37 protein-coding genes and 1 pseudogene are annotated in these 41,279 nt (G+C 71.5%); 29 read left to right on the forward strand and 9 right to left on the reverse strand.

Annotation, left to right across the window (positions count from 1 at the left end):
* Positions 1-314: 314 nt before the first annotated feature.
* A pseudogene (locus tag ACFVWD_RS45525) lies at positions 315-1,373 on the forward strand (hypothetical protein); the annotation flags it as partial.
* A 162-nt stretch (positions 1,374-1,535) separates the two neighbouring features.
* Positions 1,536-2,414, forward strand: coding sequence for a hypothetical protein (locus ACFVWD_RS45530; protein ID WP_389604123.1), 879 nt, complete (start codon positions 1,536-1,538; stop codon positions 2,412-2,414).
* 92 nt (positions 2,415-2,506) lie between these two features.
* Here the strand turns inward: ACFVWD_RS45530 and ACFVWD_RS45535 are convergent, their stop codons facing one another.
* Complete coding sequence (locus tag ACFVWD_RS45535; RefSeq protein ID WP_389604078.1) at positions 2,507-3,799, reverse strand: DUF1015 domain-containing protein; 1,293 nt, start codon at positions 3,797-3,799, stop codon at positions 2,507-2,509.
* Between the two features lie 72 nt (positions 3,800-3,871).
* On the opposite strand from ACFVWD_RS45535, the gene ACFVWD_RS45540 reads away from it, so the two are divergent.
* From ACFVWD_RS45540 to ACFVWD_RS45555, 4 genes are all read left to right on the forward strand, one after another.
* A complete protein-coding gene (locus tag ACFVWD_RS45540) occupies positions 3,872-4,900 on the forward strand; it encodes an HAD hydrolase-like protein (protein WP_389604079.1) in 1,029 nt (342 codons plus the stop codon).
* A gap of 76 nt (positions 4,901-4,976) precedes the next feature.
* Complete coding sequence (locus ACFVWD_RS45545) at positions 4,977-6,020, forward strand: FecCD family ABC transporter permease (protein WP_389604081.1); 1,044 nt, start codon at positions 4,977-4,979, stop codon at positions 6,018-6,020.
* A complete protein-coding gene (locus ACFVWD_RS45550; protein WP_389604083.1) occupies positions 6,017-7,060 on the forward strand; it encodes a FecCD family ABC transporter permease in 1,044 nt (347 codons plus the stop codon). The genes ACFVWD_RS45545 and ACFVWD_RS45550 overlap by 4 nt, the downstream gene beginning before the upstream one ends.
* Positions 7,057-7,938 carry an ABC transporter ATP-binding protein gene (locus ACFVWD_RS45555; RefSeq protein WP_389604084.1) on the forward strand — a complete coding sequence of 294 codons (882 nt, stop codon included), beginning with the start codon at positions 7,057-7,059 and terminating at the stop codon, positions 7,936-7,938. Before ACFVWD_RS45550 ends, ACFVWD_RS45555 begins: the two co-directional genes overlap by 4 nt.
* On the opposite strand, the gene ACFVWD_RS45560 is transcribed toward ACFVWD_RS45555, so the two are convergent.
* The gene (locus ACFVWD_RS45560) at positions 7,922-8,269 is read right to left on the reverse strand and encodes an SCP2 sterol-binding domain-containing protein (RefSeq protein ID WP_389604085.1); all 348 of its coding nucleotides are present in this window, start codon (positions 8,267-8,269) and stop codon (positions 7,922-7,924) included. The genes ACFVWD_RS45555 and ACFVWD_RS45560 overlap by 17 nt on opposite strands.
* A gap of 42 nt (positions 8,270-8,311) precedes the next feature.
* Between ACFVWD_RS45560 and ACFVWD_RS45565 the strand changes: the two genes are divergently transcribed.
* From ACFVWD_RS45565 to ACFVWD_RS45585, 5 genes are all read left to right on the forward strand, one after another.
* A complete protein-coding gene (locus ACFVWD_RS45565) occupies positions 8,312-8,623 on the forward strand; it encodes a hypothetical protein (RefSeq protein ID WP_389604087.1) in 312 nt (103 codons plus the stop codon).
* A 7-nt stretch (positions 8,624-8,630) separates the two neighbouring features.
* Complete coding sequence (locus ACFVWD_RS45570) at positions 8,631-9,446, forward strand: TlyA family RNA methyltransferase (RefSeq protein WP_389604088.1); 816 nt, start codon at positions 8,631-8,633, stop codon at positions 9,444-9,446.
* Entirely contained in the window at positions 9,443-10,348 is a 906-nt protein-coding gene (locus ACFVWD_RS45575) for an NAD kinase (protein WP_067364895.1), read from the forward strand. Before ACFVWD_RS45570 ends, ACFVWD_RS45575 begins: the two co-directional genes overlap by 4 nt.
* A gap of 138 nt (positions 10,349-10,486) precedes the next feature.
* Positions 10,487-12,205: a DNA repair protein RecN gene (gene recN, locus ACFVWD_RS45580; protein ID WP_168500940.1), complete on the forward strand. Its 1,719-nt coding sequence runs from the start codon at positions 10,487-10,489 to the stop codon at positions 12,203-12,205.
* Positions 12,206-12,547: 342 nt separating this feature from the next.
* Positions 12,548-13,684: a glycosyltransferase family 4 protein gene (locus tag ACFVWD_RS45585; RefSeq protein ID WP_389604090.1), complete on the forward strand. Its 1,137-nt coding sequence runs from the start codon at positions 12,548-12,550 to the stop codon at positions 13,682-13,684.
* 15 nt (positions 13,685-13,699) lie between these two features.
* On the opposite strand, the gene ACFVWD_RS45590 is transcribed toward ACFVWD_RS45585, so the two are convergent.
* The 3 genes from ACFVWD_RS45590 to ACFVWD_RS45600 form a co-directional block, all read right to left on the reverse strand.
* The gene (locus tag ACFVWD_RS45590) at positions 13,700-15,352 is read right to left on the reverse strand and encodes a PucR family transcriptional regulator (protein WP_389604091.1); all 1,653 of its coding nucleotides are present in this window, start codon (positions 15,350-15,352) and stop codon (positions 13,700-13,702) included.
* 57 nt (positions 15,353-15,409) lie between these two features.
* On the reverse strand, positions 15,410-16,747 hold the full coding sequence (locus ACFVWD_RS45595; RefSeq protein WP_389604093.1) for an FAD-binding protein: 1,338 nt from the start codon (positions 16,745-16,747) through the stop codon (positions 15,410-15,412).
* A gap of 152 nt (positions 16,748-16,899) precedes the next feature.
* Positions 16,900-18,708, reverse strand: coding sequence for a glycoside hydrolase family 15 protein (locus tag ACFVWD_RS45600; protein ID WP_389604125.1), 1,809 nt, complete (start codon positions 18,706-18,708; stop codon positions 16,900-16,902).
* 490 nt (positions 18,709-19,198) lie between these two features.
* Here ACFVWD_RS45600 and ACFVWD_RS45605 point away from each other — a divergent pair, with 490 nt between their 5' ends.
* From ACFVWD_RS45605 to ACFVWD_RS45660, 12 genes are all read left to right on the forward strand, one after another.
* Positions 19,199-20,848 carry a CTP synthase gene (locus ACFVWD_RS45605; protein WP_067364904.1) on the forward strand — a complete coding sequence of 550 codons (1,650 nt, stop codon included), beginning with the start codon at positions 19,199-19,201 and terminating at the stop codon, positions 20,846-20,848.
* An 86-nt stretch (positions 20,849-20,934) separates the two neighbouring features.
* Positions 20,935-21,561: an NUDIX domain-containing protein gene (locus tag ACFVWD_RS45610; RefSeq protein ID WP_389604095.1), complete on the forward strand. Its 627-nt coding sequence runs from the start codon at positions 20,935-20,937 to the stop codon at positions 21,559-21,561.
* A 223-nt stretch (positions 21,562-21,784) separates the two neighbouring features.
* Entirely contained in the window at positions 21,785-23,884 is a 2,100-nt protein-coding gene (locus ACFVWD_RS45615) for a tetratricopeptide repeat protein (RefSeq protein WP_389604097.1), read from the forward strand.
* Positions 23,885-24,049: 165 nt separating this feature from the next.
* Positions 24,050-25,174, forward strand: a complete 1,125-nt coding sequence (ald, locus tag ACFVWD_RS45620; RefSeq protein WP_389604099.1) for an alanine dehydrogenase — start codon at positions 24,050-24,052, stop codon at positions 25,172-25,174.
* Between the two features lie 423 nt (positions 25,175-25,597).
* Positions 25,598-26,725: a ParA family protein gene (locus ACFVWD_RS45625; RefSeq protein ID WP_075027827.1), complete on the forward strand. Its 1,128-nt coding sequence runs from the start codon at positions 25,598-25,600 to the stop codon at positions 26,723-26,725.
* Positions 26,710-27,279, forward strand: a complete 570-nt coding sequence (locus ACFVWD_RS45630) for a hypothetical protein (RefSeq protein WP_075027826.1) — start codon at positions 26,710-26,712, stop codon at positions 27,277-27,279. The genes ACFVWD_RS45625 and ACFVWD_RS45630 overlap by 16 nt, the downstream gene beginning before the upstream one ends.
* Positions 27,280-27,297: 18 nt before the next feature.
* Positions 27,298-28,545 carry a segregation/condensation protein A gene (locus ACFVWD_RS45635; protein ID WP_389604101.1) on the forward strand — a complete coding sequence of 416 codons (1,248 nt, stop codon included), beginning with the start codon at positions 27,298-27,300 and terminating at the stop codon, positions 28,543-28,545.
* Positions 28,542-29,195, forward strand: coding sequence for an SMC-Scp complex subunit ScpB (gene scpB / locus ACFVWD_RS45640; protein WP_389604103.1), 654 nt, complete (start codon positions 28,542-28,544; stop codon positions 29,193-29,195). Before ACFVWD_RS45635 ends, scpB begins: the two co-directional genes overlap by 4 nt.
* A complete protein-coding gene (locus ACFVWD_RS45645; RefSeq protein ID WP_389604105.1) occupies positions 29,195-30,394 on the forward strand; it encodes a pseudouridine synthase in 1,200 nt (399 codons plus the stop codon). Before scpB ends, ACFVWD_RS45645 begins: the two co-directional genes overlap by 1 nt.
* A 253-nt stretch (positions 30,395-30,647) precedes the next feature.
* Positions 30,648-31,391, forward strand: coding sequence for an NUDIX domain-containing protein (locus ACFVWD_RS45650; RefSeq protein WP_360275204.1), 744 nt, complete (start codon positions 30,648-30,650; stop codon positions 31,389-31,391).
* Positions 31,388-32,413 (forward strand): ADP-ribosylglycohydrolase family protein, encoded by a 1,026-nt coding sequence (locus tag ACFVWD_RS45655; RefSeq protein WP_389604107.1) that lies wholly within the window; start codon positions 31,388-31,390, stop codon positions 32,411-32,413. The genes ACFVWD_RS45650 and ACFVWD_RS45655 overlap by 4 nt, the downstream gene beginning before the upstream one ends.
* Before the next feature lie 69 nt (positions 32,414-32,482).
* On the forward strand, positions 32,483-33,268 hold the full coding sequence (locus ACFVWD_RS45660) for a DNA polymerase beta superfamily protein (protein ID WP_389604109.1): 786 nt from the start codon (positions 32,483-32,485) through the stop codon (positions 33,266-33,268).
* Here ACFVWD_RS45660 and ACFVWD_RS45665 read toward each other — a convergent pair.
* The 4 genes from ACFVWD_RS45665 to ACFVWD_RS45680 form a co-directional block, all read right to left on the reverse strand.
* A complete protein-coding gene (locus ACFVWD_RS45665; RefSeq protein ID WP_389604111.1) occupies positions 33,164-33,946 on the reverse strand; it encodes a DNA polymerase beta superfamily protein in 783 nt (260 codons plus the stop codon). The genes ACFVWD_RS45660 and ACFVWD_RS45665 overlap by 105 nt on opposite strands.
* Before the next feature lie 22 nt (positions 33,947-33,968).
* On the reverse strand, positions 33,969-34,406 hold the full coding sequence (locus tag ACFVWD_RS45670) for a Rieske (2Fe-2S) protein (protein ID WP_389604113.1): 438 nt from the start codon (positions 34,404-34,406) through the stop codon (positions 33,969-33,971).
* On the reverse strand, positions 34,403-34,987 hold the full coding sequence (locus tag ACFVWD_RS45675; RefSeq protein WP_389604115.1) for a DUF6529 family protein: 585 nt from the start codon (positions 34,985-34,987) through the stop codon (positions 34,403-34,405). Before ACFVWD_RS45675 ends, ACFVWD_RS45670 begins: the two co-directional genes overlap by 4 nt.
* Positions 34,988-35,078: 91 nt before the next feature.
* The gene (locus tag ACFVWD_RS45680; RefSeq protein ID WP_389604126.1) at positions 35,079-35,747 is read right to left on the reverse strand and encodes a hypothetical protein; all 669 of its coding nucleotides are present in this window, start codon (positions 35,745-35,747) and stop codon (positions 35,079-35,081) included.
* Between the two features lie 147 nt (positions 35,748-35,894).
* Here ACFVWD_RS45680 and ACFVWD_RS45685 point away from each other — a divergent pair, with 147 nt between their 5' ends.
* The 6 genes from ACFVWD_RS45685 to der all read left to right on the forward strand — a co-directional run bounded on the left by ACFVWD_RS45685 (position 35,895) and on the right by der (position 41,168).
* Entirely contained in the window at positions 35,895-36,413 is a 519-nt protein-coding gene (locus ACFVWD_RS45685; RefSeq protein WP_389604117.1) for a YidB family protein, read from the forward strand.
* Positions 36,414-36,588: 175 nt separating this feature from the next.
* Complete coding sequence (aroH, locus tag ACFVWD_RS45690) at positions 36,589-36,951, forward strand: chorismate mutase (protein WP_054234458.1); 363 nt, start codon at positions 36,589-36,591, stop codon at positions 36,949-36,951.
* Positions 36,948-38,033 (forward strand): prephenate dehydrogenase, encoded by a 1,086-nt coding sequence (locus ACFVWD_RS45695; RefSeq protein ID WP_168507761.1) that lies wholly within the window; start codon positions 36,948-36,950, stop codon positions 38,031-38,033. The genes aroH and ACFVWD_RS45695 overlap by 4 nt, the downstream gene beginning before the upstream one ends.
* Before the next feature lie 206 nt (positions 38,034-38,239).
* The gene (cmk, locus tag ACFVWD_RS45700; RefSeq protein ID WP_389604119.1) at positions 38,240-38,935 is read left to right on the forward strand and encodes a (d)CMP kinase; all 696 of its coding nucleotides are present in this window, start codon (positions 38,240-38,242) and stop codon (positions 38,933-38,935) included.
* The gene (locus ACFVWD_RS45705) at positions 38,893-39,606 is read left to right on the forward strand and encodes a 1-acyl-sn-glycerol-3-phosphate acyltransferase (protein WP_248296562.1); all 714 of its coding nucleotides are present in this window, start codon (positions 38,893-38,895) and stop codon (positions 39,604-39,606) included. The genes cmk and ACFVWD_RS45705 overlap by 43 nt, the downstream gene beginning before the upstream one ends.
* Before the next feature lie 77 nt (positions 39,607-39,683).
* Positions 39,684-41,168 (forward strand): ribosome biogenesis GTPase Der, encoded by a 1,485-nt coding sequence (gene der / locus ACFVWD_RS45710; protein WP_389604121.1) that lies wholly within the window; start codon positions 39,684-39,686, stop codon positions 41,166-41,168.
* Positions 41,169-41,279: the final 111 nt, after the last annotated feature.

Consider the following 41,279-nt stretch of genomic DNA (forward strand, 5'->3'; position numbering starts at 1 on the left):
AAGCCTCACAGCGCCGATGGTACTGCAGGGGGGACCCTGTGGGAGAGTAGGACGCCGCCGAACAATCTTTGGAGGACCTCTGGTCCCAGCGACTTCGCTGGGACCAGAGGTCCTTTTTTGTTTTTCCGAGGCGCGCCGGGTACCCGGCTGCGCGAGAATGACTTGCGGTACCGATGACAGGAGTCACCATGTCCACCAACTCTCCCGACGAGCGACCGGAGCGCGATCAGCGCCGCCGGGACAGTGGTGACCGCGGCGGCTACCGCGGGGGTCCGCGCCGCGACAACGACCGGCGTGACGACCGCCCCAGTGGTGCTCCGCGCCGCGAGGACGACCGCGGTGGGTTCCGTCGGGACGACAACCGCGGTGGTGGCGGCGGCTTCCGGCGCGACGACAACCGTCGTGACGACAACCGTGGCGGCGGCGGTTTCCGAGGCCGTGACGACCGGCGTGACGACCGGCGTGAGGGCGACCGGGGCGGTCGCCCGCCGTTCCGCCGTGACGATCGGCCCACCAGTGGTCCGCGTCGCGACGACCGTGACCGTGGGGTCCGTCGGGACGGGGACCGTCCGGCGTTCCGCCGTGACGACCGACCCAGCAGCGGCCCGCGCCGTGACGACCGCCCCAGTGGTGGCCCGCGCCGCGAGGACGACCGCGGTGGATTCCGTCGGGACGACAACCGCGGTGGTGGCGGCGGCTTCCGGCGCGACGACCGTAATGACTTCCGCCGTGATGACCGTCGGGACGACCGCCGCGACGATCGCCGGGGCGACGACCGCGGTGGGTTCCGTCGCGACGATCGCCGTGATGACCGTCGCGACAGCGGCGACCGCGGCGGCTTCCGCCGTGATGATCGCGGTGACTTCCGGCGCGACGACCGTCGGGGTGACGACCGTGGCGGGTTCCGTCGGGATGGAGACCGTCCGCCGTTCCGTCGTGACGAGCGGCCCAGCAGCGGCCCGCGTCGTGACGACCGGCCCAGCAGCGGCCCGCGCCGCGACGACCGACCCAGCAGTGGTCCCCGTCGTGACGACGACCGTGGTGGATTCCGTCGCGATGACCGCCGTGACGACCGTCGTGACAGTGGTGACCGCGGTGGGTTCCGTCGGGACGACCGGCGCGATGACCGTCGTGACAGCGGTGACCGTGGCGGGTTCCGTCGGGACGACAACCGCGGTGGTGGCGGCGGCTTCCGGCGCGACGACCGCAGTGACTTCCGCCGTGATGACCGTCGGGACGACCGCCGCGACGACCGTCGTGAGGGGGACCGTCCGGCCTTCCGTCGCGACGACAGGCGGGACGACCGGCGCGATGACCGTCGTGACGACAGCCGTGGCGGCGGCGGTTTCCGCGCCCGCGACGACCGGGGTCGCGACGACCGCGGACGTGGTGGCCCCCGTCGTGACGACCGGGGTGGCCGCCCCGGTGGCACCGGTGGCTTCCGGGGCCGTGACGACCGTCGGGGCGACGACCGGCGCGGTGGCGGCTTCCGTGGCCGCGACGAGCGCGACCGGGACCGTGAGCCGATCAAGCGGCTGCCGATCCCCGATGACGTCACGGGCGAGGAGATCGACGCGGACGTACGGCAGGAGCTCCAGAGCCTGCCGAAGGGGCTCGCGGAGGACGTCTCCAGGAACCTGGTGATGGTCGCCCGGCTCATCGACGAGGACCCCGAGGGCGCGTACGCGTACTCCAGGATCGCCCTGCGGCTGGCGTCGCGTGTGGCCGCCGTACGCGAGGCGGCCGGGTTCGCCGCGTACGCGAACCAGAAGTACAGCGAGGCGCTCGCCGAGTTCCGGGCGGCGCGCCGCATGACCGGGAACGTGGACCTGTGGCCCGTCATGGCGGACTGTGAGCGTGGCCTGGGCCGGCCCGAGAAGGCGTTGGACATGGCGGGTGCGCCCGAGGTGCACAAGCTGGACAAGGCCGGTCAGGTCGAGATGCGGCTCGTGGCGGCCGGCGCCCGGCGCGACATGGGGCAGCTCGACGCCGCCATCGTGACGCTCCAGAGCCCGGAGCTCGCCTCGAACTCCGTACAGCCCTGGACGGCCCGACTGCGTTACGCCTACGCCGACGCGCTGCTGGCCGCCGGTCGTGAGGGCGAGGCGCGCGAGTGGTTCGCGAAGGCCGTCGAGTCCGACAAGGACGGCAGCACGGACGCCTCCGACCGGCTCGCCGAGCTGGACGGCGTCGAGTTCGTCGACGCGTTCGTCGAGGACGAGGACGAGGACGACATCGTCGAGGCCGCGGCGGACGCGGACGCGGAGGCCGACGCCGACACCGAGGTCGAGACCGAGGACGACGGTGAGGACGAGGGCGACGGTGAGGACGAGGGTGAGGACGACATCGTCGAGGCCGAGCAGACCAAGCCCGTCGTCGAGGCCGACGACGATGACGATGCTCCGCGCGGCTGACGTACAGCGGTTGTCGTAGGACATGGGCGGCGGGATTCCGGAAGGGATCTCGCCGCCCACGGCGTTTCAGCCCCTGTTTTCGCCGGGGCGGCTCAGAGGGGCAGCGCCCGCAGTACCAGCCCCGAAGCCGGCTTCGGGCCGAACGACGTCGACTTGCGGGGCATCGTGACGCCCTGGCGGGCGAGGTCGCGTACAACCTCCTCGCGGACCGGGTGCATCAGGACGGCCGTACCGCCGTCGCGCTCCGCCTTGTCCACTGTGGCGGCCGTGTCGTGGATGTACGCGATGTGGGCGGGCGAGTCCTCGGGGATGTCCCAGATGTGGGCCAGGAGAGTGGCGTGCAGGACGGTCGCGTCCAGGGTGCGCCAGGCCTCGGGGCGGTCCGCCGGGACCGTACGGGCGAGGAGGTCCGCGGACGGGCGGTCGACCAGGTGGAACGAGCCGTCGCCCGCGAGGAGGAAGGCGTTGCCCTCGGCGGCGGCCGCGGCCAGGGCCTCCAGGGCCTCGGGGAGCGGAACGTCGAGGTGACGGACGCGGAACGAGTCCGTGAGGGCGCTCAGCGCCTCGGGGACCGGCAGATTGTGCAGCAGGCGGTGGATCGCGCGGACCCGGAGCGGGTAGCGCGCGGTGTCCACCAGGAGCACGAGCCCGTAGTCCCACGGGCTGGGTGAGGGGTGCTCGGCGCGCAGCCGCAGGTACGTCGCCCAGCGGTGGTGGCCGTCCGCGATGAGGGCCTGGTGCCGGCCGAGATCCGTCTGGATCTCGGCCAGGTCGGCCGGGTCGGTGATGGCCCACAGACGGTGGCTGAAACCGTCCTCCGTGGTCGTCGAGAGCAGCGGGTCGCCCTCCGCGGTGCGCTCGATGACGGCGGCCGTGCCGACCCGGGAACCGTTGCCGCGGTAGGTCAGCAGAAGCGGTTCGAGGTTGGCCGAGGTGGCGCGCATCAGGGCCGCGCGGTCCGCGATGATGTGCGGCATGACGTCCTCGTGCGGCAGGACGACGCCGGCGGACGGCTCCGACAGGCGCAGGGCGCCGATGATGCCGCGTTGCAGCATGCCGTCGTCGTGCTGCTCGTAGACGTACAGGCCCGGCTCGGGGTCGGCGGCCAGGACGCCTTCGGACACCCAGTCGTGCAGGGTGTCCGCCGCCTGGCGGTTGCGGGCGGTCGGGGTCGTGTCCTGGGGGAGGATCAGCCGGACGATGTTGTGCGGGTCGGCGGACTCGAGGTGGAGCAGACCGTCCGGCCGGACGATGACGTCGTACGGCGGAGATGTCACGGCGGCGAGGCTGCCGACCCGGTCGGGGTCGTAGCGCAGGCCCCGGAACGGGGTCAGTTCGAGGCCGCTGCGCGCCGGGGTTTCCTCCGCGGGACCTGCATAGTTCATTGAGGCATCGTAAGTGTGCCGGCGCTGTGCGGGATGATCGGGGGAAAGAGATCGAACGAGGAGCGATGCGTAATGAGCCAGACCGCCAGGACCCGGCCCGAGGCCAGTGAACAGGCGCTGAGCGAGGCCTACGACACGGCTCTGCTCGACCTGGACGGTGTGGTGTACGCGGGTGGCAACGCGATCGCGCACGCCGTGGCGTCACTGGGCACGGCCCGCTCGGGAGGGCTGCATCTCGCGTATGTCACGAACAACGCGCTGCGTACGCCCGATGCGGTGGCGGAGCATCTGAGTGAGCTCGGTATACCGACGGGCGCCGATGACGTCATCACCTCGGCGCAGGCCGTGGCGCGGCTGATCAGCGAGCAGGTGCCCGCCGGTGCGCGCGTGCTGGTCATCGGCGGCGACGGACTGCGGGTCGCGCTGCGCGAGCGCGGGCTGGAGCCGGTCGAGTCGGCGGACGAGGACCCGGCGGCGGTCGTCCAGGGGTTCGGCGGTCCCGACCTGCCCTGGGGGCGCTTCGCGGAGGCGTCCTACGCCGTCGCGCGCGGGGTGCCGTGGTTCGCGTCCAACACCGACCTGACGATCCCGAGCGCGCGGGGGATCGCGCCCGGGAACGGGGCCGCGGTGGAGGTCGTACGCATCGCCACGGGCGCCGAGCCGCAGGTGGCGGGCAAGCCGCTGCCCCCGATGCACCGCGAGACGATCCTGCGGACCGGGGCGAAGCGGCCGCTGGTGGTCGGCGACCGGCTGGACACGGACATCGAGGGCGCGTTCAACGGCGAGGTGGACTCGCTGCTCGTGCTCACCGGGGTGACGGACGGCGCGCAGCTCCTGGCCGCCCCGCCGCAGCACCGGCCGACGTACGTGGACGCGGATCTGCGCGGGCTGCTCACCGGGCAGCCGGAGGTCGTGGAGGAGGGCGACGGGTTCCGCTGCGGCGGCTGGACGGCGCAGGCCGGGAGCGAGCATCTGGAACTCGCGGGCGACGGTGAGGCGCTCGACGGGCTGCGGGCGCTGTGCGCGGCGGCGTGGACGGCCGCAGGGGACGGGACGTGCGAGCTGGACGGGGGGAAGGCGCTGGCGCGGCTGGGGCTCTGAAGGCCCCGGGGCTCGTCGGTGGTGGGTGTAGTCACCCGGGATCGAAGCGTGAGCGAGGGTAGGCTAACCTAACCAGGTGTTGGTCGACAGTCCCCCCGAACAGTGCGCGGAGACCGCCCCCGCGCCCCCAAGCCGTCAGGCGATACGCGCCGTTGGGCTCCTCGCGTCCCTGGCCCTTCTGGTGCTCGTCGCGTTGGCGAGTATCGCGATCGGTGCGAAAGCGCTGCCGCTGGACCAGGTCTGGCACGGTCTGTTCCACGGCACGGGGACATACTCCGACGTCGTGGTGGACGACCGGATCTCGCGTACCGTCCTCGGGCTGCTCGTCGGCGCCGCGCTCGGGCTGTCGGGTGCCGTCCTCCAGGCGCTCACCCGCAATCCGCTGGCCGACCCCGGACTGCTCGGCATCAACGCGGGCGCGTCCGCCGCGGTCGTCACCGCCATCACCTACTTCGGTGTCACGAGCCTGAGCGGCTATGTCTGGTTCGCCTTCTTCGGCGCGGCCGGGGTCGGTGCGCTGGTCTGGTTCCTGGGCGGCAGCCGCGGCGCCACCCCGGTGCGGCTCGCGCTGGCCGGCACGGCGATCAGCGCCGCGCTCTACGGCTATCTGCAGGCCGTGATGATCATGGATGACGCGGCGCTCGGCAAGATGCGCTTCTGGACGGTCGGTTCGCTGGCCTCGGCCACCGCCTCGACCATCAAGCAGGTGCTGCCCTTCCTCGTGGTCGGCACGGTCGTCGCGCTGGCGCTCGCCCGGCCCCTGAACGCCATGGCCATGGGTGACGACACCGCCCGCGCGCTCGGCGCCAACCTGAACCGCACCCGGGCGCTGTCCATGGCCGCCGCCACCGTGCTGTGCGGCGCCGCGACCGCGGCCTGCGGGCCCATCGTCTTCGTCGGGCTCATGGTCCCGCACGTGGTCCGCTCCTTCACCGGGCCCGACCTGCGCTGGATCCTGCCGTACGCGACCGTGCTGTCGCCGGTTCTGCTCCTCGGCGCCGATGTCGTGGGGCGGATGGTCGCGCGGCCCGCGGAGCTGCAGGTCGGCATCGTCACCGCGGTCCTCGGCGGGCCGGTCTTCATCTATCTCGTACGACGGCGCAGGACGGCGCAGCTGTGACGACCACACGTACCCGAGCCGTGCGGACGCGCGGCGGTCTCTCCGTCCGGCTCGACGTCCGGGCGTTCACCGTCGTCGTACTGCTGCTGGTGGCCGCGCTCGCCGCGAGCGTGGTGCTGATCGGCACCGGCGACTTCCCGATCCCGGCCGCCGACGTCCTCAAGACGCTCGTCGGCAACGGGAGTGCGGGCCAGGAGTTCATCGTCAATGACCTGCGGCTGCCGCGGGTGCTCGTCGGCCTGCTGGTCGGGGCCTCGCTCGGGCTCGGCGGGGCGCTCTTCCAGTCCATCTCCCGCAACCCGCTGGGCAGCCCGGACGTCCTCGGCCTCGGCCAGGGATCGACGGCCGGGGCGCTCATCATGATCGTGCTCTTCTCGGGCAGCGCGAACCAGGTCGCGCTCGGAGCGCTCGTCGGCGGTCTGCTGACCGGGCTCGCCATCTATCTGCTCGCCTGGAAGCGGGGCGTGCACGGATACCGACTGGTCCTGGTCGGTATCGGAGTCTCCGCGATCGTCACGGCGGTCAACGGCTATCTGCTGACCAAGGCGGACATCGTCGACGCCGCCCGTGCGGTCGTCTGGATGACCGGCTCCCTCAACGGCCGTGACTGGGCGCAGGTCTGGCCGCTGCTCGTCCTGTGCGCCGTCCTCGTCCCGCTCGTCCTCGCCAATGCGAGCGGGCTGCGCATGATGGAGATGGGCGACGACGTGTCGTACGCCCTCGGAGTGCGCGTCGAGCGCGTACGACTGCTGCTGATGCTGGCCGCCGTGCTGCTCACCGCCGGTGCCACCGCCGCCGCGGGCCCGGTCGGCTTCGTGGCGCTCACCGCGCCGCAGCTCGCCCGGCGGCTGACCCGCTCGCCGGGGCCGAACCTGGTGCCGTCGATGTGCATGGGCGCGACCCTGCTGATCGTCGCGGACTGGGCCTCGCAGCGGGCCTTCGGCGCCGATCAGCTGCCCGTCGGCGTCGTGACGGGGGTTCTGGGCGGGATCTATCTGCTGTGGCTGCTGGTCACCGAGCGCAAGGCGGGCCGGATATGAGCGCCGCGGCGAACAAGAACACTCAGGCGAACAAGAACACTCGAAGGAGCACTGTGAACCGCCTGTCCGCCGACAACGTCACCCTCGGCTACGACCAGCGCGTCATCGCGGAGAGGCTGTCGGTGGAGATCCCCGACAACTCCTTCACCGTGATCGTCGGCCCGAACGCCTGCGGCAAGTCCACACTGCTGCGCGCCCTGTCGCGGATGCTCAAGCCCTCCGAGGGACGGGTGCTGCTCGACGGGCAGGTCATTCAGTCGATGCCCGCGAAGAAGGTGGCCAGGACGCTCGGGCTGCTGCCGCAGTCGTCGATCGCGCCGGACGGGATCACGGTCGGCGACCTGGTCGGCCGGGGCCGCTATCCGCACCAGGGCCTGCTGCGCCAGTGGTCGACGGAGGACGAACAGGTCGTACAGGAGTCGATGGCCTCGACCGGCGTCGCCGAACTGGCCGATCGCTATGTCGACGAACTGTCCGGCGGCCAGCGTCAGCGTGTGTGGATCGCGATGGCCCTCGCCCAGCAGACCCCGCTGCTGCTGCTCGACGAGCCGACGACCTACCTCGACATCCAGCACCAGATCGACGTGCTCGACCTGTGCGCCGAACTCCACGAGGAGCAGGGGCGCACCCTGGTCGCCGTCCTGCACGACCTCAATCACGCGGCTCGGTACGCCACCCACCTCATCGCCCTGCGCGAGGGCCGGGTCATCGCCGAGGGCGCGCCGAACGACGTCGTCACGGCCGAACTGGTCGAGGAGGTCTTCGGGCTGCGCTGCCAGGTCATCGACGACCCGGAGACGGGGACGCCGCTGGTGGTGCCGGCGGCGCGGAAGGCCCGCGTGAAAGTGGCCGCCGGAGCCGCTAAAGAAGCTTCCTGAGGCGGAACAGGTCGAGCAGGGCCGCCTCCAGCCGCACCCGGCCCGAGCCCCAGGCCTTCGCGAAGTTCAGCTCCCCGTCGACCATGGCGACCAGGTCGTCGCCGGCCATGGCGAGTCTGATCTGGGCTTTCTCGCGGGGTGGCCCTTGGAGGGTGTCGAGCACCTCGATCCGGCCGTCCTTGAGGCGGCCGGCGAAGGTGATGCCGAGGTCGGTGATATGGCAGCTGAGCGAGCGGTCCAGGGCCGCCGCCTCGCGTACCTTCCCGTCGGCGCCCGCCATGTTGTCCGAGAGCTTGTCGAGTGCGCTGCGGCACTCCTCAATCGTGGCCATCGCGGTCGACGGTACCGCAGCGCTTCGGGGTAGCGTCGGGGCATGAACGAGTCAGTGCCGGAGGCCGGGACTCCGCAGGGCCCGATGCCGGAGCCGGAGGTTCCGGTCGAGGTCGAACCCGAACTCGAGTACGACCCCGCCGCCCCGGCCCCGCTGGACGTGGACCGGACCCCTACCGGGAACGCCGAGGTCGATGCCCAGCTCGACCGGCTGGGCGACGCCGACCACCTCGCCACGGACGGACATGTCGAGGTGTACGAGGATGTACACCGGGGGCTGCGCGACGCGCTGACCGCGCTCGACGCCCGCCCGGGACCTCCGGCGCCCCCTACGCCGTACGACCGCAGGAGCTGAACCCAACGTGGCAGGAGTGGCACGCCGCCGTCTCGACGCCGAGCTGGTCCGCCGGAAGCTCGCCCGCTCGCGCGAGCACGCCAGCCAGCTGATCGCCGCCGGCCGGGTGAGCGTCGGCAAGACCCTCGCGACCAAACCCGCCACCCAGGTGGAGACCGCGGCCGCGATCGTGGTCACCCAGGACGACAGCGACCCCGACTACGTCTCGCGCGGCGGACACAAGCTCGCGGGTGCCCTGGCGGTCTTCGTACCCCAGGGGCTGAAGGTCGAGGGGCGGCGGGCGCTGGACGCCGGAGCGTCCACCGGAGGCTTCACCGACGTACTGCTGCGCGCGGGCGCCTCCCATGTCGTCGCCGTCGACGTCGGTTACGGTCAACTCGCCTGGTCTCTGCAGAGCGATGAACGCGTCACCGTCAAGGACCGTACGAACGTACGCGAGTTGACGTTGGAGGCGATCGATGGGGAGCCCGTGGATCTTGTTGTCGGGGATCTGTCCTTCATCCCGCTCGGCCTGGTGCTGCCCGCCCTCGTGCGGTGCGCGGCGCCCGACGCCGATCTGGTGATGATGGTCAAGCCGCAGTTCGAGGTGGGGAAGGAACGGCTGGGGAGTGGTGGAGTCGTACGCAGTCCGGAACTGCGCGCCGAGGCGGTGCGCGGAGTGGCCCGGCGGGCCGCGGAACTGGGTCTCGGGGTGAAGGGCGTGACCGCGAGTCCGCTGCCCGGACCCTCGGGCAATGTCGAGTACTTTCTGTGGCTGCGTGCCGGGGCACCCGAACTCGACCCGGCCGACGTTGACCGTGCAGTGGCGGAGGGGCCGCGTTGACAGAGACCCGAGCTCGTACTGTTTTCCTGCTGGCCCACACCGGGCGGCCGGCCGCGATCCGCAGCGCCGAACTCGTCGTCCAGGGGCTGCTGCGCTCCGGGATCGGGGTGCGCGTGCTGGAGGCGGAGGCGGCCGATCTGCCGCTGCCGCCCGAGGTGGAGCTGGTGAAGGAAGCCACTCCGCAGTGCCTCGACGGATGCGAACTGCTGATCGTGCTCGGCGGTGACGGCACACTGCTTCGCGGCGCCGAGTTCGCCCGCGCCTCCGGCGTGCCGATGCTCGGCGTCAACCTCGGCAGCGTCGGCTTCCTCGCGGAGGCCGAGCGTGACGACCTCGACAAGGTCGTCGACCGGGTGGTGACCAAGGCGTACGAGGTCGAGGAACGCATGACCGTCGACGTCGTCGTCCACCAGAACGGCGACATCGTGCACACCGACTGGGCGCTGAACGAGGCCGCCGTGCAGAAGGTCTCCGCCGAGAAGCTCCTTGAGGTCATCCTGGAGATCGACGGGCGGCCGGTCACCGGCTTCGGCTGCGACGGCATCGTCTGCGCGACCCCGACCGGGTCCACGGCGTACGCCTTCTCCGCCGGCGGACCCGTCGTCTGGCCCGAGGTCGAGGCGCTGCTCATGGTGCCGATCAGCGCGCACGCGCTGTTCGCCAAGCCGATGGTGACCTCGCCGAACTCGGTGCTCGCGGTGGAGGTGCTGCCGCACATTCCGCCGGGGGTGCTGTGGTGCGACGGGCGGCGGACGGTGGAGCTGCCGCCGGGGGCGCGGGTGGAGGTACGGCGGGGGGCCGTGCCGGTGCGGCTGGCCCGGCTGCACCACGCCTCGTTCACCGACCGGCTGGTGGCCAAGTTCGCGTTGCCGGTCTCCGGGTGGCGCGGGGCGCCGCACTGACGCTCCCGTCAGGTCCACTCCCGTGGGTGACAAGGCACCGTTTGTAGGTGCTTGTCACCTGCGGGTTCGCGGCTGCGGGGCGGGGGCCGTCGCACATCCGTGGCTGGACCTCGTAAGGTCGTGTCCGTGTTGGAGGAGATGCGGATACGGTCGCTCGGAGTCATCGACGACGCGGTCGTCGAGCTGTCGCCAGGCTTCACCGCCGTGACCGGTGAGACCGGTGCGGGCAAGACGATGGTGGTCACCAGCCTCGGGCTGCTGCTCGGCGGGCGCGCGGACCCCGCCCTCGTACGGATCGGCGCCAAGAACGCCGTCGTGGAGGGCCGGATCACCGTACCCACGGGCGGTACGGCGATCGTACGGGCCGAGGAGGCGGGCGCCGAGCTCGACGACGGCGCGCTGCTGATCAGCCGTACCGTTTCGGCCGAGGGGCGCTCACGGGCGCACCTGGGCGGCCGCTCCGTCCCGGTGGGCGTGCTCGCCGAGCTGGCCGACGAGCTGGTGGCCGTGCACGGGCAGACCGACCAGCAGGGGCTGCTCAAACTGTCCCGGCAGCGGCAGGCGCTCGACCGGTACGCCGGGGACGCGGTCGCCGTGCCGCTCGCCAAGTACGCGGGGGCCTACCGGCGGCTGCGGGCCATCTCGGCCGAGCTGGACGAGATCACCACACGCGCGCGTGAGCGGGCCCAGGAAGCCGACCTGCTGCGCTTCGGACTCGACGAGATCGCGGCGGTCGAACCGCGCGCGGGCGAGGACGCGGAACTGTCGGCGGAGGCGGAGCGGCTCGGGCACGCGGAGGCACTCGCGTCCGCCGCCACGGCCGCCCACGCCGCGCTCGCGGGCAACCCCGAGGACCCCGAGGGCATCGACGCGGCGACGCTCGTCGCGGGCGCGCACCGGGCCCTGGAGGCCGTACGGTCGCACGACGCCGCGCTCGCCGGGCTGTCCGGGCGGATCGGGGAGATCAACATCCTGCTGCGCGACGTGGCGGGGGAGCTGGCCGGGTACGCCGACGACCTCGACGCCGACCCCTTGCGGCTCGCGGCCGTGGAGGAGCGCCGGGCCGCGCTCACCCAGCTGACCCGGAAGTACGGCGAGGACATCGACGCCGTACTCGCGTGGGCCGAGCAGGGCGCCGCGCGGCTCCTCGAACTCGATGGCGACGACGAGCGGATCGACGAGCTGACCGGCGAGCGGGACGCACTGCGCGCCGAACTGGGCGGGCTTGCGCAGGCGCTGACGGACGCCAGGACCGAGGCCGCCGAACGGTTCGCCGCCGCCGTGACCGCCGAGCTGGCCTCGCTCGCCATGCCGCACGCGCGCGTGTCGTTCGAGATCCGGCAGACCGACGACCCCGAGGGGGTGGAGCTCGGCGGGCGCACCGTCGCGTACGGGCCCGCGGGTGTGGACGAGGTCGAGCTGCTGCTCGCCCCGCATCCCGGGGCGCCGCCGCGGCCCATCGCCAAGGGGGCCTCCGGTGGTGAGCTCTCACGCGTGATGCTCGCGGTGGAGGTCGTCTTCGCGGGGACCGACCCTGTGCCGACGTATCTCTTCGACGAGGTCGACGCCGGTGTGGGTGGCAAGGCCGCGGTCGAGATCGGGCGGCGGTTGGCCAAGCTCGCGAAGAGTGCGCAGGTCGTCGTGGTGACTCATCTGCCGCAGGTCGCCGCGTTCGCCGACCGGCAGCTGCTGGTCGAGAAGACCAACGACGGGTCTGTGACGCGCTCCGGGGTGAAGGTGCTCGAGGGGGAGGAGCGGATTCGGGAGCTGTCCCGGATGCTGGCGGGGCAGGAGGACTCGGAGACGGCCCGGGCGCATGCGGAGGAATTGTTGGCTACGGCTCGGGGTGACGTGTAGTTCCGTCCGCGGGCGGAGGGCCGGCTCCTGCGTCGCTTCGCGACGGGCGCCTCGACCGCTCCGCGGGCCCCTGGACAGGCCTGCGAGGCGAGGCCCGACCGTTGGGGTGAGGGTTGGGCAACCCGTCGCGAAGACACGCGACTTATCACTCTTGTGGGTGACAGGTGTCGTCGAGTTGGGCGCTACGCCGCGAGGCTTGCTCCGATGACGGTCCCGGAACACCCGTGCGGCCTGGCATCCTTGGCGTAGTACGCGGAGCACGACGTGCGGTACACCCCCCTCTGCCCTTCTTTCTGTATGTTCTCCGTGCCCGTCCGACGCCGAACCAGGAGCCCCGGCCACGTGAGCCACGTGAGCAGCCACTCACCGCACGGTCAGTCGCCGCTGCGCACCGTGCAGGTGCTCGGCGGCGGAAGCGCGGGCAGCAGCGCGCATGTGCGGTCGCTGGCCTCGGGGCTCGTCGCCCGGGGCGTGCGGGTCACCGTGTGCGCACCCGCCGAGGCCGACCTCGCGTACAAATTCAGTGGCGTGGGCGCCCAGCACGTTCCCGTGCCGCGCAGCAGCGATCCGACCGCCGTGGCCGCGCTGCGGGCGGCCTGCGCGGACGCCGACCTCGTGCACGCGCACGGGCTGCACGCCGCGCTGCGGGCCGCGCTCGCGCTCAGCGGGCGGCGCATCCCGCTCGTCGTCACCTGGCACACCCGTTCGCACGCGGAGGGGGCGCGGGCACATCTGCTGCGGCTGCTGGAGCGACGGGTCGCCAGGGCCGCGGCGGTGGTGCTGGGCTCCTCGTCCGACCTCGTGGACCGCGCTCGCAGGCGCGGGGCGCGGGATGCCCGGCTTGCTGCCGTCGCGTTTCCGACGCCACGCAAGGCCGTCGAGTACGGGGACCCCGACCGGCTCCGCCACAAGGCGCGGGCCGAACTCGGCGCCACCGACCGCCCGTTGCTCATGGCCGTCGGCTCCCTCCACCGGCACCGCGGATACGACACCCTGCTGGACGCCTCGCGCGCGTGGCGCTCGCTCGACCCCGTGCCGCTCCTGGTGATCGCCGGAGAGGGGCCCCTGCGGGCGGCCCTCCAGCGGCGGATCGAGGACGAGGAGCTGCCGGTTCGGCTCGTCGGGCGCCGCGACGACGTCTCCGAGCTGCTCCTGGCCTCCGATCTCGCGGTGCTGCCGAGCGGTTGGGAGTCCCGTTCCGTGCTCGCCCAGGAGGCCCTGCACGCGCGCGTGCCGCTCGTCGCGACCGCCGTCGACGGCATCCCCGAACTGGTCGGCGACGCGGCCGAACTCGTCCCGTGCGCGGACGCCGACGCGCTCGCCGAGGCCGTCGTACGGCTGCTCGGGGACGACGATCGCCGGGAGTTGCTCAAGGAGCGGGGGGTGCGGCAGGCCACGACCTGGCCGACCGAGGACGAGACCGTGGCCCAAGTGCTCAGCGTCTACGACGAGTTGACCCAGACGAGGCCCTTCGCCTAGGCCCTGTCCGGTGACTCAGGGCACGTGCCGTCGTGCTCGCAGTGCCAGGCTCAACGCCAGTACCGTCTGCGGGTCGTCCAGGTCCGTGCCCAGCAACTCCCCGATCCGGGCGAGGCGGTTGTAGAGGGTCTGCCGGTTCAGGTGCAGTTCGCGGGCCGTCTCCGCCTTGCGGCCCGCGTGCGCCAGGTACGTCTCCAGGGTGGGCAGCAGCGGCGGCTTGGAGCGGAGGTCGTGGTCGCGGAGGGGGCCGATGGCGCGGTCCACGAAGGCCGCCAGGTCCGGATGGTCGCGCAGCCGCCACAGGAGCAGGTCGGTGTCGAGGCGGCGGGCGTCGTACCAGGGGCGGTCCGTCAGGCCCTGTGCGGCCGTCGCCGTCTCCGCCGCGTGCCGCAGGCCCGCCGAGGCCGCCGCCCAGCCGCCCGCGACCCCGACCACCACCACGGGCGGTTGCGCCCCCGGCCGCTGCATGCCCGCGCGCTCCACACCCGCCCTGAGCGCTGCCGCGACCCGGTCGGCGACCGCGGCGCGCTCGGACTCCGAACGCAGGCCCAGCAGCAGGGGGACGCGGCCCTCCACCGGGCGTACGCCCAAAAGGACCGGCACTCCCACCGAGGCCAGCTCCTCCGCGACCGCGCGCGCCAGGACGGCCCAGCCGCCGCCGGGGGAGGGGCCGTCGGCGAGCCGCATCACGACCGGCAGGAGCGGGCTGTTGCCGGGCTTGAAGCCGAGCACGCGGGCCTGTGCGGGGGCGTCCTCGGCGGCGATACGGCCCTCCGCGAGGTCGGTGAGGAAGTCGCCGCGTCCGCGTGCCGCGAGCTCCTCCTCCTGGCGGGCCTGCATGAGGACGACGGCCAGGATGCCCGCGGCCCGCTCCGCCGCGATCCGGTGCACGGGGGCGACCGGGGCGCTGACGGGAAGGAGGACCAGCCGGGCGCGTACCGAACCGGTGCCGGGGCCGCCGCCCGGCACGTCCACGAGGGTCGTCCCGGCGGGCGGCTCCTCCTTGTGCTGGCCGCGCAGCCCCTCCCACACCTGGAGCGGATCGGCGCCGGCGGAGCCCGCCCCCGCGGCGTACAGGAGCTGTCCGTCCGCGGTCTCCAGGAAGACGGGGTTGCCGCTGAAGTCCGCGAGGATGCCGAGGACCTGGGGTATGCCCCCGCCGCCGAGGAGGGCCTCGGTACAGCGCCGGTGTACTTCCTCGGCCCGCTGCAGCAGTGCGTAGTGGCCGTTGACGATCTCGGTGTGGATCTCCTCCGTGACCGCCACGAAGGGCACCTCGCGGTGCAGCTGGACCAGCGGGAGGCCGGCGGAGCGGGCCGTCTCCACGAGGGCCGAGGGCAGCCGGGTGAAGCGCGGGCCGAGCTCCACGACGAGCGCCGCGATACCGCGCTCCGCGAGGGTGCGGACGAACGCGCGCTGGTCGGCGGGGCGGGTGCCGAGGCCGTAGCCCGTGGTCAGGAGCAGTTCGCCGCCCTTGAGGAGCGAGGCGATGTTCGGGACCTCGCCCGCGTGCACCCAGCGCACGGTGCGGCCCAGCCGGTCGGCGCCTGCGAGGATCTCCGGCAGCCCGCTGCGCAGCCCGGGCAGCTCCAGCGCCCGCTGCACGGTGATTCCGGCGCCCTGGGTGTCGTATCGACTGTCCACATGGCTGTCCAAACGGCTGTCCATGCAGCGGACGCTACCCGGGGAGGCCTCCCGGAGGCATGTCCGAGGCCGAGCCGCTCGCTACAGGGGCGGGATGTTGTGGTTGAAGCGGAAGACATTGTCCGGGTCGTACGCGGCCTTCACCGCGGCCAGCCGTCGGAAGTTCCCGGCGCCGAGGCCGCCCACCACGCGGTCCGCGCCCTCGTCGCCGATGAGGTTGAGGCAGACCGCGCCGGTGCTCCACGGCCGGACGGCGGCGCGCACGTCCTCGACCCACTGGACGCAGCGCTCGTCGTCGGCCGGGTCCTCCCACATCCCGAAGGGGTGCACGGTCCACTTGGCGTCCCGGAACGGGACCGGGAAGCGGTCCGGGCCGGAGGCGATCGCGCCGCCCTGCGGGAACAGCGAGTGCCGGGTGGCCGTGGGCACGGGCATGGCGTTGCCCAGCTCGCAGAAGACGTCCACGGCCTCGTCGGGCAGGCCGGTCAGGGACTCCGCGGAACAGTGGTTCCTCAGGCCCGGGGGGCTGTCGAGGATGCGCTGGAAGGCGGCGTAGGGGAGGGGCGTGAGCATCTCGGCCTCGTGAGGCAGCGCCAGCAGCGGCCGGGCGAGTTTGCGGAGGTCCTGCTTGGCTCCCGCGTACGTCAGGAGCGCGTCGACCAGCTGTGTGCGGATGATGCCGCCGCCCGTCTCCGGCGGGGCGGCCTCGATGATCTCGCGGTAGGTGCGGACCACGTCCGGGCCGGTCTCCGGGCGGTACGTCAGCAGGGCGATCGAGAAATCCGGCAGCGGGTGCAGTCTCAGGGTCAGCGCGGTGGCGACGCCGAAGTTGCCACCACCGCCGTGCAGGGCCCAGAAGAGTTCCGGGTTCTCGTGATCGGTGGCCTGGATCTGCGAGCCGTCGGACGTGACCAGTTCTACGCCGAGCAGGTTGTCGACGGCGAGGCCGAAAGTGCGGTCGAGCCAGCCGGTGCCGCCGCCGAGGGCGAAGCCGGCGACGCCGGTGGTGGAGTTCCGGGCGCCGGTGGTGGCCAGGCCGTGGGGCCGGGTGGCGTGGTCGAGGTGGCTCATCAGGGCGCCGCCCTCGACCCGTACCGTCCGGGAGCCGGGGTCGACGGTCACCGTGCGCATCCGGCGCAGGTCGATGACCAGGCCGTTGTCGTTGAGCGACATCCCGGCCGGGCTGTGGCCGCCGGCTCGGATCGCGATGTGGAGGTCCAGGTCCCGGGCGAAGCGGACGCAATGGACTACGTCCGCCTTGGTCTCGCACTGGGCGATCACCGCGGGGTAGCGGTCGATGCGGGTGTTGAAGAGCTTGCGGGCGTTGTCGTAGCCGGGCTCTTCTGGCCTGAAAGCATCGCCGGTCAGGTCCGCGCGTAGGGCGGCGAGGCGGGTGTGGGCCTTTGAGAAGGGGGACATCGCAGTTGCCCCCTTTTTCAGGAGGGGACGGGACTGCTTTTCAGCCTAGGGGCTTGTGTGAGGCTGCGGGCGGGTGGGGCCGTCCCCGAAAGGGATATGAAAGTGGCGGCCCCGCTCCCGAAAGGGGAGCGTGGGCCGCCGTCCCGCTCGTGTCAGCCGCCGTACGCCCCGCTTGCCGTCAGCCGCAGGGCCGTGTCGATCAGGGGCACGTGGCTGAAGGCCTGGGGGAAGTTGCCCACCTGGCGCTGGAGGCGGGGGTCCCATTCCTCGGCCAGGAGGCCCAGGTCGTTGCGGAGGGCCAGGAGCCTTTCGAAGAGCTTGCGGGCCTCGTCGACGCGGCCGATCATCGCCAGGTCGTCCGCCATCCAGAAGGAGCAGGCCAGGAAGGCCCCCTCGTCGCCCTCCAGGCCGTCCACGCCCGCGTCCTCGCCGGTGGTCGGGTAGCGCAGGATGAAGCCGTCCGGGGTGGACAGCTCGCGCTGGATCGCCTCGATGGTGCCGATCACGCGCTTGTCGTCCGGGGGGAGGAAGCCCATCTGCGGGATGAGGAGCAGCGAGGCGTCCAGTTCCTTGGAGCCGTACGACTGCGTGAAGGTGTTGCGCTCCTTGTCGTAGCCCTTCTCGCACACGTCCCGGTGGATGTCGTCGCGCAGTTCGCGCCACTTCTCCAGCGGGCCGTCCGCGTCACCGGACTCGATGAGCTTGATCGTGCGGTCGACGGCGACCCAGGCCATCACCTTGGAGTGCACGAAGTGGCGGCGCGGGCCGCGGACCTCCCAGATGCCTTCGTCCGGCTGGTCCCAGTGGTCCTCCAGGTAGCGGATCAGCTTCAGCTGGAGGAGCGAGGCGTAGTCGTTGCGGGACAGGCCCGTCATGTGGGCCAGGTGCAGGGCTTCGGTGACCTCGCCGTAGACGTCCAGCTGAAGCTGGTGCGCGGCGCCGTTGCCGACCCGTACGGGGCCCGAGTTCTCGTATCCGGGCAGCCAGTCGAGCTCCGCCTCGCCCAACTCCCGCTCGCCCGCGATGCCGTACATGATCTGCAGGTTCTCGGGGTCGCCGGCCACCGCGCGCAGCAGCCATTCGCGCCAGGCGCGGGCCTCCTCGCGGTAGCCGGTGCGCAGGAGGGAGGAGAGGGTGATCGCGGCGTCGCGCAGCCAGGTGTAGCGGTAGTCCCAGTTGCGTACGCCGCCGATCTCCTCCGGGAGGGAGGTGGTGGGCGCGGCGACGATGCCGCCCGTGGGGGCGTACGTCAGGGCCTTGAGGGTGATCAGGGAGCGGACGACGGCCTCGCGGTAGGGGCCGTGGTACGTGCACTGATCGACCCAGTCGCGCCAGAAGTCCTCGGTGGCCTCCAGGGCCAGCTCCGGCTCGGGCAGCGCGGGGGGTTTCTTGTGTGAGGGTTCCCACGAGATGGTGAACGCGATCCGGTCACCGGGTGCCACCGTGAAGTCCGCGTACGTGGTCAGCGCCTTGCCGTAGGTCTCGCAGGCGGTGTCGAACCACACCGAGTCGGGTCCGGCGACGGCGACCGTGCGTCCCTCGTGCTTGTGCACCCACGGCACTACACGGCCGTACGAGAAACGCATCCGCAGCGCGGAGCGCATCGGGACCCGGCCCGTGACGCCTTCCACGATCCGGATCAGCTGGGGCGCGCCGTCGCGCGGAGGCATGAAATCGGTCACCCGGACCGTGCCGCGTGGGGTGTCCCACTCGGATTCCAGGATCAGCGAGTCGCCGCGGTACGAGCGGCGCGCCGCCGTCGGCGGTTCGGCGTCGGCCGCGTGGGCGGGCCCGAGCCGCCAGAATCCGTGTTCCTCCGTGCCGAGCAGTCCCGCGAAGATGGCATGGGAGTCGAAGCGGGGCAGGCACAGCCAGTCCACTGTGCCGTCCCGGCAGACCAGTGCTGCGGTCTGCATGTCTCCGATGAGTGCGTAGTCCTCGATGCGCCCGGCCACGTGCATCTCCAGTCGAACGGCCACGTCGCCCCCGAGGGGCGGTCGCTCTGCGGTCAGGGAACAGGAACGTTAAAACGTTAGAAGATTGAACGTTAGAACGTTGGTAAAGCGTCGTTGCGGAACGTCAATTATCGGTGCGATTGTCGTTGCGAAACGAACTGACGAGCTCTCGTGGTTCCGGGATACGGGCGGGGATGGTGCCGTGTGCCGGCCGGACTCGGCAGCGAGTGTCCGAGCAGGATACGACGCACGTGGGTGATCCGCGTGCCGCTCCAGGCAACCCGACTGGTCCGATCGAGTGAGCGCTGTGTGTGGTCTGTGCCGATGTGTGCGCGGAGCGTGGCCGGAAGCGGCCTCCCCGGGTCGCTGATACCCTGGTAGCCCGTGGACCGGTGGGCAAGAAACCCCCGAACCGCAGCGACGGCACCTCCGGAAATCTTCGGACATCACGCCGGTACGCACCCCAGACCGCGACCACGGGAGCCCCCTCTTGGCCATGCCGCCCAAATCCACGACGACCAAGCACATCTTCGTCACCGGGGGTGTCGCCTCCTCCCTCGGTAAGGGCCTGACCGCCTCCAGCCTGGGTGCGCTGCTCAAGGCGCGGGGCCTGCGGGTCACCATGCAGAAGCTCGACCCCTACCTGAACGTCGACCCGGGCACCATGAACCCGTTCCAGCACGGCGAGGTGTTCGTCACCAACGACGGCGCCGAGACCGACCTGGACATCGGACACTACGAGCGCTTCCTCGACGTTGACTTGGACGGCTCCGCCAATGTCACTACAGGGCAGGTGTACTCGACGGTCATCGCCAAGGAGCGGCGCGGCGAGTACCTGGGCGACACCGTGCAGGTCATCCCGCACATCACCAACGAGATCAAGCACCGCATCCGGCGTATGGCGACCGACGACGTCGACGTCGTCATCACGGAGGTCGGCGGCACGGTCGGCGACATCGAGTCGCTGCCCTTCCTGGAGACCGTCCGCCAGGTCCGGCACGAGGTCGGCCGGGACAACGTGTTCGTGGTCCACATCTCGCTGCTGCCGTACATCGGTCCCTCCGGCGAACTGAAGACCAAGCCGACCCAGCACTCGGTCGCGGCTCTCAGGAACATCGGTATCCAGCCGGACGCGATCGTGCTGCGCGCCGACCGCGAGGTGCCCACCGCCATCAAGCGCAAGATCTCGCTGATGTGCGACGTCGACGAGGCGGCCGTGGTCGCTGCCATCGACGCCAAGTCGATCTACGACATCCCGAAGGTGCTGCACACCGAGGGCCTGGACGCCTATGTCGTGCGCAAGCTGGACCTGCCCTTCCGCGACGTGGACTGGACGACCTGGGACGACCTGCTCGACCGCGTCCACAACCCGCTCCACGAGATCAACCTCGCGCTCGTCGGCAAGTACATCGACCTGCCCGACGCCTACCTCTCGGTCACCGAGGCGCTGCGCGCCGGCGGCTTCGCCAACAAGGCCCGCGTGAAGATCAAGTGGGTCACCTCGGACGACTGCAAGACCCCGGCGGGCGCCGCGAAGCAGCTCGGCGACGTCGACGCGATCTGTATCCCCGGTGGCTTCGGCGACCGTGGCGTGTCGGGCAAGGTCGGTGCGATCCAGTACGCCCGCGAGAACAAGATCCCGCTGCTCGGCCTCTGTCTCGGCCTGCAGTGCATCGTGATCGAGGCCGCGCGCAACCTGGCCGGCATCCCGGACGCCAACTCCACCGAGTTCGACTCCGCCACCGCGCACCCGGTCATCTCCACCATGGCCGAGCAGCTCGACATCGTGGCGGGCGAGGGCGACATGGGCGGAACGATGCGCCTGGGCATGTATCCGGCCAAGCTCGCCGAGGGCTCCATCGCGCGCGAGGTGTACGACGGCAAGGAGTACGTCGAGGAGCGTCACCGCCACCGCTACGAGGTGAACAACGCCTACCGCGGCGAACTGGAGAAGAAGGCCGGTCTGCAGTTCTCCGGCACCTCCCCGGACGGCAAGCTCGTGGAGTACGTGGAGTACCCGCGCGAGGTGCACCCCTACCTGGTCGCGACCCAGGCGCACCCCGAGCTGCGCTCCCGCCCGACCCGCCCGCACCCGCTCTTCGCAGGCCTGGTCAAGGCCGCCGTCGAGCGCAAGACGGGCAAGTAGCACAAGGGCTGTACGGTGGCCGGGGTACGCGTCTTTTGGGACGCGTGCCCCGGTTTTCGTTCGGTGCGTAGGAGGAGCAGGGCGACATGACGATCAAGGACACCCCCGAGGAGTGGGAAGTCAGGGCCACCGCGACTCCCTTCGTCGGCAACAAGACGTCCGTCCGCACCGACGACGTGGTCATGCCGGACGGCTCGGTCGCCCGCCGCGACTACCAGGTCCACCCCGGCTCCGTGGCCGTCCTCGCCCTCGACGACCAGGATCGCGCGGTGGTGCTGCGCCAGTACCGGCACCCCGTGCGCCACAAGCTGTGGGAGATCCCGGCCGGCCTCCTCGACGTCCCCGGTGAGAATCCGCTGCACGCCGCCCAGCGCGAGCTGTACGAGGAGGCGCACGTCAAGGCCGAGAACTGGCGTGTGCTCACCGACGTCTACACCACCCCGGGCGGCTGCTCCGAGGCCGTGCGGATCTTCCTCGCCCGCGAACTCTCCGAGGCCGAGGGTGAGCGCTTCGAGGTCGAGGACGAAGAGGCCGACATGGAGCTGGCCCGGGTCCCCGTCGGCGAACTCGTGCGCGGGGTGCTCGCCGGAGACCTGCACAACAACTGTCTCGTCGTGGGTGTCCTCTCCCTGATCGCCGCCCGCAGCGGCGACGGACTCGACGCGCTGCGCCCGGCCGAGGCGCCCTGGCCGGCCCGCCCCTTCGAGTCCTGACGCGCCCTGGACGCCGCTCTCCCACCCTGGACGCTCTCCTCTTCCACCCTGGACTCTCCTCTCCCACGATCCGACAGCATCAGTCCTACGATCGGCTGATCCGATCGGGGGACGTCTCCGCCGTGCTCCGCCCGGATCGTCGCAGAGCGTGAACTAGGCTCTGGAAACGCCCGAACCGGAGTCCCGGCGGGCTTGCGCGCGCAGTGGGACGGGAGTGTGGCCCGTGGCGGATCAGGCGGTGGACACAGACGGCACGAAAGTGTCGTCGGCGGGGCGGCGCCCGGCTGCCGGGTCCGCTCCTACGGAGGGTCAGTTCCTGGGCCGCACACGAGAGTTGAAGGAACTCAGGGTCGACATCGAGCGCGCGGGCCTGGACACCCTCGCGGGCCGCAAGGCACCCCGCGCGCGCGTGCTGCTCATCGCCGGCAGGCCCGGCTCGGGCCGCACCGCGCTCGCCGAGGAGCTCGTACGGCAGGTTGCGGGGAGTTACCCGGACGGGGTGCTGCGCGCCCGGCTCGCCGAACCCGACGGCACCCCCGTGCCCACCGAGCGCACCGCGCGGGAGCTGCTGAGGGCCCTGGAGCTGCCCGCGCCGGCGGGGGCAGCCTCCGACGACCTGAGCGAGGCGGTGCGCGAGGCCCTCGCCACCCGCCGCGTTCTGCTGCTGCTCGACGACGCGGCCGACGCCGAGCAGGTCGACGCGCTGCTCCCGGACACCCCCGAGTGCCTGGTCGTGGCGGTCTCCGGCGGACCACTGACCGGCATCGCGGACGTCCGCCCCTGCACCCTGGGCGGCCTGGACACCAAGTCCGCGCTCGAACTGCTCGACCGCTTCACCGGCTCGGTGCGCATCACCGTCGACCCGCTCGCCGCCGAGGGACTGGTCGAGGAGTGCGCCGGTCAGCCCGCCGCCCTGCGCCTCGCGGGAGGCTGGCTCGCCGCCCGCCCCACCTCGGCCGTCGCCGACCTCGCCAAGCAACTGCGCACCGAGGGCGACGAGAGCACCCCGCTCGGCCGGGTCTTCCACCTCGTCTACACCGCGCTGTCCGCCACCGCCGCGCGGATACTGCGTCTGCTCTCGCTCGCCCCGGCCGGCCTCATCGACCCGCACACCGCGTCCGCGCTGGCCGGCTGCTCGGTGGACACCGCGCGGTCCGCGCTGGACGACTTCGTCGGCTTCGGCCTCGTACGGCCCGTCGAGTCGCGGCTGCCGCAGTACGAGGTGCCCGGCTGCCTGCTGCCGCTGCTGCGCTCCCTGGCCGAGACCCAGGACCGCCCGGCCGAGCTGCAGCTGGCCCGCGCCCGGATGCTGGAGCGGACCGTACGGCTGCTGGCGTCCTGCCGCGCCATCACCGAGACCGACAACGCGCCCGCACGCGAGAAGCTCGCCGCGCTGCCCCGCGAACTGCGCTTTCCGACCCCCAGGGCGGCCGAGGACTGGCTGCGCATCCGGCAGCCCGCGCTGCTGGCCGCGGCCCGGCTCGCGGTCGCGGACGGGGAGCTGGACACCCTGGCCAGGAGACTGATGGCCGCGCTGGTGCGGGCGATGGTCGCCCACTTCGGCACCCGGGCCGCGGCGTCCGAGCTGTACGGCATCCACCGCCTCGTCCTCGATGTCGCCGAGCGCCAGGGCCAGCCCCGCGAGAAGGCCGCCGCCCTGCTGAACCTCGCCGACCTGGACGCGCAGACCGGCCGTACGGCCGACGCCCTGGCCCGCTACCGGGCCGCCCTGGACGCCGGACGCGAGGCGAACGACCCGTATGCGACCGGCCGCGCGATGGAATCCGTAGGCGGCGCCCACCAGGAGCTCGGGGACCACGACCGGGCCGCCGACTGGTACGGCAGGGCGCTCGCCCAGCGCCTGGCGCGGGACGAGCGGGTGGACGCCGCCCGGCTGTACGGCCGTATCGCCACCGCGCACACCTACGCGGGCCGCTACGGCGAGGCGCTGCGCAACTGGCGCGCCGCCGTCACCGGACACCGCAGGAACGGCGATGTGCCCGCCCAGGCGCGGGCGTTGAGCGAGCTGGCGCGCGTCCAGGAGTACGCCGGGCGGCCCGAGGAGTCGCTGCGCACCTGCCACGAGGCGGTCGAGTGGGCACGCCGCGCCGAGGACCACCGGCTGCAGGCCGCACTGCAGCTCCGGCTGGCCGACACCCTGGACCGGCTCGGCGACCCCGCCGCGGCGCGACTGCACCGCAAGGCCGCCGAGCGCATGCTGGGTGATGAGCTTCCGGAGAGCGCGACGGCCAAGGAGGACACAGAAGACACGGAACAAGGTGCTAACGCCTGCGAAATCCGTAGTACATCCGTCGAAGATTGATGCATTGAAAGGCTAGACAGAGAGAACTCCTTCATTAGACTGGCTCCGCCGCGTTCTTCCGTGGTGTCTCCCGGTGCGCCCCCTTGCATCCGGGTATGACATGCATTGCCCCGGCTTGCATCGCCCCGGCCGTGCATAGCCCAAGAACCCTCTGAGTCAAGGACCGTGATCGACGTGAAGGTCGGCATCCCCCGCGAGGTCAAGAACAACGAGTTCCGGGTGGCCATCACCCCCGCCGGTGTGCACGAGCTGGTGCGCAACGGCCACCAGGTCGTCGTCGAGCGGAACGCCGGTGTCGGCTCCTCGATCACGGACGACGAGTACGTTTCTGCCGGTGCGCAGATCCTGGAGACCGCCGACGAGGTCTGGGCCGTCGCCGACCTGCTGCTGAAGGTCAAGGAGCCCATCGCGGAGGAGTACCACCGCCTCCGCAAGGACCAGACCCTCTTCACCTACCTGCACCTGGCCGCGTCCAAGGAGTGCACGGACGCGCTCCTGGAGTCCGGCACCACGGCGATCGCGTACGAGACGGTCGAGCTGCCGAGCCGCGCGCTGCCGCTGCTCGCCCCGATGTCCGAGGTCGCGGGCCGCCTCGCCCCCCAGGTCGGCGCCTACCACCTGATGGCCGCCAACGGCGGCCGCGGTGTGCTGCCCGGCGGTGTCCCCGGTGTGCTGCCCGCCAAGGCGGTCGTCATCGGCGGCGGTGTCTCCGGCTGGAACGCCGCGCAGATCGCCATCGGCATGGGCTTCCAGGTGACCCTGCTCGACCGTGACATCAACAAGCTCAAGGAGGCGGACAAGATCTTCGGCACGAAGATCCAGACCGTCGTCTCCAACGCCTTCGAGCTCGAGAAGGCCTGCCTCGAGGCCGACCTCGTCATCGGTGCGGTCCTCATCCCCGGCGCCAAGGCCCCGAAGCTCGTCACCAACGAGCTGGTCTCCCGGATGAAGGCGGGAAGTGTTCTTGTCGACATCGCGATCGACCAGGGCGGCTGCTTCGAGGACTCCCGCCCGACCACGCACGCCGAGCCGACCTTCCCGGTCCACAACTCGGTCTTCTACTGCGTCGCCAACATGCCCGGCGCCGTGCCCAACACCTCCACGTACGCGCTGACCAACGCCACGCTGCCGTACATCGTGGAACTGGCCAACCGCGGCTGGGTCGAGGCGCTGCGCCGCGACCCCGCGCTGGCCAAGGGCCTCAACACGCACGACGGCAAGGTCGTGTACCGGGAGGTCGCGGAGGCGCACGGCCTGGAGCACGTCGAGCTGGAGTCCCTGCTCGGCTGAGACGCCGAAGGGTGACCGGACGAGTGGCCGGCTGACCCATCAATCAGCAAAAGGCGATACATCAATACAGGTCGTCAACGTCCCGTACCCGGCCGGACCTTGCCCAGCGAGGTCCGGCCGGGTGTGTGTCGGGTCACTTTGCGACACTCGTTCAACTCGCCGCGAACGTAACCCTTCAACCGATTCGCACACCCGTGAAACCTGCTGTGCGACGGCCTTACGCCCTTGACAGAGGGGTGTTCGGTTGCCGACACATCGGGTCGGGTCCGGCGGATTGTGTTGCTGCGGACCGGTGACACGCCATAGAGTCGCCAATCGTCGGCATGGTGCCACGCTGACCTATCTAGAAGTTTCCTGGTCACCAAGGAGGTAAGACGACTTGTGAATGAGTCGACATTTACTCCCGGGGGTGGTCAACCAGGAATGCCGGCGCGGGGCCAGGGCCCCACGGGGCTCGAGGCTGTCGGCTCCGTCGCTGTCCGAACCTTCGCAGCGCAAAAGAGTCCCCGGATGACTCAGACAGCACACCAGAGCATGGATGGCCATCACGTGAACGCCATGGCCGGCAACGGAAGTGGCGGGAACCACACCCACTTCGCCGACTACGACGAACTGCCCGAGGGGCACTTCTACGACCCCGACGCCGAGTACGAGCCCGATCCGGAGTACGCGGCCACGCTCGCGCCCGACGCGGCCCGTCAGCGCCGTGAGCGCGTCGGACCGACCGGACGCCCGCTGCCCTACTTCCCGATCCCGGGTCCGCTGACCAGCCACGGCCCCGCGACGATCATCGCGATGTGCAACCAGAAGGGCGGCGTCGGCAAGACGACGTCGACCATCAACCTGGGCGCCGCGCTCGCGGAGTACGGACGCCGGGTCCTGCTCGTCGACTTCGACCCGCAGGGCGCGCTCTCCGTGGGCCTCGGCGTCAACCCCATGGAGCTCGACCTCACCGTCTACAACCTGCTCATGGAGCGGGGCATGGCGGCCGACGAGGTGCTCCTGAAAACGGCGGTCCCGAACATGGACCTGCTGCCCAGCAACATCGACCTGTCCGCCGCCGAGGTGCAGTTGGTGTCCGAGGTCGCGCGCGAGTCCACGCTTCAGCGCGCGCTGAAGCCCCTGATGGCCGACTACGACTACATCGTGATCGACTGTCAGCCCTCGCTCGGCCTGCTCACCGTCAACGCCCTCACGGCGGCCCACAAGGTGATCGTGCCGCTCGAGTGCGAGTTCTTCGCCCTGCGCGGTGTCGCGTTGCTCACCGAGACCATCGAGAAGGTCCAGGAGCGGCTCAACCCCGAGCTGGAGCTCGACGGCATCCTCGCCACGATGTACGACTCCCGCACGGTGCACAGCCGTGAGGTGCTCGCGCGCGTGGTCGAGGCGTTCGACGATCACGTCTACCACACGGTGATCGGCCGGACCGTCCGCTTCCCGGAGACCACGGTCGCCGGTGAGCCGATCACCACGTACGCCTCCAACTCCGTCGGTGCCGCCGCCTATCGCCAGCTCGCCAGGGAGGTGCTCGCCCGGTGTCACGCCGAGTGAGTCTGCCGGGGGCCGACGAACTGTTCCGTACCACCGGGGGCATGGCGCTCCAGTCATCCACCCCCACCCGCCGGACCAACGGCGAGGCCCGGGTACCGGCTCCGGCCGGTGAGAGCGACCCGGCCGCCGTAGCGGAGGACGCGCCGCAGTCGGTGCCCGTGCAGGGTGGTGACGGCGAGGGCGACGAACACGTCGCGGCGGACGCCGAGGCGGACGCGGGAGAGTCCCGCAGCCGGGGTACGGCCCCGGAGCGCTCGGCGCGGCGCCAGGCGACGCAGGAGGGCGCCGGCGGGCAGCCCGCCCGCGGCAGCAAGCGCTCCCGCGCCGCGAACCGGCGGCCCAGCGGGCGGGAGCGGCACGACGAGAAGATCACGGTGTACGTGTCCGCCGAGGAGCTCATGGACCTCGAGCACGCCCGGCTGGTGCTCCGCGGGGAGCACGGGCTCGCGGTCGACCGCGGCCGGATCGTCCGCGAGGCGGTCGCCGTCGTACTCGCCGATCTTGAATCCCGCGGGGACGCGAGCATCCTCGTTCGACGGCTTCGCGGGCGGTAGCGGTAGCCTGCGACGGCTATGACCTCGAACGACACCTCTGTCCCCGCCGGCTCCGGCGGCCGTCGCCGTGTCCTGGGCCGGGGCCCCGGCGCGACGCCGGTCCCGACGGAGGGGCGGGACGGGCGGCCCGAGGAGCGCGTCGAGTCGGCCGAGGGGGCGCCGGTCGAAGGGCGGGCCGAGTCGGCCGAGGGGCCGCCGGTCGAAGGGCGGGCCGAGTCGGCCGAGGAGCCCGTCGAGGCCGCCGAGGAGACGGCGCCCGAGCTTCCTGCGCACGAGAGCGCCGAGCCTCCGGCGGAGACGGCGCCCGAGTCTCCGGCGCAGGCCGAGGCCCCCGCGGGGCCGGAGCGTCTGCCCCGTTCGGACGGTGCTGCCGAGTCCGCGGCTTCCGACGAGGTCGCTGACGGTGTCTTCAAGGTGCGGCTTGCGAACTTCGAGGGGCCGTTCGACCTGCTGCTTCAGTTGATCTCGAAGCACAAGCTCGATGTCACCGAAGTGGCGCTGTCCAAGGTCACCGACGAGTTCATGGCACACATCAGGGCGATGGGGCCCGACTGGGACCTCGACCAGACGACCGAGTTCCTGGTCGTCGCGGCGACGCTGCTCGACCTGAAGGCCGCCCGGCTGCTCCCGGCCGCCGAGGTCGAGGACGAGGCGGATCTGGCGCTGCTGGAGGCGCGGGACCTGCTGTTCGCGCGGCTGCTCCAGTACCGCGCCTACAAGCAGATCGCGGACATCTTCAACGCCCGGCTGGAGGAAGAGGCCCGCCGCTACCCCCGTACCGTCGGGCTCGAAGCCCACCACGCCGAGCTGCTGCCCGAGGTGGTCATCAGCATCGGGGCGGAAGGATTCGCCAGGCTCGCCGTGAAGGCGATGCAGCCCAAGCCCAAGCCGCAGGTGTACGTCGACCACATCCACGCCCCGCTGGTGAGCGTGCAGGAGCAGGCCGGGATCGTGGTGGCGCGGCTGCGGGAGCTCGGGGAGGCCAGTTTCCGCGCCCTCGTCGAGGACACCGAGGACACCCTCACCGTCGTGGCCCGGTTCCTGGCCCTGCTGGAGCTCTACCGGGAGAAGGCCGTCGCCCTCGACCAGGAGGAGGCCCTCGGGGAGCTCATGGTGCGCTGGACGGGCGGGGACGGCGGCGACCAGCCGAGGGTGACGGACGAGTTCGACCGCCCGGCGGAGGCGGCCAAGGACGACGACCGGGCCAAGGACGACCGGGCCAAGGACGACAAGATCAAGGACGGCGCCAAGGAGGAGAAGACGTGAGCCGGGAGACCACCGACATCGCAGGCCTGCGTACCGTCGCCGACCTCGACCTGAAGCCCGCCCTGGAGGCCGTCCTCATGGTCGTGGACGAGCCCGCGACCGAGGAGCACCTCGCGAAGATCCTGGAGCGGCCCAAACGGCAGATCAAGGACGCGCTGCGGGAGCTGGCCGACGAGTACACCGTCCAGGGCCGCGGTTTCGAGCTGCGACTGATCGCGGGCGGCTGGCGCTTCTACACCCGGCCCGAGTACGCGGCGGCCGTCGAACGCTTCGTCCTCGACGGGCAGCAGGCCCGGCTGACCCAGGCGGCCCTTGAGACCCTGGCGGTCGTCGCCTACCGCCAGCCGGTGAGCCGATCCCGGGTCTCTGCGGTCCGCGGAGTGAACTGCGACGGTGTGATGCGCACCCTGTTGCAGCGCGGTCTGGTCGAGGAGGCGGGCACGGAACCCGAAACAGGTGCGATCCTGTACGTGACGACGAACTACTTCCTGGAGCGAATGGGCCTGCGCGGTCTGGACGAGCTCCCGGAGCTCGCGCCCTTCCTCCCCGAGGCGGACGCGATCGAGGCCGAGACGCTGGAAGGGGTCCCGTCGTTCGATCCGGATGCACCGGATGCAGATGCAGACGACACGACGACGACGGAACTTTGATGCGAAGCAGTGGCAGTGGCAGTGGCAGGAACAGCGGGCGCGGCAACCCGCGCGGGACCGGTGGAGGCGGTAATTCCCGCGGGACCGGGGGAGGCGGCAACCCTCGCGGTACCGGTGGAGGTGGCAACCCCCGTGGGACCGGTGGGAGCGGCAACCCCCGGGGCACCGGTGGGGGCGGCTCCCAGCCGAGGAGCGCGGGAGGGCGCGACGACAAGCCGAAGCGCGCCGGCAAGCCCCGCCCCGAGGAGCGCCGCTACGACGTAGGCCCCGCCGCGTCCCACGAAGGCCCGAAGTCCGGGCGCGGCAACGCGGCCCGCGGCGGCGCCAAGGGCGGCCCCAAGCAGGGCCAGCAGCGCGGCGGCCGTACGGAGCCCTCGCGTTCCCGCGAGTACGAGACGCGGGCCGAGGAGCGCAACCGGGACCGGTACGCGGGCAAGCCTGACGTCAAGCTGCCCAAGACCTTCCCGGGCGCCGAGGAAGAGGGCGAGCGACTGCAGAAGGTGCTCGCGCGTGCGGGCTACGGCTCCCGGCGCTCCTGCGAGGAGCTGATCGAGCAGGCCAGGGTCGAGGTCAACGGCGAGATCGTCCTGGAGCAGGGTCTGCGCGTCGACCCGGAGCACGACGAGATCAAGGTCGACGGGCTGACCGTGGCCACGCAGTCGTACCAGTTCTTCTCGCTGAACAAGCCCGCCGGTGTGGTCTCGACCATGGAGGACACGGAGGGCCGGCAGTGCCTCGGTGACTACGTGACGAACCGCGAGACGCGGCTCTTCCACGTCGGGCGGCTCGACACCGAGACCGAGGGCGTCATCCTGCTCACCAACCACGGCGAGCTGGCGCACCGGCTGACCCACCCCAAGTACGGCGTGAAGAAGGTCTACCTCGCGCACATCGTGGGTCCGATCCCGCGCGACCTGGGCAAGCGGCTCAAGGACGGCATCCAGCTGGAGGACGGGTACGCCAAGGCGGACCACTTCCGGGTCGTCGAGCAGACCGGCAAGAACTACCTCGTCGAGGTGACCCTGCACGAGGGCCGCAAGCACATCGTGCGCCGCATGCTCGCGGAGGCCGGCTTCCCGGTCGACAAGCTCGTGCGTGTGGCCTTCGGCCCGATCACCCTGGGCGACCAGAAGTCGGGCTGGCTGCGCCGCCTGTCGAACACCGAGGTCGGGATGCTCATGCAGGAGGTCGATCTCTAGGCCCGCCTGACGGCTCTGGAGGGCGCTGTGCGCCCTCCGCCCGCCTTCACCGCCCTCGGGGAGCACGGCGGGCTCCGACACGCTCCAGGGGCCGCTGAGGGCTTCTGCCACGGGATATGCCGAGAACACGGATGTGCCGAGAACCGCGCCCTAGGTCTTGTAGGGCGCGGTTCGGCTTTTTATAGTCGTACTGACTATTACTCGTTGCCGGTCGTTACCGGCTACGACTCGTGCGGAACCGGGGGCGGGTGACTTGCGCGCAAGGGGAGGTCTCGCCCCCGAGGGCTACGACAAGTACGCCTTCGAACCCTTCGCCGTCACCGTCGACCTCGCCGTCCTGACCGTCCGCGCGGGCGAGCTCGAGGTGCTGCTCGTCGAACGGGGACAGGAACCGTACGCAGGCCGCTGGGCACTGCCCGGCGGCTTCGTGCTGCCGAAGGAGTCCGCGGAGACGGCCGCCCGGCGTGAACTCGCCGAGGAGACCGGCATCCCGGACCTCTCCTGCCTCCATCTGGAACAGTTGCGGACCTACAGCGAACCCGACCGCGACCCGAGGATGCGGGTCGTCTCCGTCGCGTTCGCCGCGCTGCTCCCCGACCCTCCCGAGCCGCACGGCGGCGGGGACGCGGCGCAGGCCCGGTGGGTGCCGTACGGCTCGGTCGGCCCGCTCGCCTTCGACCACGACCGCATCCTCGCCGACGCCCACGAACGCGTCGGCGCCAAGCTCGAGTACACCTGTCTGGCCACGTCCTTCTGCCCGCCCGAGTTCACCCTCGGTGAGCTGCAGCGGGTCTACGAGACGGTGTGGGGCGCCGTCCTCGACCGGCCCAACTTCCGGCGCAAGGTCCTCGCCACGCCCGGGTTCGTCGAACCGGTCCCGGGAGCCGCACGCCTCACCGGAGGCCGCGGCAAACCCGCCGCGCTCTACCGCGCGGGCGGCGCCACCGCCCTGCAGCCACCCCTGCTGCGTCCCCCTTCGGAAGGACGGCCCTCATGACCACCACCCCGACGCTCGCGAAGCACGCCGCCACCGGATCCCTGCTCGGCCTCGCCCTCGGCGACGCGCTGGGCTTCCCGACCGAGTTCAACGACGTCCCCTCGATCCTGGCCAAGTTCGGTCCCTGGCGGGAGATGAAGCTGCCGCGGCCCGCGATCGTCACGGACGACACGCAGATGACGCTGGCGCTGGGGCGGGGACTGCGTACGGCGATGGACCGCGGCCTGCTCACACCGCTGCGGATGGAACGGCCGGTGCGCGAGGAGTTCGTGGACTGGTACCAGTCGCCCGACAACAACCGCGCGCCCGGTCGCACCTGCCTCGTGGCCTGCAACCTCCTGAAGACCGAGGGCCGGCCCTGGCAGGAGGCCAGCCAGATCGGCTCCAAGGGGTGCGGGGCCAACATGCGGGTGGCGCCGGTCGGGCTCGTACGGGGGCTCAGCGACGAACAGCGCTCGGGCGCCGCGCAGTTGCAGGCCGCGCTCACCCACGGCCATCCCACCGCGCTCGCCGCCTCGGACCTCACCGCCCACGCCGTGTGGCTCCTCGCCGGAGGCGCCGAGCCGACCGAACTGATCGGCCTCCTGCGCTCGTACGCCCAGGAGAACCGCGGCCGCTACCTCTCCCGCTGGCTCGGCGACCTGTGGACCCGCAGCCAGGACCCCACACCGGAGCACTTCATCGGACGCGGCTGGGACGAGTGCCTCGAGGTACTCGACCGCCTTCAGGACGCCGCGCGCACCGCCTCGCCCGAGAGCGACCCGTGCCTGGCCACCGGCGCGGGCTGGATAGCCGAGGAGGCGCTCGCCACCGGACTGCTCTGCTTCCTGCAGTTCGTCGACGAGCCCGTCACCGCGCTCCGCCGCGCGGCCTGCACCTCCGGCGACTCCGACTCCATCGCCTGCCTGACGGGCGCGTTCGCCGGCGCCCACCACGGCTCCGACGCCTGGCCGACGGAGTGGGCCGACCGTATCGAGTACCAGAGCGACCTCATGTCGCTGGGGGCGCTCTGGGATGCATGAGAGACGGCTCCGGGATGCATGAGAGACGGCTCCGGGATGCTTGAGATACGGCTCTGAGATGCTTGAGCGATGATCGACGACGTCCTGGACATCGACCTCGCGGCCGTGGTGGCCGAGCAGCCCGACCCGGTGCTGTTCGCCACCGTCTCCGGGGCGCACCTGTACGGCTTCCCCTCGCGCGACTCGGGCGTCGACCTCAGGGGCGTGCACCTGCTGTCGGCGGCCGAACTGGTCGGCCTGCGCGAGCCGGACGAGACCCGGTCGCGGATGTGGGACCGGGACGGCGTCGAGATGGACCTCGTCACCCACGACCTGCGCAAGTTCGTACGGCTGATGCTGCGGCGCAACGGCTATGTGCTGGAGCAGCTGCTCTCGCCACTGGTCGTGCACACCGGCGAGGCGCACCGCGAGCTGGTCTCGCTCGCCCCCGGAGTCCTCACCTCCCACCACGCCCACCACTACCGGGGCTTCGCGGCGACCCAGTGGCGGCTGTTCGAGAAGACCGGTGAACTCAAGCCGCTGCTCTACACGTTCCGGGTGCTGCTCACCGGTATCCATCTGATGCGCAGCGGCGAGGTACAGGCCGATCTGCGCACGCTGGTCGCGGAGGTCGGGGAGGCTCCCGTGTATCTGCCCGACCTGATCGCGGCGAAGGCGGAGCGGGAGCACGGGGACGCGGACGCCGACCACGCGCGCGTGGCGGCCGACGTGGAGCGGCTGCACGGCGTGCTGGACGTGGCGCAGGACGCCTCAGCGCTGCCGGACGCTCCGTCCGCGTACGACGCCCTGCACGCTTTCGTCGTCCGGGTCCGGCTGGAGGGTCCGGGGAGCTTCGCAGTCCGCGCGGAGGGCTGAGGCGCGGCGGGTGCGCAGGAGGAAGTCCTCGACGCGGGCGTGGTCCGGTTCGGCGGGCAGCGGGCTGTGGGCGGCCGCGTCGTCCGCCTCGGTCGCCAGCCGGGTCATCCAGGCCTCGACCTCGGGCCACGGGACCTCGCCACGCTTCACCGCGAGCAGCGCCTCGCGCCGGAGGCCGACGTCTATCGTCAGTGCGCCGGTGCGCAGCAGGTCGCGGGAGCTCATGAGGAGGCGCAGGAGGTGCATGGCGTGCTTCCAGCGCGGGGCGCCGTGCTGCCGGACGTCGGCGTCCAGCTTCTTGCGCTGGCCCAGCGCGTAGCGGGCGAAGGTGTCGTGCGCCCGGCGGGAGAGGAACGCGTCGCGCAGGGCGAGCAGTTCGCGACCCGTGTCGTCGACGTGCTCGACGAGCGGGGAGTGCAGGCACTCCAGGATGTTCGGGTTGGCGCGCAGCGCGAGGGTGCAGAAGCGCTCCAGTTCCCAGCTGAACTGTTCCTCGGCCGGCCCCTCGACGTGCGTCGGAGGCTTCTCGAAGCGCCAGAAGAGCGGGGTCGGCGCGAGGAACACACCCCGGCGGTCCGTGTCGCTGCCGTCCGTGGCCAGCCCGAAGGCGCGCGAGCCCATCACGCAGGCGTAGATCGTGTGGTCGCGCACCAGGGACACCGGGCCATCGGAATGCATGCCCCGGAGCGTACGTGCCCGCTCACGCCAGGAAGATCGATTTTCCCTTCACCGTGATCTTCTTCGCGGGCAGGGGACGCGGCGCCGGGCCGTGGACCACCGAGGCGTCGGTGATGCGGTACTTGCTGCCGTGGCAGGGGCAGTCGATGGTGCCGTCGGCGACCTTGTTCACCGTGCAGCCCTGATGGGTGCAGATCGCCGAGAAGGCCTTGAACTCGCCCTTCTTCGGCTGGGTGACCACGACCTTCTGATCCTTGAAGACCTTGCCCCCGCCGACCGGGATGTCACTCGTCTCGGCGAGTTCCTTGCCGGCTGAGGGCTTGGAGGAGGCGATCGGGGAGGTGGTCGCGGTCGGGGGGGATACCGACGAGCTGTTGCTGTCGCCGTACTTGCTGCATCCCGCGAGCAGGAAGGCCGCGCCCGTTCCGAGCACCGTGCGCCGCGCCGGGGGGTTCGTCATGTCGTCACTCCGAACGTACGGAAGAACCAGAGAGCCGACGTCAGCCAGATGGCCGTGAGGACGACGAAGACGAGTCCTCCGACCACGGGCAGTAGCCAGCCGGGCAGTCGCTCCGAGCGGAGCATGAGCATTTTGGCACTAAATGCACCGAAGAAGAAGCAACCCAGGAGCGAATGCCACATCACTCGCGGTTCGTACGTCTGATAGCCCAACGCGTACAGGCAGTGCACCGCGACCGGCACCGCCACCAGGAACGCGACCCGCCCCGACCAGCGGTGCAGCGTCGGCGCCCAGCTCGGCCCGGGCAGCTTCCCGTAGACCATGAACGCCGAGACCAGCTGGACCAGCGCGAAGGCGAAGGCCGTCGTCGCCAGCCACGACTTCACCGCGCCCGTGCTGCTGAACCCCGCGAGGTTGAAGGCGGTCCCCGCCGGGTGGTGCGACTTGCCGTAGGCGCCGAGGCCGACCGCGACCGCCGCGGCGACCAGGGCGGGGACGAGATAGCGGGCCGCGCCCGGGCGGCGGTGGGCGGGCGGGGGAGAGGGGAAGCCCTGGGTGGCGGCGTTCGGATCCACGGTCATATCGGTTCCCGATCAGGAAAGGGCCAGGAAAGGGTTCACGAACGGGTCTTGGAGTGGCGGGTCGTGGAGTGACGCGTCTTGGAGTGACGGGTCATGGAGAGACGGGCGAGGCGGTGAGTGTCTGTCCGTCGACCGTCACGGTGCCGGTCTCCGGGTCGATCGTCGGCGCCGCCGCGGGCTTGCCGTCACGGTCGAGGATGCCGACCTGCTTGCCGCCGGGCAGCACGATCCAGCCGCCGTCGAGCTTGGCGCCGCGCACCGTGGCGGTCGCCCGGTAGAGCCCGGACGGCTTGACCGCCTTGTCGGCGGTGAACGCGTAGCGCTGCCCGCCGAGGTCGACGGTGCCGCGGATGCTTCTGCCGTCCTTGAGCGTGCCGTTCAGTTCGGCGCCGTGCTTGCCGGTGAGCTTCATGGTGCCGTCGTCCTTGACGTCGCCCTTCAGCCACGACTCCTTGCTCCGGCCGTCGCAGAAGTACGCGATCGCCTTGCCGCCCCGCAGGGAGACGGCGACCGCGGAGGAGTTGTCGTCGGTGCGGCCCGCGTAGTCGGCGTTCGGCGGCGCGCTCTTCGAAGGGGGCGGGGGGCTCGACGGCGGCGACGTACTCGTGGGCGGCGGGCTCGCCTGTGGCGTGGCGCTGGGTGAGGCCTCTTGGTACGACGAGGACGCGTTCTTCGTCCCCGTCGTCGCGTTGAGCGTCAGCATGAACACGGCGAGCAGGAGCCCCGCCAGAAGGGTGAGCAGCGGTCCTGGGCGTTTCATACGGGCCATGCGGGCCTCCCCCGAGGCGAGTCTCCTGCCATGAGAGCGGACCCGTGCCCCGGCGTCCAGAGGCGCACGGGTGTGTTCTCACTACAAGTGGCGGAATAGGGCGATTCAGGTGACATTGGCGGAGACCTGGGCCGGGCGGTGACCTGCCCCCCGGTCGCACCCCCGAAAGACACTCCCCGAAACTCACTCTCGAAAGGCGTGACCATGGCGGGTAACGATCTCGGCGGCCTGCTCGGCGGTCTTCTCGGCGGAGGCGGCCAGGCCGGAACCAGCGGTTCCGGCGGTTCCGGCGGTTCCGGCGCGGGCAACATCCTCGGCGCGCTGCTCGGCGCCCTGGGCGGCGGCGGTGGCCAGGCGGCCGGCGGCAATCCCCTGGGTGGCCTGCTGGACATGCTCACCAAGTCCGGCCTGATCGACCAGGCCCAGTCGTGGATCGGCACGGGCGAGAACAAGCCCGTCAGCGGTGAGCAGATCGCCCAGGCCCTGCCAGACAGCACCCTGCAGGAGGTCGCCGCACAGGCCGGCGTCAGCCCTCAGGAGGCCGCGGACCAGATCGCCCAGCACCTGCCCCAGGCGGTCGACAAACTGACTCCGAGCGGGGAGCTGCCGCAGCCGGGCACCTCCCTGGAGGACCTCATCAAGCAGCAGTCGCTCTGAGTCGCTCCGAGACGTGCTCCTTTTCGTGCGCGGCGGCCGTCTCGTCAGGCGGGCGCCGCGCACTCGCGCGTTGCGGCCTGACTACGCTGGTGTGTCAAGACGAGACACGACGAGACACGACGACATACGACGAGATACGACCAGTGCGTAGCTCGGCTCAGCGAGGAGTGACACCGTGGCGGTACGAGCGGTCCGGGGCGCCGTCCAACTGGAACGGGACGAGGCCGGCCACATGGACGAGCAGGTCAGCGAGCTGCTCACCGCCGTCCTGGAGCGGAACGGTCTCACCACCGACGACCTCATCAGCATCTGGTTCACCGCGACGCCCGATCTGCACAGCGACTTCCCGGCCGCCGCCGCCCGCAAGCTCGGCATCGTCGACGTGCCGCTGATCTGCGCGCAGGAGCTGGACATCGAGGGCGCGATGCCCCGGGTCGTACGGGTCCTCGCGCACATCGAGTCCGACAAGCCCCGCGCCGACATCGCGCACGTCTACCTGGGCGCCGCGGGCGCGCTGCGCAAGGACATCGCCCAGTGAGAACCGCGCTCGTCATCGGAACCGGGCTGATCGGTACGTCGGCGGCCCTCGCGCTCTCCCAGCGGGGCGTCGTCGTCCACCTCACCGACCACGACCCGCAGCAGGCCCGTACGGCGGCCGCGCTCGGCGCCGGCACCGACGAGGCGCCCGGCGGGCCCGTGGACCTCGCGATCGTGGCGGCCCCGCCGGCGCACGTGGCGGCGACGCTCGCGGACGCCATGCGGCGTGGGGTCGCGCGCGGCTACCTCGACGTGGCGAGCGTCAAGGGCGGACCGCGCCGAGAGCTGGAGGCGCTCGGCCTCGACCTCTCCGCGTACATCGGTTCGCACCCCATGTCGGGCCGCGAGAAGTCGGGCCCGCTGGCCGCGACGGGCGACCTCTTCGAAGGCCGCCCCTGGGTCCTCACCCCCACCCGGGACACGGACACCGAGGTTCTGAACCTCGCCCTCGAGCTGGTGTCGCACTGCCGCGCCGTCCCGGTCGTCATGGACGCCGACGCCCACGACCGCGCGGTCGCGCTCGTCTCCCACATGCCGCACCTGGTGTCCAGCATGGTCGCCGCGCGCCTGGAGAACGCGGAGGAGGCGGCGGTACGGCTGTGCGGGCAGGGCATCCGTGACGTGACCCGGATCGCGGCCTCCGACCCCCGGATGTGGATCGACATCCTCTCCGCGAACCCGGGCCCGGTCGCCGACCTCCTCGCGGACGTCTCCGCCGACCTCGACGAGACCGTCCAGGCCCTGCGCGCCCTCCAGTCCTCCGACGACGCCAAGCGGCGCGAGGGCGTGAGCGGCATCGAGGACGTCCTGCGCCGCGGCAACGCGGGCCAGGTCCGCGTCCCCGGCAAGCACGGTGCCGCGCCGCTGACGTACGAGACGGTGGCCGTCCTCATCGACGACCAGCCCGGCCAGCTGGCCCGCATCTTCGCCGACGCGGGGGCCGCCGGAGTCAACATCGAGGACGTACGCATCGAGCACGCGACCGGACAGCAGGCCGGCCTCGTCCAGCTGATGGTGGAGCCGAAGGCGGCACCGGTACTGAGCACGGCGCTGCGGGAGCGGGGCTGGGCGCTGCGGCAGTAGGGCCGTCGTTCGACCCCGCTGCGACAGTTGCGGCAGTAGGGCCGTCGTCCGGGGCGGGTGGCCTGTGTGGTGGGTCGTGGTGCGGCGGCGGGTGATCGGCCCCGGGAAGGGCCAGTAATGCGGGGTCCGGGAAGCCAGTAACCTTGTGCGGGGCGCGATCGTGCCCCGCACAGACCTCCACCCCGCACCAGGAAGGTGTTCCCACCGTGGAAAACGGCGCCGCCCGGCCCGCCCCGGCAGTGATTGTCGCCATCGACGGCCCCTCCGGCACGGGCAAGTCGAGCACCTCCAAGGCCGTGGCCGCGCAGCTGGGCCTCAGCTACCTGGACACGGGCGCGCAGTACCGGGCGATCACCTGGTGGATGGTGGCCAACGGCATCGACATCACGGACCCGACCGCGATCGCCGCCGTGGCCGGGAAGCCGGAGATCATCTCCGGGACCGACCCGTCCGCGCCGGCCATCACGGTCGACGGGACCGACGTCGCGGGCCCGATCCGCACCCAGGAGGTCACCTCCAAGGTCAGCGCGGTCAGCGCGGTGCCCGAGGTGCGCACCCGGATCACCGAGCTGCAGCGTTCGATCGCGTCCGCCGCCGAGCTGGGGATAGTCGTCGAGGGACGCGACATCGGCACCACCGTGCTGCCGGACGCCGATCTGAAGATCTTCCTCACCGCCTCCCCGGAGGCGCGTGCCTCCCGCCGCAGCGGTGAGCTGAAGGGCGCGGACGTCAACAGCACCCGCGAGGCCCTGCTCAAGCGGGACGCCGCCGACTCCAGCCGTAAGACCTCCCCCCTCGCCAAGGCGGACGACGCGGTCGAGGTGGACACCTCCGACCTCACGCTCCAGCAGGTCATCGAGTGCGTCGTCACCCTCGTCGAGGAGAAGCGAGCCGCCAAGTGACCGCACCCTCCGAGAGAGGCGCCGAGGTAGGGCGCCGTATCGGCGTCGGCCTGATGTACGGGCTGTGGAAGCCGCGCGTGCTCGGCGCCTGGAAGGTCCCCGCGACCGGCCCGGCGATCCTGGCCGTGAACCACTCGCACGCCATCGACGGCCCGATGGTCATGGGCGTGGCGCCCCGCCCCACCCACTTCCTGATCAAGAAGGAAGCCTTCATCGGCCCGCTCGACCCCTTCCTCCTCGCCATCGGCCAGGTGAAGGTGGACCGTGCGACCACCGACCGCACCGCCATCACCGACGCCCTCGGCGTCCTGTCGTCCGGTGGCGTGCTCGGGATCTTCCCGGAGGGCACCCGCGGTGAGGGCGACTTCGCCTCGCTGCGTGCCGGGCTCGCGTACTTCGCGGTGCGCTCCGGCGCGCCGATCGTCCCGGTGGCGGTCCTGGGAAGTTCCGAGAAGAGCAGCCGGTTGACGAAGGCGCTGCCCCCGCTGCGCAGCCGGGTCGACGTCGTCTTCGGAGACCCCTTCGAGGCGGGCGACGGCAGCGGACGGCGTACCCGCAAGGCACTGGACGAGGCGACCGCACGCATCCAGAAGCAGCTGAGCGCCCACCTGGACCACGCCAGGCGTCTGACCGGACGCCCGGAAAACGCCGGGCGCCCCACCGGGCACTAGGCGACACTTGAGTAGTGGATCACCCGATATGCGGGCGGTCCACCGATCACCACGATGAACGACGAGGTACGGACTTCATGAACGACCACATCCAGCCCGACGGCTCGGCCGGCCCGGCCGAGCACGAGCACGGGGCGCTTGGCGATGCCGAGTACGCGGAGTTCATGGAGCTCGCCGCGGAAGAGGGCTTCGACATCGAGGACGTCGAGGGCGCGATCGACGAGGCGGGCCACGGCCCGCTGCCCGTCCTCGCCGTCGTCGGCCGGCCCAATGTCGGCAAGTCGACCCTGGTGAACCGGATCATCGGCCGCCGCGAGGCGGTCGTCGAGGACAAGCCCGGCGTCACCCGCGACCGCGTCACCTACGAGGCCGAGTGGGCGGGCCGCCGCTTCAAGCTCGTCGACACCGGCGGCTGGGAGCAGGACGTCCTCGGCATCGACGCGTCCGTCGCCGCGCAGGCCGAGTACGCGATCGAGGCCGCCGACGCGGTCGTCTTCGTCGTCGACGCCAAGGTCGGCGCGACCGACACCGACGAGGCGGTCGTCCGCCTTCTCCGCAAGGCCGGCAAGCCTGTCGTCCTGTGCGCCAACAAGGTCGACGGCATGAGCGGCGAGTCCGACGCCTCGTACCTCTGGGCCCTCGGTCTCGGCGAGCCGCACCCGGTCTCCGCGCTGCACGGCCGCGGCACCGGCGACATGCTGGACGCCGTCCTGGAGGCCCTGCCCGAGGCCCCGGCGCAGACCTTCGGCACCGCGGTGGGCGGTCCCCGCCGCATCGCCCTCATCGGCCGCCCGAACGTCGGCAAGTCCTCCCTGCTGAACAAGGTGGCGAACGAGGACCGCGTGGTCGTCAACGAGGTCGCGGGCACCACCCGTGACCCGGTCGACGAGCTCATCGAACTCGGCGGCGTCACCTGGAAGTTCGTCGACACGGCGGGCATCCGCAAGCGCGTCCACCTCCAGCAGGGCGCGGACTACTACGCCTCGCTGCGTACGGCCGCCGCCGTCGAGAAGGCCGAGGTCGCGGTCATCCTGATCGACGCGTCCGAGACCATCTCCGTACAGGACCAGCGCATCGTGACAATGGCCGTCGAGGCGGGCCGCGCGATCGTCCTCGCCTTCAACAAGTGGGACACCCTCGACGAGGAGCGCCGCTACTACCTGGAGCGGGAGATCGAGACCGAGCTCCTCCAGGTGGCGTGGGCGCCCCGGGTGAACGTCTCGGCGCGCACCGGACGGCACATGGAGAAGCTCGTCCCCGCGATCGAGGCGGCCCTGGACGGCTGGGAGACCCGTGTCCCGACCGGCCGTCTGAACGCCTTCCTCGGCGAGCTCGTCGCCGCCCACCCGCACCCGGTCCGCGGCGGCAAGCAGCCCCGCATCCTCTTCGGTACGCAGGCCGGCACCAAGCCCCCGCGGTTCGTGCTCTTCGCCTCCGGCTTCATCGAGCACGGCTACCGGCGCTTCATCGAGCGCCGACTGCGGGAGGAGTTCGGCTTCGAGGGGACGCCGATCCACATCTCCGTACGGGTGCGCGAGAAGCGCGGCGCCAAGAAGAAGTGACGTAGCGACAGGTGAGGGGGGGGGGCCCAGGGGGGCGCCCCCCACCGCGTGAAACCGTTAAGGGGAAAGACCCCCCCCCGGGGGGATATAAAAAAAGAAGCTGCCCCCGGA

Source organism: Streptomyces sp. NPDC058086, from assembly GCF_042885015.1.
In the GTDB taxonomy this organism is placed as follows: domain Bacteria; phylum Actinomycetota; class Actinomycetes; order Streptomycetales; family Streptomycetaceae; genus Streptomyces.

Coding starts and splice junctions, on each gene's coding strand:
- ACFVWD_RS45535 (WP_389604078.1), bottom strand. CDS start 3,799: ATGAACTATGCAGGTCCCGCGGAGGAAACCCCGGCGCGCAGCGGCCTC.
- ACFVWD_RS45540 (WP_389604079.1), top strand. CDS start 3,872: ATGAGCCAGACCGCCAGGACCCGGCCCGAGGCCAGTGAACAGGCGCTG.
- ACFVWD_RS45555 (WP_389604084.1), top strand. CDS start 7,057: ATGAGCGCCGCGGCGAACAAGAACACTCAGGCGAACAAGAACACTCGA.
- ACFVWD_RS45560 (WP_389604085.1), bottom strand. CDS start 8,269: ATGGCCACGATTGAGGAGTGCCGCAGCGCACTCGACAAGCTCTCGGAC.
- ACFVWD_RS45565 (WP_389604087.1), top strand. CDS start 8,312: ATGAACGAGTCAGTGCCGGAGGCCGGGACTCCGCAGGGCCCGATGCCG.
- recN (WP_168500940.1), top strand. CDS start 10,487: ATGCGGATACGGTCGCTCGGAGTCATCGACGACGCGGTCGTCGAGCTG.
- ACFVWD_RS45590 (WP_389604091.1), bottom strand. CDS start 15,352: ATGGACAGCCGTTTGGACAGCCATGTGGACAGTCGATACGACACCCAG.
- ACFVWD_RS45595 (WP_389604093.1), bottom strand. CDS start 16,747: ATGTCCCCCTTCTCAAAGGCCCACACCCGCCTCGCCGCCCTACGCGCG.
- ACFVWD_RS45600 (WP_389604125.1), bottom strand. CDS start 18,708: ATGCACGTGGCCGGGCGCATCGAGGACTACGCACTCATCGGAGACATG.
- ACFVWD_RS45605 (WP_067364904.1), top strand. CDS start 19,199: ATGCCGCCCAAATCCACGACGACCAAGCACATCTTCGTCACCGGGGGT.
- ACFVWD_RS45610 (WP_389604095.1), top strand. CDS start 20,935: ATGACGATCAAGGACACCCCCGAGGAGTGGGAAGTCAGGGCCACCGCG.
- ACFVWD_RS45625 (WP_075027827.1), top strand. CDS start 25,598: ATGCCGGCGCGGGGCCAGGGCCCCACGGGGCTCGAGGCTGTCGGCTCC.
- ACFVWD_RS45635 (WP_389604101.1), top strand. CDS start 27,298: ATGACCTCGAACGACACCTCTGTCCCCGCCGGCTCCGGCGGCCGTCGC.
- ACFVWD_RS45645 (WP_389604105.1), top strand. CDS start 29,195: ATGCGAAGCAGTGGCAGTGGCAGTGGCAGGAACAGCGGGCGCGGCAAC.
- ACFVWD_RS45655 (WP_389604107.1), top strand. CDS start 31,388: ATGACCACCACCCCGACGCTCGCGAAGCACGCCGCCACCGGATCCCTG.
- ACFVWD_RS45660 (WP_389604109.1), top strand. CDS start 32,483: ATGATCGACGACGTCCTGGACATCGACCTCGCGGCCGTGGTGGCCGAG.
- ACFVWD_RS45665 (WP_389604111.1), bottom strand. CDS start 33,946: ATGCATTCCGATGGCCCGGTGTCCCTGGTGCGCGACCACACGATCTAC.
- ACFVWD_RS45670 (WP_389604113.1), bottom strand. CDS start 34,406: ATGACGAACCCCCCGGCGCGGCGCACGGTGCTCGGAACGGGCGCGGCC.
- ACFVWD_RS45675 (WP_389604115.1), bottom strand. CDS start 34,987: ATGACCGTGGATCCGAACGCCGCCACCCAGGGCTTCCCCTCTCCCCCG.
- ACFVWD_RS45680 (WP_389604126.1), bottom strand. CDS start 35,747: ATGAAACGCCCAGGACCGCTGCTCACCCTTCTGGCGGGGCTCCTGCTC.
- der (WP_389604121.1), top strand. CDS start 39,684: ATGAACGACCACATCCAGCCCGACGGCTCGGCCGGCCCGGCCGAGCAC.